Annotated in this window: 48 protein-coding genes and 2 pseudogenes (1 of these 50 only partly in view); 26 read left to right on the top strand and 24 right to left on the bottom strand. The window is 65.9% G+C overall.

The window, feature by feature from the left end; genetic code table 11:
- A protein-coding gene (locus tag BACI349Y_RS14335) for a thiamine pyrophosphate-binding protein (RefSeq protein WP_159632683.1) crosses the window boundary here: on the bottom strand, positions 1-1220 show its 5' portion. 439 nt of this gene lie to the left of the window's left edge; only the first 1220 of its 1659 coding nucleotides appear in the window; its start codon is at positions 1218-1220; its stop codon lies off the left edge, out of view.
- 120 nt (positions 1221-1340) lie between these two features.
- Positions 1341-1844 carry an Lrp/AsnC family transcriptional regulator gene (locus tag BACI349Y_RS14330; protein WP_159632682.1) on the bottom strand — a complete coding sequence of 168 codons (504 nt, stop codon included), beginning with the start codon at positions 1842-1844 and terminating at the stop codon, positions 1341-1343.
- Between the two features lie 93 nt (positions 1845-1937).
- Here BACI349Y_RS14330 and hisC point away from each other — a divergent pair, with 93 nt between their 5' ends.
- The 6 genes from hisC (at position 1938) to BACI349Y_RS14300 (ending at position 11096) form a co-directional block, all read left to right on the top strand.
- A complete protein-coding gene (gene hisC, locus BACI349Y_RS14325; protein ID WP_159632681.1) occupies positions 1938-3029 on the top strand; it encodes a histidinol-phosphate transaminase in 1092 nt (363 codons plus the stop codon).
- Between the two features lie 53 nt (positions 3030-3082).
- Positions 3083-4495 carry an amino acid permease gene (locus tag BACI349Y_RS14320; RefSeq protein ID WP_159632680.1) on the top strand — a complete coding sequence of 471 codons (1413 nt, stop codon included), beginning with the start codon at positions 3083-3085 and terminating at the stop codon, positions 4493-4495.
- Positions 4496-4621: 126 nt separating this feature from the next.
- Positions 4622-5497, top strand: coding sequence for a hypothetical protein (locus tag BACI349Y_RS14315; RefSeq protein ID WP_159632679.1), 876 nt, complete (start codon positions 4622-4624; stop codon positions 5495-5497).
- A gap of 193 nt (positions 5498-5690) precedes the next feature.
- Positions 5691-8810: a DUF3427 domain-containing protein gene (locus BACI349Y_RS14310; protein ID WP_268891568.1), complete on the top strand. Its 3120-nt coding sequence runs from the start codon at positions 5691-5693 to the stop codon at positions 8808-8810.
- Between the two features lie 215 nt (positions 8811-9025).
- A complete protein-coding gene (locus tag BACI349Y_RS14305) occupies positions 9026-9346 on the top strand; it encodes a nucleotide pyrophosphohydrolase (RefSeq protein ID WP_159632677.1) in 321 nt (106 codons plus the stop codon).
- 154 nt (positions 9347-9500) lie between these two features.
- The gene (locus BACI349Y_RS14300; RefSeq protein ID WP_328699860.1) at positions 9501-11096 is read left to right on the top strand and encodes a DNA/RNA helicase domain-containing protein; all 1596 of its coding nucleotides are present in this window, start codon (positions 9501-9503) and stop codon (positions 11094-11096) included.
- Positions 11097-11235: 139 nt separating this feature from the next.
- Here BACI349Y_RS14300 and BACI349Y_RS20320 read toward each other — a convergent pair whose 3' ends face one another.
- From BACI349Y_RS20320 to BACI349Y_RS14290, 3 genes and pseudogenes are all read right to left on the bottom strand, one after another.
- Positions 11236-11781, bottom strand: a complete 546-nt coding sequence (locus BACI349Y_RS20320) for a DUF559 domain-containing protein (protein ID WP_236560842.1) — start codon at positions 11779-11781, stop codon at positions 11236-11238.
- A 15-nt stretch (positions 11782-11796) separates the two neighbouring features.
- A pseudogene (locus tag BACI349Y_RS20550) lies at positions 11797-12696 on the bottom strand (zinc-ribbon domain-containing protein); the annotation flags it as partial.
- Between the two features lie 131 nt (positions 12697-12827).
- Positions 12828-13403: an HNH endonuclease gene (locus tag BACI349Y_RS14290; protein WP_159632674.1), complete on the bottom strand. Its 576-nt coding sequence runs from the start codon at positions 13401-13403 to the stop codon at positions 12828-12830.
- Between the two features lie 194 nt (positions 13404-13597).
- Here BACI349Y_RS14290 and BACI349Y_RS14285 point away from each other — a divergent pair, with 194 nt between their 5' ends.
- The 3 genes from BACI349Y_RS14285 (at position 13598) to BACI349Y_RS14275 (ending at position 15221) form a co-directional block, all read left to right on the top strand.
- On the top strand, positions 13598-14335 hold the full coding sequence (locus BACI349Y_RS14285) for a mycothiol-dependent nitroreductase Rv2466c family protein (RefSeq protein ID WP_159632673.1): 738 nt from the start codon (positions 13598-13600) through the stop codon (positions 14333-14335).
- Between the two features lie 20 nt (positions 14336-14355).
- A complete protein-coding gene (locus BACI349Y_RS14280) occupies positions 14356-14838 on the top strand; it encodes an SRPBCC family protein (protein WP_236560841.1) in 483 nt (160 codons plus the stop codon).
- Between the two features lie 92 nt (positions 14839-14930).
- Complete coding sequence (locus tag BACI349Y_RS14275) at positions 14931-15221, top strand: hypothetical protein (RefSeq protein WP_159632671.1); 291 nt, start codon at positions 14931-14933, stop codon at positions 15219-15221.
- Between the two features lie 34 nt (positions 15222-15255).
- On the opposite strand, the gene BACI349Y_RS14270 is transcribed toward BACI349Y_RS14275, so the two are convergent.
- The 5 genes from BACI349Y_RS14270 to BACI349Y_RS14250 form a co-directional block, all read right to left on the bottom strand.
- Positions 15256-16020, bottom strand: coding sequence for an SDR family NAD(P)-dependent oxidoreductase (locus BACI349Y_RS14270; RefSeq protein ID WP_159632670.1), 765 nt, complete (start codon positions 16018-16020; stop codon positions 15256-15258).
- A complete protein-coding gene (locus BACI349Y_RS14265; RefSeq protein WP_159632669.1) occupies positions 16017-17717 on the bottom strand; it encodes an FAD-dependent oxidoreductase in 1701 nt (566 codons plus the stop codon). The genes BACI349Y_RS14270 and BACI349Y_RS14265 overlap by 4 nt, the downstream gene beginning before the upstream one ends.
- Entirely contained in the window at positions 17714-18796 is a 1083-nt protein-coding gene (locus tag BACI349Y_RS14260; RefSeq protein ID WP_159632668.1) for an alcohol dehydrogenase catalytic domain-containing protein, read from the bottom strand. Before BACI349Y_RS14260 ends, BACI349Y_RS14265 begins: the two co-directional genes overlap by 4 nt.
- A gap of 6 nt (positions 18797-18802) precedes the next feature.
- A complete protein-coding gene (locus BACI349Y_RS14255; protein WP_159632667.1) occupies positions 18803-19093 on the bottom strand; it encodes a YciI family protein in 291 nt (96 codons plus the stop codon).
- 181 nt (positions 19094-19274) lie between these two features.
- Positions 19275-20171 (bottom strand): LysR family transcriptional regulator, encoded by an 897-nt coding sequence (locus BACI349Y_RS14250; protein WP_159632666.1) that lies wholly within the window; start codon positions 20169-20171, stop codon positions 19275-19277.
- 144 nt (positions 20172-20315) lie between these two features.
- Here BACI349Y_RS14250 and BACI349Y_RS14245 point away from each other — a divergent pair, with 144 nt between their 5' ends.
- From BACI349Y_RS14245 to BACI349Y_RS14205, 9 genes are all read left to right on the top strand, one after another.
- Complete coding sequence (locus tag BACI349Y_RS14245) at positions 20316-21218, top strand: LysR substrate-binding domain-containing protein (RefSeq protein ID WP_159632665.1); 903 nt, start codon at positions 20316-20318, stop codon at positions 21216-21218.
- 158 nt (positions 21219-21376) lie between these two features.
- Positions 21377-22738, top strand: a complete 1362-nt coding sequence (locus BACI349Y_RS14240) for an MFS transporter (protein WP_159632664.1) — start codon at positions 21377-21379, stop codon at positions 22736-22738.
- Positions 22738-23679, top strand: coding sequence for a shikimate dehydrogenase (locus BACI349Y_RS14235; protein ID WP_159635708.1), 942 nt, complete (start codon positions 22738-22740; stop codon positions 23677-23679). The genes BACI349Y_RS14240 and BACI349Y_RS14235 overlap by 1 nt, the downstream gene beginning before the upstream one ends.
- Entirely contained in the window at positions 23676-24800 is a 1125-nt protein-coding gene (locus BACI349Y_RS14230; RefSeq protein WP_159632663.1) for a Gfo/Idh/MocA family protein, read from the top strand. Before BACI349Y_RS14235 ends, BACI349Y_RS14230 begins: the two co-directional genes overlap by 4 nt.
- A gap of 9 nt (positions 24801-24809) precedes the next feature.
- On the top strand, positions 24810-26891 hold the full coding sequence (locus BACI349Y_RS14225) for an FAD-dependent oxidoreductase (protein WP_159632662.1): 2082 nt from the start codon (positions 24810-24812) through the stop codon (positions 26889-26891).
- Complete coding sequence (locus BACI349Y_RS14220; protein ID WP_159632661.1) at positions 26888-27757, top strand: sugar phosphate isomerase/epimerase family protein; 870 nt, start codon at positions 26888-26890, stop codon at positions 27755-27757. The genes BACI349Y_RS14225 and BACI349Y_RS14220 overlap by 4 nt, the downstream gene beginning before the upstream one ends.
- Positions 27754-28593, top strand: a complete 840-nt coding sequence (locus BACI349Y_RS14215; RefSeq protein WP_159632660.1) for an aldo/keto reductase — start codon at positions 27754-27756, stop codon at positions 28591-28593. Before BACI349Y_RS14220 ends, BACI349Y_RS14215 begins: the two co-directional genes overlap by 4 nt.
- Before the next feature lie 12 nt (positions 28594-28605).
- Positions 28606-30384: an FAD-dependent oxidoreductase gene (locus tag BACI349Y_RS14210; protein ID WP_159632659.1), complete on the top strand. Its 1779-nt coding sequence runs from the start codon at positions 28606-28608 to the stop codon at positions 30382-30384.
- Positions 30385-30388: 4 nt separating this feature from the next.
- On the top strand, positions 30389-30868 hold the full coding sequence (locus BACI349Y_RS14205) for a nucleoside deaminase (protein ID WP_159632658.1): 480 nt from the start codon (positions 30389-30391) through the stop codon (positions 30866-30868).
- A 27-nt stretch (positions 30869-30895) separates the two neighbouring features.
- Here the strand turns inward: BACI349Y_RS14205 and BACI349Y_RS14200 are convergent, their stop codons facing one another.
- From BACI349Y_RS14200 to BACI349Y_RS14165, 8 genes and pseudogenes are all read right to left on the bottom strand, one after another.
- On the bottom strand, positions 30896-31198 hold the full coding sequence (locus BACI349Y_RS14200) for a YciI-like protein (protein WP_159632657.1): 303 nt from the start codon (positions 31196-31198) through the stop codon (positions 30896-30898).
- A gap of 145 nt (positions 31199-31343) precedes the next feature.
- A pseudogene (locus tag BACI349Y_RS14195) lies at positions 31344-31478 on the bottom strand (ArgE/DapE family deacylase); the annotation flags it as partial.
- Between the two features lie 3 nt (positions 31479-31481).
- Positions 31482-31892 (bottom strand): hypothetical protein, encoded by a 411-nt coding sequence (locus BACI349Y_RS14190; RefSeq protein WP_159632656.1) that lies wholly within the window; start codon positions 31890-31892, stop codon positions 31482-31484.
- Between the two features lie 377 nt (positions 31893-32269).
- Entirely contained in the window at positions 32270-32776 is a 507-nt protein-coding gene (locus tag BACI349Y_RS14185; protein WP_159632655.1) for a hypothetical protein, read from the bottom strand.
- Positions 32777-32950: 174 nt separating this feature from the next.
- Positions 32951-33724, bottom strand: coding sequence for a DeoR/GlpR family DNA-binding transcription regulator (locus BACI349Y_RS14180; RefSeq protein ID WP_159632654.1), 774 nt, complete (start codon positions 33722-33724; stop codon positions 32951-32953).
- Between the two features lie 118 nt (positions 33725-33842).
- Positions 33843-34847, bottom strand: a complete 1005-nt coding sequence (gene pdxA / locus BACI349Y_RS14175; RefSeq protein WP_159632653.1) for a 4-hydroxythreonine-4-phosphate dehydrogenase PdxA — start codon at positions 34845-34847, stop codon at positions 33843-33845.
- Entirely contained in the window at positions 34847-36052 is a 1206-nt protein-coding gene (locus BACI349Y_RS14170) for a four-carbon acid sugar kinase family protein (RefSeq protein ID WP_159632652.1), read from the bottom strand. Before BACI349Y_RS14170 ends, pdxA begins: the two co-directional genes overlap by 1 nt.
- A complete protein-coding gene (locus tag BACI349Y_RS14165) occupies positions 36049-37038 on the bottom strand; it encodes a 2-keto-3-deoxygluconate permease (RefSeq protein ID WP_159632651.1) in 990 nt (329 codons plus the stop codon). Before BACI349Y_RS14165 ends, BACI349Y_RS14170 begins: the two co-directional genes overlap by 4 nt.
- Positions 37039-37224: 186 nt before the next feature.
- Here BACI349Y_RS14165 and BACI349Y_RS14160 point away from each other — a divergent pair, with 186 nt between their 5' ends.
- Together BACI349Y_RS14160 and BACI349Y_RS14155 are read left to right on the top strand one after the other, a co-directional pair.
- Positions 37225-37890, top strand: a complete 666-nt coding sequence (locus BACI349Y_RS14160; protein ID WP_159632650.1) for a DUF3841 domain-containing protein — start codon at positions 37225-37227, stop codon at positions 37888-37890.
- Between the two features lie 351 nt (positions 37891-38241).
- Positions 38242-39084 (top strand): esterase/lipase family protein, encoded by an 843-nt coding sequence (locus BACI349Y_RS14155; protein ID WP_159632649.1) that lies wholly within the window; start codon positions 38242-38244, stop codon positions 39082-39084.
- 86 nt (positions 39085-39170) lie between these two features.
- On the opposite strand, the gene BACI349Y_RS14150 is transcribed toward BACI349Y_RS14155, so the two are convergent.
- A complete protein-coding gene (locus BACI349Y_RS14150; RefSeq protein WP_159632648.1) occupies positions 39171-40391 on the bottom strand; it encodes an MFS transporter in 1221 nt (406 codons plus the stop codon).
- A 219-nt stretch (positions 40392-40610) separates the two neighbouring features.
- On the opposite strand from BACI349Y_RS14150, the gene BACI349Y_RS14145 reads away from it, so the two are divergent.
- From BACI349Y_RS14145 to BACI349Y_RS14135, 3 genes are all read left to right on the top strand, one after another.
- Positions 40611-41876 carry a S8 family serine peptidase gene (locus tag BACI349Y_RS14145; protein WP_159632647.1) on the top strand — a complete coding sequence of 422 codons (1266 nt, stop codon included), beginning with the start codon at positions 40611-40613 and terminating at the stop codon, positions 41874-41876.
- Positions 41877-41950: 74 nt separating this feature from the next.
- Positions 41951-42952 (top strand): hypothetical protein, encoded by a 1002-nt coding sequence (locus BACI349Y_RS14140; RefSeq protein WP_159632646.1) that lies wholly within the window; start codon positions 41951-41953, stop codon positions 42950-42952.
- A gap of 97 nt (positions 42953-43049) precedes the next feature.
- Entirely contained in the window at positions 43050-44309 is a 1260-nt protein-coding gene (locus BACI349Y_RS14135) for a S8 family serine peptidase (protein WP_159632645.1), read from the top strand.
- 27 nt (positions 44310-44336) lie between these two features.
- Here BACI349Y_RS14135 and BACI349Y_RS14130 read toward each other — a convergent pair whose 3' ends face one another.
- Together BACI349Y_RS14130 and BACI349Y_RS14125 are read right to left on the bottom strand one after the other, a co-directional pair.
- On the bottom strand, positions 44337-46565 hold the full coding sequence (locus tag BACI349Y_RS14130; protein ID WP_201302449.1) for a PKD domain-containing protein: 2229 nt from the start codon (positions 46563-46565) through the stop codon (positions 44337-44339).
- A gap of 385 nt (positions 46566-46950) precedes the next feature.
- Entirely contained in the window at positions 46951-48540 is a 1590-nt protein-coding gene (locus tag BACI349Y_RS14125; RefSeq protein WP_159632644.1) for an alkaline phosphatase D family protein, read from the bottom strand.
- A 190-nt stretch (positions 48541-48730) separates the two neighbouring features.
- Between BACI349Y_RS14125 and BACI349Y_RS14120 the strand changes: the two genes are divergently transcribed.
- The gene (locus BACI349Y_RS14120; RefSeq protein WP_159632643.1) at positions 48731-49513 is read left to right on the top strand and encodes an SDR family oxidoreductase; all 783 of its coding nucleotides are present in this window, start codon (positions 48731-48733) and stop codon (positions 49511-49513) included.
- A gap of 16 nt (positions 49514-49529) precedes the next feature.
- Here BACI349Y_RS14120 and BACI349Y_RS14115 read toward each other — a convergent pair whose 3' ends face one another.
- A complete protein-coding gene (locus BACI349Y_RS14115) occupies positions 49530-51515 on the bottom strand; it encodes a S8 family serine peptidase (protein ID WP_159632642.1) in 1986 nt (661 codons plus the stop codon).
- 329 nt (positions 51516-51844) lie between these two features.
- Entirely contained in the window at positions 51845-53164 is a 1320-nt protein-coding gene (locus tag BACI349Y_RS14110) for a GAF domain-containing protein (protein ID WP_159632641.1), read from the bottom strand.
- Between the two features lie 142 nt (positions 53165-53306).
- On the opposite strand from BACI349Y_RS14110, the gene BACI349Y_RS14105 reads away from it, so the two are divergent.
- Both BACI349Y_RS14105 and BACI349Y_RS14100 read left to right on the top strand, forming a co-directional pair.
- Positions 53307-55097 (top strand): NAD(P)/FAD-dependent oxidoreductase, encoded by a 1791-nt coding sequence (locus BACI349Y_RS14105; RefSeq protein WP_159632640.1) that lies wholly within the window; start codon positions 53307-53309, stop codon positions 55095-55097.
- A 24-nt stretch (positions 55098-55121) separates the two neighbouring features.
- A complete protein-coding gene (locus BACI349Y_RS14100) occupies positions 55122-56174 on the top strand; it encodes a 2,3-butanediol dehydrogenase (protein WP_159632639.1) in 1053 nt (350 codons plus the stop codon).
- A gap of 84 nt (positions 56175-56258) precedes the next feature.
- Here the strand turns inward: BACI349Y_RS14100 and BACI349Y_RS14095 are convergent, their stop codons facing one another.
- A complete protein-coding gene (locus BACI349Y_RS14095; RefSeq protein ID WP_236560840.1) occupies positions 56259-56666 on the bottom strand; it encodes a hypothetical protein in 408 nt (135 codons plus the stop codon).
- Positions 56667-57060: the final 394 nt, after the last annotated feature.

Here is a 57060-nt window from a genome sequence, read left to right as displayed (position 1 = left end):
CCGATCGACTGGAAGGCAGTCCCCACCATCACCAGGTCCTGCGGCCGCGGGATGTTCCAGTACATCGGCGCCCAGCCGATGAAGTGGCCGCCGTCCTGGACCACTGTGCGGCGCGCCGGCAGTACGGCATCCAGCGCCGTGGCCAGGGCGCGCGGGTCCAGCCTGCCGTCCACGGTTTCGTCTGATCCGGGTTCATGCCCGGGGCCTTCCGCCAAGCGCTTGCGGGCTTCCGCGCGCCACGCCTCGGCTGCAGTCTCACCTTCAAGCAACAACAGGAGCCGTCCCGCAGCGGACTTTGCGTCCGCGCTGACGAACAGGTCCACCCGCGGGTTGGTGGGCTGCAGGGCGGTGTCGATCTGGATGGCGGTGCTGTTTGGGCCGAGCAGGTGCCCGAACCGCATGGTGAACGGGCTCAGGCTGGCCCCGGCCACCAGGACCACGTCCGCCTCGCCCATGAGGCCGGCCGCGGTGTCGGTGCCGAAACCGCCGGCCACGCCCAGGTACCCCTCGCCGTTGAGGAGTTTGAGCGCGAGGGCGGTTCCGGCGGTCAGTGCGCCGAGCCGGTCGGCGAGTTCGCGGAGTTCGGGCCCGGCGCCGGCGAGGTGCGCGCCCCGGCCGGCCAGGATCAGCGGCCGCCGTGCCCCGGCGAGGAGGCGGGCCACCCACGCAAGGTCGGTGGCGCCGTCGTCCGTCACCTCCAAAGCCGATGGCTCAGGAAGGTCCTCGTCCTCCGCTTCGAGGGCGGGGAGGTCGTAGGGGATGGCAAGCACGACGGCGGTGCGCCGGGTGAGTGCGTAGTCCACCGCCTGCCGGGTGACGGCGCCGGCGGCGTCGCGGGTGACGGTGAAGGTGGCCGCGCCGAGGCCGGCGGCGATGGCGGCCTGGTCAACGTCCCACGGCCGGGCGCCGCTGGTGGGGGCGTCACCGGTGACCAGCACGACGGGGATCTGCGCCTGGACGGCCTCGGCCAAGGCGGTGAGGGCGTTGGTGTAGCCGGGGCCGTAGGTGGTGGTGGCCGCCGCGAGCCGTCCCGAGGTGCGGTAGTAGGCGTCGGCCGCGGCGATGGCGGCGCCCTCGTGCCGGACCGGGGTGAAGCGCAGGCCCTGCTGCTCGGCGGCGTCCAGGAAGTAGACGTTTCCGTTGCCCATGACGCCGAAGACGTCGCTGACATAGCTGCTGAGAACCTGTGCCACGCGGCCCGAGACGGTAAGTGAAGTCATGCAGGAATCCTGCGGCCCGACATGTACATCGGCAACACACTGAAACGCAGCTGGGACTTTTGGCAGCGGCGGAGTAGAAGAACTGCCAAAACGCCCACTTGTGGCGTGCATCACCTCTAGTCAGCTGGTAGAGGCGGACTCCTGTCCGCTCAGCCGGCTGATGAGTCCGTCGTAGCGGGGCGGCATGAGTTCCAGGATGGAGATGGCCGTGCTGGTCCGCTCGATCCCGTCGATTTCCAGGATCTCGTTGGTGATGCGGTAGAGGTCGGCGGTGCCGCGGGCCACCACCTTGGCCATGAGGTCCGCGTCGCCGGTGGTGGCGTGCACCTCGATGACCTCCGGGATCGCGGCGAGCCCGTCCTCCACCGAGCCCGTCCGGGTCTGGCTGATGGACAGGGAGAGGAAGGCCATCAGCTCGTAGCCGAGCGCGGCCGGGTCCAGCCTGCGGCTGAAGGATCGGAGCGCGCCGCTGCGCTCCAGCCGCGCCAACCGCGCGTGGACGGTGTTGCGGGCGACGCCGAGTGTCCGGGAGAGTGCCAGGGCGCTGGCTTCGGGGTCCTTGTCCAGGGCAAGGATGATTCTGCCGTCGAGCGAATCGAGGGTACGGGATGTTGTGATGGTCATATTTTCACCAGAGGTACTAGAAGTTGAGCAGAAGTCCCAAGTACAGAAGCGTATCTTGCATTGTGGTCCGGGTCACTTCCATGATCGGTCCTCATGAGCCCTGAACAACTCCTGGCCCCACGCACGTTGCCCACCCTGCGGACAGCGGTGACCGGCCTGCCGGCCTACGTCCCCGGCCGACGCAGCGCCGGCGCGGACATCGCCGCCCTAGCCAGCAACGAAAGCCACTACGAGCCCCTGCCCGCCGCCACCGCTGCGGTGGCCGAAGCGGCCGGCCGGATGAACCGCTACCCGGACATGGCCGCCGTCGAACTCCGCAAACGGATCGCCCGGCACCTGGGCGTCACCGCAGAGGAGGTGGCGGTGGGGCCCGGCAGCGTGGGCGTCCTGCAGCAGATCATCACCGGACTGTGCGACTCCGGGGATGAGGTGGTGTTCGCGTGGCGCTCCTTCGAGGCCTACCCCATCCTGGTGGAGCTGGCGGGCGCCCGGCCGGTCCGCGTCCCGCTGGACGAGGCCGAAGGGCACGACCTGGACGCCATGGCCGCCGCCGTCACCGAGTGCACCAAAGTGATTCTGCTCTGCACCCCCAACAACCCCACCGGCGTGCCGATCAGCCACGACCGGCTCGAGGCGTTCCTGCAAACCGTCCGCTCCGACGTCCTGGTGGTGATCGACGAGGCCTACGTGGAGTACGCCGACGCCGGCAGCGGCCCCGATTCCCTGACGCTCTACCGCCGGTACCCGAACGTCTGCATCCTGCGCACCTTCTCCAAGGCCTACGGGCTCGCTGGCCTGCGCGTCGGGTACGCGATTACGACGGCGGCAATCGCCGAAGGTTTGCGCCGCACCGCCCTGCCGTTCGCCGTGAGCGCGCTGGCGCAGAAGGCCGCGATCGCGTCACTGGACGCGGGGGAGGAGATGGCAGCGCGGGTCTCTCAGGTGAAGCAGGAGCGTGCCCGGATGGCCGCCGCGTTGGAAGCCCAGGGCTGGACGCTTCAGCCGAGCCAGGGCAACTTCCTGTGGCTCCGCGCCGACGCCGGGCACCTGGCGACGCTGGTGGACGCGTTCAACGCCGCCGGCATCATGGTCCGCGGGTACCCGGGCGATGGCGTGCGGATCACCGTTGCCGACCCCGCCTCCAACAACCGCGTGCTCCGGCTCCTCGCTGCCCACGCGGGCTGACACCCTTCTGACCTTTCCCCAAACCCGTTCCACCTACAACCAGAGGACTCCCCATGGAACAACAGACAACGACGTCTGACCGCGCCCTCGGCGCAGCACTGAAGCCCCGGCAGCTCACCATGATGGGGCTGGGTAGCGCCATCGGCGCGGGCCTGTTCATCGGCTCCGGCGCGGGCATCCAAGCCGCCGGCCCGGCGGTGCTGATCTCCTACCTCGTGGCCGGCACGCTCATCATCCTGGTGATGTGGGCCCTCGGCGAGATGGCTGCCGCCAACCCGGACAGCGGTGCGTTCTCCGTCTACACGGCGAAGGCCTACGGGCCGGTGGCCGGCGCCACGGTGGGCTGGCTCTGGTGGATCCAGCTGGTGGTGGTCATCGCCGCCGAGGCGCTCGGTGCGGCGGGCCTGCTGGCCACCATCTCCCCCGCCCTGCCGGTGTGGCTGATGGCCCTGGTGTTCATCGTGGTGCTCACCGCCGTGAACCTGACCAGCGTGAAGAACTTCGGCGAGTTCGAGTTCTGGTTTGCCCTGCTCAAGGTGGCGGCGATCGTCGGGTTCCTGCTGGTGGGTGCCGCTCTGCTGTTCGGTTGGCTGCCGGGCGTGCAGTCGCCGGGCCTATCCAACTTCATGGGGGAGGGCTTCGCGCCGGGCGGCTTTGGCGGGATTGCGACAGCTTTGTTCGTGGTGGCGTTCGCGTTCGGCGGCACCGAGATCGTATCCGTGGCGGCAGCCGAGACCGCTGAGCCGGCCCGCAGTGTGAAGAAGGCCGTCCGGACGGTGCTGTGGCGCATCCTGGTGTTCTACATCGGTGCCATCTTCGTGATCGCGGCAGTGGTTCGCGTGGGTTCGGCGGGGCTGAAGAGCCCGTTCGCCGCCGTGCTGGACGCTGCCGGCATGCCTGGCGCTGCCACTGCCATCACTCTGGTGGCTGTCGCGGCGCTGCTCTCCGCCCTCAACGCCAACCTTTACGGCGCCTCCCGGATGGCCTTCTCCCTCGCGGAACGCGGTGAAGCACCTCGCGTGCTCGCTTCCGTGTCCAAGGCCCGGGTTCCGGTGGTTGCAGTCCTGGCCAGCGTGGCCTTCGGCGTTGTCACCGTGGTGCTGGAGTTGATGTTCCCCGAGATGGTCCTTGGCGTCCTGCTGAACATCGTGGGCTCCACCTGCCTGCTGGTGTGGACATCGGCGCTCCTGGCCCAGCTTGCGCTGCGTCTCCGCGCCGACCGCCTGGGCACGGAACTGCCCCTGCGGATGCCTGGTTTCCCGTGGCTCTCGGGCCTGGGTCTGGTCATCCTTGCGGCGATCTTCACGGTGGGGTTCATCGGCGAGGACTCACGTCCGCAGCTGCTGAGCACTTTCGGGCTCGTGGCGGCTCTGGCGGTGGGGTGCTGGCTGAACCACCGGAAACGGGAAACTGCGGCCGTTTCCGAAACTGTTGATGGAGCCAAGTCCCCGGTACTCGTCGACTGAACCATATGGGCCAGCCGAAGGGCGCGTCCGGCTGAGGTCGGGCGTGCTCTTGCCATCCGTAGTCATTCCTGGGCCTGGGCCTATACGTCTTAACCGCGACAGCAATTCCCACAGTATTCTCTGTGTATGGCCCTTTATCCCACAGAGCGTGCAGTAGCAGCAGCCCAAAGTTTTATTGCCGGAACCATGACACCGGAAGAGGCTCTTCTTCTCCATCTTCAAATTGGCATTCATATGATGGGTGAGCAACATGGCCCGTCCGGGTACTTTCGATTCGCTACAAATGCCGCATGGCCGGGCGGCCTGGCCGAAACGTTGGTCTCTCTGCTATTCGCAAACGCAGACAATAAGGACTGGGCACCTAATCACGAGTCCTATGTTGACGCGGCCCTTCGAAAGACCGCTGGAGGCGAAACCGAGGAACTTCGCTCCCTCAGTCTCTGGCGTGCACCTCGCCAGGGTAAGGGAAAGGGCAACGGAAGTATTACGGATGTGGATTTGTTCGTGCTCCGGGAAGGACTTAGTCAAGGCTATTGGCGGCAATTTCAGACACTAGTACCCGATACTATCTCTCGACTGCTGGATAGCCAGGAGCAAGCTTTCGGATGTCAGGTGAAGCTCCGGCTTGACTGGCTTGAAGAAGCCGATGATGGACATGACTCACTTCATTGGGGGTATTTTGTGCCCGGTCAACGGTTCGACCTTGCTGAATTCGTCGGTGCACCCACATGGTTGCCTCAGCCGGTGGATCTCTTTGTAGTTGCGAAATTTAGTGCTCAGCAGGGGGGAATCAGCGCCCGCGGCCGAATCTTCGATAAATGGGCTGTCCGCGATCAAATCCTGCGAAGCGTGCGTGAACGAATGGATCGAGGCGTAAAGTCTTTGGAGTTTGGGTCTCAACGATTTTCCTTTGGTGAGTGCATGGCCTTCCCCGCTGGCACAGGAATCGAAATCTCGGACCCACTCACCCGCCTAATTCGACGTCCGGTTCCCACCGAATAAACCCACTGCACGTATATGGAACCTCAAGCCCGTGGTGGCTGATGTATTGGCGGTGCAGTGACCATATTTCAGACGCAGGCTTATCACGAAGAATCAACCGCCCGTCTCTTTACGCAGGTTAGCTGCAACTCCAGGAGATAACCACTAGCCTGGCGCAGTGACTATTTTTTTTGGGGGATTGGCAGCGGAGCAGCTGCCAGAGGGCCTGTACGAAGTGCTCAACACGGATGTGCTCGGTGACTATCTGAGGCAAGAGCAAGGACTCCAGTCAGTCTTCGCAGACATAAACGACGAAGACTCCCCGGACATACTCGCCCGTCACGTGGCCGACGCGGTCCGGCGAGCCCTCGCGTCAGCCAAACCCACCGATCGAGTCTCCCTCGCAAACAGGCTTCTCCAGGAACTGGACACCCGAAACCGCATCGCACCGGGTCCAACTCAGCTCCAGTCTCTCCATCGCCCGGATAAGCTCAAACGTCGCAACCTGCGCCGTCCTAAGACCAAACTGAGCGATTCCGCTTTGCTGACTAACAGCAAAGACGATCCCAACCTCGCCGCCGAGCTTCGGGCCGAGATGGAGTCCGCTGACACGGTTGATCTTCTATGCGCATTCGTCCGCTGGACCGGCCTCAGGCTCCTGGAGCCTGCCCTTGAGCAACTCAAGGAGCGCGGCGCCAAGCTCCGGGTTATCACCACAACTTACATGGGCGCCACCGAACGCCGCGCCATTGACGAGCTCGTTGACCGGTACGGGGCCGAAGTCAAGATCAGCTACGAAACCCAAGCCACAAGGCTGCACGCCAAAGCCTGGCTGTTCCGCCGCAACACGGGTTTCGACACCGCCTACGTCGGCAGCTCTAACCTGAGCCAGGCTGCCCTCCTCGACGGGCTTGAATGGAACGTCCGGCTTAGTTCCGTCGCAACACCCGCCCTCCTGCAGAAGTTTGAGGTCACCTTCGACAGCTACTGGGAGCAGCGGGCTTTCCAGAGCTATGACCCGGAGCGCGACGGCGAAAAGCTGGACGCCGCGTTGGAACGGAGCGGCGGCCGTCGCACAGCGGCGCCGGATGCAACTACTGGTCTTGAGGTTCAGCCGTTCCTTCACCAGGAGGAGATGCTGGAGGACCTGGAAGCCGAGCGGCTCAAGGGCTTCAATCACAACCTCCTGGTCGCTGCCACGGGCACCGGCAAAACGGTTATAGCCGCTCTGGACTACAAACGGCTAAGCGAAACTGCCGGCCGCGACCTCAAACTACTCTTCGTCGCCCATCGTCAGGAGATTCTCAAACAGGCGATGCGCACTTACCGCGACGTCATGCAGGACGGCGCCTTCGGTGAACTCTACGTGGGGGAGCACAAGCCGCAGGAGTGGAAGCACATTTTCGCGTCTGTCCAGTCGCTGTCCTCCCTCGGCATCGAGCAACTGGAACCTGACTTTTTCGACGTCGTCGTCATCGATGAATTCCATCACGCCATGGCACCCACCTACCGCCGCCTGCTGGACTACCTGAAACCGCAGCAGCTCCTCGGGCTCACCGCGACACCTGAACGCGGCGACGGCGTCGACGTCGCCAAGCAGTTCTTCGAAGGCCGCACCGCAAGCGAGCTGAGGCTGTGGGACGCCCTCGACGCCGACCTGCTGGTGCCATTCCACTACTTCGGCGTCTCCGACGACGTCGACCTCAGCCGCCTGGAGTGGAAGCGCGGCAACTACGACGCCAACCAGCTAAGTGCCCTTTACACCGGAAACGACGCCCGCGCCGCCAAGGTGATCCGCGAACTAAGGGACAAGGTCACCAGCACCGACCAGATGCGGGCCATCGGCTTCTGCGTCTCCGTCCAGCACGCCCGTTACATGGCCGAGGTATTCAACCGGGCCGGCATCGCCTCCGTCGCCGTCGACGGCACCACCGACAATGCTGACCGGGAGGAAGCCCTCCGGCGCCTGGGGCAGCGGGAGATCAACTGCATCTTCGCCGTCGACCTCTTCAACGAAGGCCTGGACCTGCCCCAGGTGGACACCATCCTGCTGCTCCGGCCCACGCAGAGTGCCACGGTCTTCCTCCAGCAGCTGGGACGCGGGCTGCGCCGCGCCGAGGGCAAAGCGGTGCTGACGGTCCTGGACTTCATCGGCCAGCAGCGCCGTGAGTTCCGCTTTGATCTGCGCTACCGGGCGCTGACTGGCTACGGGCGCAAGGAGTTGGAGAAGGCTGTCGAGGACGAGTTCCCTTATCTGCCGTCCGGTTCCCAGATCGTGCTAGACCGGGTGGCACAGAAGGTGGTGCTGGACAACATCAGAGCACAGCTCCGGTTCAACCGGGCACAGCTGGTCCGCGATATTGCTTCGTACGCCGAGACCGAGCTGGAGGTCTATCTGGAGCGGTCGGGGAACGACGTGAAGACGATTTACCGTTCCACCAGGGACTCGTGGACCGGTTACCTCCGGCAGGGAGGGCTGATCGAAGGGTTCTCACCACTGGAGACCGTGCTACGCGGGAAAATTGAGGAGCTTTCGGACGCGGAGGAAAAGAAGCTGCTGGGCCGCATGGCCGCGCTGATTCACGTGGATGACCCGGAACGCGCTGCAGCATATTCGACGCTGGTTGCTGCCGACGCGCCCCGTTATGCGGAGCTTGGCATGCGCGAGCAGGCTTTTGCACGCATGCTGTTTTACACGCTCTGGGATGACGGCGGCGGATTCACAACATACGACGACGGCCTGGACCACTTGCGCGGCTACCAGTTTGTGTGCCGCGAGATTCGACAGGTCGTAAAGCTCGGAGTGGCGGCGTCTAAACACGCGGCGAAGAGTCTCGGGGCAGGGCTGCAGCATATTCCGCTGCTTTCGCATGCCACCTACCGGCGTGAGGAGGTACTGGCGGCACTGCAGTACGGTTCGCTGGAACAGGGAAAGAACGTCCAGCATCGGGAAGGCGTCGCATGGTGTCCGGCGACGTCTACCGATGCATTCTTTGTCACCCTGAACAAGGACGACAAGAAACACTCGGCGACCACGATGTACAAGGACTACGCCATCAGCCCCGAACTGTTCCACTGGGAATCCCAGAACGCGACGTCACGAGCGAGCCCGACGGGACGGCGCTACCTTGACCGGGCTTCATACGGCTCGAAAATTCTGATCTTCACGAGGGACACGGCCGATGACGAGACCGGGCTGACGGTTCCGTATACGTGCCTGGGTCAGGTGGACTACGTTCAGCACTCGGGGGAGAAGCCGATCGCGATCACTTGGAAGCTGCACCGGCCGATGCCAGCGGATGTGTTTGCGACTGCGGCGGCGGTAGCGCAATAGGGTTGTATCGAAGGCGGTCCATGAGTTCTCAAATGCGATATTCCGGGAGAAGGAGAAGGCTATTGACTCAGTGGGCGCTCGTTTCGAGAATTTCCGAACTGTCACCCAATGCGGCTTCCCATTGAGGAGGGGCATGATGTCACTAGGGAAAACTATTCGGCGGCCACTCGTAGTTGTTCGGGCTGGTTCTTCCTAGTGCATGTTACGGTGACTTGGTGTCGCATAGAGCCGTAATCCAGTCACTTCGTGAGTTCGTATTAGAACGAGAGTGGGGACAATTTCATAGCGTCGTCAATTTGGCCAAATCTATATCGATCGAGTCGGGCGAACTCCTGGAATGTTTCCAGTGGAGCGACGAAGCGGAACAACTGAGGGTTCAGTCTGAACTTGCTGACGTCTTGACCTATGCCTACCTCTTGGCCGACCGCCTAGGACTTGACCCGGACGCGATCGTTGCCGAGAAGCTCGAGGAGTCCCGGTCGAAGTACCCGGTGGAAAAAGCTCGCGGGCGGAGTTTGAAGTATGACGAGCTTTAGGATTGAGCGACGGAACTTCTCGCCTCGAGAGATTGAGCTACTGAGCCAGAGCGGCGCCCACTTCACTAACTGGCCCGTCGTATATACCCTAAATGATTCAAGAGACGTCTACGTCGGAGAGTCGAGAAGCGTCGCCTCTAGAATGCGGCAACATTTGAAGTCACCCGAAAAAGCCGGCTTACAAAGGGTGCATCTTGTCATCGACAACACATTTCATAAGTCTGCGTGCCTGGATCTCGAGTCGTTCCTAATTAGGCTTTTTGCCGGCGAGGGTCGCTATCAGGTACTAAATGGAAATGGCGGCATAAGTGACTCGGACTACTACGACCGCGCGAAGTACACTGGTTCCTTTAAGCAAATATTTGAAGAACTGCGTGCGGAAGGAATGTTTGAACGCACAATTCCTCAAATTGAAAATAGTGACCTCTTTAAGTTTTCGCCTTTTAAGGCCCTTAACCACGATCAGGCGGGGGCAGTAGGTGAGATCCTAGATGGCCTTCTTGGGGATCTTGAGGGTGGAGAACTAAGTACCAGTGTCATTCAAGGAGATCCCGGTACTGGAAAAACTATCATCGCAGTCTATCTCATGAAGCTCCTGCGCGACATTCAGCTTTCTGAAGAAGGTGAAAACTTTGATAGTGATTCAATCTTTGCAGATTACTTTGTTGAAGGAAATCGCGATCTCATTGCCAATATCAAAATTGGCCTAGTAATCCCGCAACAGTCGCTACGTTCAACTATTCGAAAGGTTTTCAACAAGACGCCTTCTCTTCATTCGAGCATGGTTCTGAGCCCGTTTGATCTCGCACCCTCCGAGGAACCTTACGATCTGCTAATAGTGGACGAAGCGCATAGGCTCAGCCAGCGTGCAAACCAGCCGTCCGGTCCTCAGAACAAGAAATATCGCGAGATCACGGAATCCCTGTTTGGCAAAGATGACCTTTCGATCACCCAGCTGGACTGGATCCGTGCGTGCAGCAGGCACCAGATCCTGCTAGTGGATTCTGAACAGAGTGTTAGGCCGGCGGACCTGCCCGAGCACTTGGTTCGGTCCCTCATAGAAGACTCGCAAGCCGAGAAGAGGTTTTATCGGCTGCGTTCTCAGATGCGTGTCCAAGGTGGCGCGGACTACATCAAGTACGTTCGTGGAATTTTTTCATCAGACCCCCCACCCCGTACGAAGATCGATGATTACGATTTTAGACTTTTTGATGATGTCAAAGACATGCATGAGGCCATACGCAGCAGAGAATCAGAGGTGCAGCTTTCCCGACTTGTGGCAGGCTTCGCTTGGCCTTGGAAAACAAAATCTAATCCAAGTGCTTTTGATATTGACATTGAGGGTTATCGTCTTCGCTGGAATCAAGCCCAAACTGACTGGATAAATTCAGCGACATCACTAGATGAGGTCGGCTCTATTCATACAGTTCAGGGATACGATCTGAACTACGCGGGTGTCATCATCGGACCTGATCTTCGCTTTGATATGGGCACTCAATCGATCATTGTTGATCGAGCGAGCTACTACGACAAGAAAGGCAAAGAAAACAACCCTAAGCTTGGGCTGGTGTACACCGACAGTGACTTGCTTAGGTACATCATCAATATTTATGCCGTCCTCATGACGAGGGGCATGCGGGGGACCTACGTGTATGTGCATGACAAAGCCCTACGCAAATACCTTCGCGGGTTCTTTCCGCAAGAGCCGGAAGGTTCGTTCAAGACCTCAGGAGTGGCAGGAGTTCATTGAGGCTTACCCGTGCCAACGAGCGCGCCAACCCCAGTCCAGGACGAGCTGGCCCAAACTGTCTCGACGCGGCATGAAGGCGTCTCGATATGAAGCGAGCCCAGACGCGAGCGTCGCTGTTTTGTGAGTAGAGTTTCTCGAATTAGAACAGTGCCGGCGAGGAAGTGCCGCCAGTTTCTTTGCGCTTCCTGGCGGCCTTAGCGCTCAAGGGCACGAACTTCTCGGATCCAGGAAGAGATTCGTAGAGTTGATTGGCCTTCTCGGCAACGTCTGCGGCCGACGTCTCGAGATAGGCAGCAGTGATTTCTGGGCAGATCCAGTCGAGCCCGACCATATGACGGAGGACCGCACTTGTTATGGCCCGTGCATCCGGAACCCGCTGGAGCGATACGGCGATATCATGCTTCTGGTCCAACAGGGGAAGGGGCGCTTCCCGAATGCGAATCACTCGGAACCCTGCATCCCAAAGCTTTCTTGTTTTTGAAGCGTCACGTTGCTCATGCGATTTACCCCGATGGGAATACGAACCATCGAACTCAACAATGACCTTGTAGGACTCAATGAATATGTCGACAGTATGCGGCCGGTTGTGGCCTATGTCGAGACGCTTCTGCTGGTGGGGATTTACATCCCCGGGAAAAGCTGCGTCGAACTCACATGCGAGCGCAACGTCGATTTTGGACCGCATTGCTGGTGCACACCATTTACAGCCGTCCTGATCCCGAGCACGAGCAACAACAGAGCTTGACCAGACATGCTCGGAGTTTTGCGGGCATACCCACCAAGCGCGTCGACTGCTTCCGACGGACACGTCTTCAGGTGTAAGCTCTCCGTTCTTGGTTGGATGCCATTGCTGGGCCAGCTGGGGTCGGTTGATACTCAAACGGTTTTCGTCGGTGGGACGCCTGCCACTGCAGAACGGGCACCCTGCTCCGTCTGCCGGACGGGAACTGACTACAGCCTCCCACCTGTGTGATGAGTCAGCTCGACAAATCCAAGATGCTCTGTAGTCGCTCCCGTAGGCGACTTCGCCTGGTCCCTTTTCGTTTTCCGGGTCCCACTCCGTCGCTAGAAGAGGCCTCACCCCGGCGACGCTGTTGGAAGAGTCGACTTGCTTCCCAGCACAGAACGGACACCCACTGCCTCGAAAGCGCGCGGCCGGAGAAGCTTTGTATTCGTGGCTGCTATCCCTTCGGCATATCCACCACACCTTGCGATTGGATTGGGCTGTTATCTCCGTGGGGGACAAGCGGAATTCGACTGAATTTCGCTCGTCGTGCCATGTTGCGACGAGGTCAGGACGGGCCGACGCCAAGTTGTTCTTCTCGCTGGGCTTCATTCCCTGGCAGGTGGCGCAGCCGTGACCCTTCGCCCGTACATACGGCGTCGTCAACCAGATGTGGCCTCTTTCGCAAATCCACCACACGGCCCGGTTGCTGCCGGGCCGGACGTGTGTCGGAGGAAACGCATTCCTATCCTCGCACCACTGAGCCGCGATGGCGGGGAAAAGGTTCGCTAGTGATTTCTCACCCTCATCGCGAACTGGGTTTTGCCGCTTCGCTTTTGGTTTTTGATTAGATGAGTCGCTGTAAAGTTCGGTCATTAGCATTCTCCTCAGGGCGAGTGCTGTGTAAAGACGACAGATAGAAGCAGATTCTTGGCTCGTCAACACGTGTATCTGCAAACCCGGACGACGGGCACCACTGCTCCCGGCCTCGTCTTGACTGATTTGAGTTAGGGGAGCGGCTGACGTTCGCCAACACTGATGGAGGACGACTGCGGCAGGTACTCCCGCCGTCGCCGTTCCATCCGGCGCTGCTGGCCGGGAGACGGGATGTTGGCGCGCTTGGCGCGGTTGCACCTGGCGCACGCGGCAACGAAGTTCTGCAGACTGGTGGAGCCGCCCTTGGACCACGGGTAAAAGTGGTCGCCATGCTCAGCCGTGCTGCCGCAGCGGCGGCCGAAGCCGGCTTCCAACTCGCACAGGCCGTTAGCTCGGGCCATCCCTTCGCGGCGTTGCTGGCGAGTGAAGCGGCGGACTGGGTCGCGGCGTCGCACATCCCGCCTGGTGATGATGGCTGCGGCGATGCCGAGCACGACTGCAACTACAAGGGGGAGCGCAGCTGCAGAGACGACGCGGTCGAACATGCCGAGCAACACTGCAGCGGCGACGGAAGGCCCCGCTCCGGAAACCGGTGGTGCCTTTGCCGTGAGGGCCGTCATCACCGAGGCGGCAAGCCATATCAGCACCGCCGAGTATGCCAACCGAAGCCCCTGCCGGGTCCAATAGATGCGGCCGAGTTCCGGCATTGCTTCCCCCAATTTTGTTCGCGGGCGTCCGCGATCGCTGATGTCCAGGGAATGCTATCGGCCAGGCTCAGTCCGGTGGCCCAGGATTGGCTCAGTTTTTGCTGAGCTTCCCGCCCAGGCCCCGCCGTCGTCCATGCCCCTGCTGCCGTCCCGTCGAATAGACGTAAGTCATTACCAGGTGCAAGGGTGGTCGGATGAATGCCGACATCAACTTCTACTTTGACCCCGTCTGCCCCTTCGCCTGGATGACGAGCAAGTGGGTGCGGCAGGTGCAGGCGCAGCGCGACTACACCGTGGACTGGCGGTTCATCTCGCTGCGGCTGATCAACTCCAATGTGGACTACGACGCGCATTTCCCGCCGGAGTACGAGGCCGGCCACACCGCCGGGCTCCGGCTTCTGCGGGTGGCGGCTCGGGCCCGCGCGGAGCATGGCCGCGAGTCGATAGCCAAGCTCTATGAGGCGTTCGGCATACACATCTTCGACACCGCACCGGACCCGGCCAAACAGCGCACCGAGGGCGAAATCCGTGAGCAGCGCGGGACACGTGCGTTCGTGGAGCCGATCCTCGCCGACGCAGGCTTGCCCCTGGCACTGGCGGACGCTCTCGACGACGAGTCTTGGGACCGCGAGATCCGTCAGGAGACGGATGAGGCGCTGGCGCTGACGGGCAAGGACGTAGGGACGCCCATCATCCACTTTGAACCTCCAGCCGGGGTGGCCTTCTTCGGCCCTGTGATCAGCCGGCTCCCGGACGACGACTCGGCCGCCGAACTGTGGGACCACGTGGTGGGGCTGGCACGCTTCCCTGGTTTTGCCGAGCTCAAGCGGAGCCTGCGTGAGCAGCCACAGCTTGCTGCCTTCGGCGTCGATGCCGATACCGTCGGCCAGCAGGAGGACTGGCACGGCGGCAGCCGGCGGCAGAAGAAATGACGTCAGTAGAGGATGGATCGATGAAGACAAACACCCGCCAACACCAGGAATCCGTCACGGTCCAGGTCTCAGCCGAGACGCTCTACGACCTGGTCTCCGATGTCACCCGCACCGGCGAGTGGAGCCCGGTCTGTACATCGTGCTGGTGGGACGACGAGGCCAGCGCCGGCCAGACCGGCGCCTGGTTCACCGGCCGCAACGAGATCCCGGGGCGGACCTGGGAGACCCGGTCGCAGGTGGTGGCTGCCGAGCGCGGCCGCGAGTTCGCCTGGGTGGTGGGTGGCCGCTTTGTCCGTTGGGGCTTCATCCTGACCCCGGCAGCCGACGGAACCATCCTGAGCGAGTCCTGGGAATTCCTGCCCGAGGGCATCGCGATGTTCCGGGATAAATACGGCGATGATGCAGACGCCCAGATCGCCGATCGCACCCAGCAGGCCCTCGACGGCATCCCGAAGACGCTCGCCGCGATCAAGCGGATCGCGGAGTCCTCAAAGAGGGCCTGACTTTCGGCCCTAGTTTCTGACTGTCCGCAAGGCCATGACTAAGGGGAGGAGTGGAACCCGCCGCCCCATTGACGCCCTGAGGGAGAAAGACCATGTTCGCCAGAATCAGCACCTACAAGACCGGCCCCGACACCCGCAGGGACAACCCCAGCGACGACGTCGTGAACAGCGTGCTCGAGCTCCCGGGATGCAAAGGCGTCTACTATCTGAACGGGAAGGAGACGGACAACGCCCTGTCCATCACCCTTTGGGACACGGAGGAAGCGATGGTGGCAAGCCGCCAGGCAGCCAGCAGGATCCGGGAGGAGAGCAGCCAGGCGGACAGGACCCGGATCGTCTCGGTGGAGGAATTCGAAGTGATGGCCAGCAGCCTTAAGGATTGAGCCGCCGTCGTTCGCCTTTGTTCGCCTCTGACCGCTATGCCGTGTTCCGCCCGCCGCTGAGGTCCAGCACCTGCCCGGTGGTGTAGCTCGCCTCCGGGGACAGCAGCCAGGCGGCAAGCGACGCGAACTCCGCCGGTTCGCCCACCCTACCCATCGGCACCCTGGCGAGTAGCTCGGCGTTGCGCTCCGGCGAAAGGTCCTCCAGGAGGCGTGTCCGGAACATCGACGGCGCCACCGAATTCACCGTGACTCCGTCCGGCGCGGCTTCCTTGGCGGCCGTCTTCACCAGCGCCACCACGGCCGCCTTAGACGCGGAATACGCAGCCATGTTGGCGTTGCCCTCACGCGCGGCGATGGAAGCCAGCACGGCGATGCGGCCGTAGCCGGCGCCCCGCATGACGGGCAGCAGCGCGGCAAGGCCGTGGAAGCACCCGTCCAGGTTGATGGCGAACGTCCGCGACCAGCCCGCAAACGGCATGTCCTGCACCGCGGTTTCAGGTCCCTGCACCCCGTGGGCGAAGAGGGCCCCGTCAATGCGGCCGTGCTGCTTCAGCACCCCGGCCAGTACCGCATCCCAGTCCTGGCGTTGCGTGACATCCAGGCGCAGGGACGTTCCGGGCGCTTCTCCGTTGCCGGTGCCAAGGGCATCGGTGTTGACCACCGTCGCCCCCTCGGCGCGGAGGCGGTCGCTTGCTGCGGACCCCAGGCCTCCGGCCGCCCCGGTCACCAGGACCACCTGGCCCTGGAAGCGGCCGGGCCAAACGGGCGAGGGCTTGGCCGTTTCATTTACGGGGGTCATCGGATCTCCCCGTTCATGGCGGGACCGGGCGCGGCAGCCGCCGTGAGCGGTGCAAGGGTTTGCGCCAGGTGCTCGCCGACGGCGAAAGCCCGGGTGATCGCCGAGCCGAGGGTGGCCCCGCCGCCGGGGTAGTTGTTGCGGAAGACGCTGGCGGAGACGTTGCCGGCGGCGTAGAGCCGGGGGATCGGCTGGCGGCGGCGGTCCAGGACCTGGCCATTCAGGTCGGTGTCCAAGCCACCGGAGGTGCCCAGAGTCCCGGCCGACACCGGCACCGCAAAGAACGGTCCCGCCGTGAGCGGCGCCAGGCAGGGGTTGGGGGTCACTCCGGCGTCGCCCAGGAAGCGGTCCTGCGGGGTGGAGCCGCGGTGGAACTCGGTATCGACGCCGGCGGCTGCGTCGGTGTTGAACCTGGCGATAGTCTGTTCCAGCCCGGCCGGATCGATGCCGGTCTTTCCCGCCAGTTCCCGGAGCGTGTCCGTCCGCACCATCCAGTCCGCGGGCTTCCCGGGCGTGGAGCCGGCCACCGGGTACTTCTCCATGTAGGTGGAGTCGAAGACGAGCCAGGCCGGGTTGTTCTGCTGGCCCAGGGAGTGCGGGTCGATGGACGCGAACAACCGGGAGGCGTCATGGTAGTTCAGGGCCTCGTTGACGAAGCGCTTCCCCGCGGCGTTGACCGTGATGGACCCGGGCAGCGTCATTTCCACGTTGCCCATCCGTCCGGACTGGACGCCGTCGTACCGGTGCGCCGGGGTGCTGATGACCGGCACGCCCCACACTGCGGTCATGTCCGCCACGGCGGCGCCGGCCTTGAGGCCCAGTTCCAGCCCGTCGCCCTCGTTGGAGGGCGCGCTGATGGGGGTGATGGGGAAAGGCAGGAATGCCTTCCGCAGGCGCGGGTTCCATTCGAATCCGCCGGAGGCAAGCACGACGGCGGCCGCTTCCATCGTCCTGCTGCCTCCGCCCGCGCCGATGGTCACCTTCCAGCCGTTGCCGGGCCTGCCGTCGGGCCCGTTGTCCAGTGGGAGCAGGTCCAGGAGCGGCGCCGACGCGGCGATGCGCACGCCGCGGTCCAGTGCGCTCGCGAGGAGCCTGCCCACCAGGGCCCCGCCCATGGTCCGCACGCCGGCGGCGGCCCGGCGCGCCAGGAGCGCGGGGTCGGCCGCCCGGCCGTTCAGTTCATCGCGTTCGGTCATGGTCAGCAGCGGAAAGTACGAGGACGGGCGGATCAGCTCCGCCAGGCCGGGATAGCCCGCGGGGTCGAACGCATCATTGTCCAGGCCCCTGCCACCATCAGTGGCCCCGGCCCACTCCATGTGGTAATCCGGCCGGGCGATCGGCGTCATGGACACCTTGGTGTTGTTGACCAGATATTCGACGGCGCGCGGGGCCGTGCTGACGTACCATTCGATTTCCTGATCCGTCAGCACGTGCCGGCCCGCCTCGGTGAGATAGGCGACGGCGCCGGCATGGCTGTCAGCGAACCCCGCCTTCCGGGCAAGATGGTTGTTCGGTGCCCACATCACGCCGCCGCCGGCTGCCGTGGTGCCGCCCAGTTGCGGGGCCTTTTCGACCACCAGGACGGAGAGTCCGGCGTCGGCGGCGCGTACCGCTGCCACCAGCCCGGCGGCACCGCTGCCCGCCACCACTACGTCGTAGGAGCCGGCCAGATTCTCCACGGGAGTGGTCACGGAGTTCATGCCGTGACCGCTTCCCGGGCATTGGCGGCCGCTCCGGCAGCCTGCGCAGCGGGCATGTCGATGACGATTTTGCCCACCTTTTCGGTCCGGTTGCCCATCAGCGCATAGGCCTCCGGCAGCTCCCTGAAGCCAAAGCGGTGCGTCATGAGCGCCCGCGCCTGGCCGGGGTGCCGGGCCAGCAGTGCCAACCCGTCGGGAATCAGGTTCAGGCTGTTGCGGCTGCCCAGAATGTCGAGCTCTTTGAAGGGGATATCTTTCATGGAAAGCGTGACAGCGCGCGGCGAGATGCCCACCTGGACAATGCGGCCGGCGCTGGCCACGAGCCGGATGGCGTTTTCGAGCGAGGACGGAACGCCTGTGGCCTCGATGACCAGGATGGGGCCGTTGCCTTCCGTCAGGGCATCCAGCCGCGCGCTTTGCCCGGCGTCGGGAAAGGGTCCCGAGGGATCCACCAGGAGGGTGTCGGCGGCACCGAAGGCAGTGGCGAGCTCCAAACGGTCCGGTTCCGTGTCGGCGGCAATGACCTGCGCTCCCAGGTCGGTCAGGTACAGGGTGGCAAGGAGTCCGATGGGTCCGCTGCCCAGCACCAGCGCAGTTTCCCCGGCCGTTGCCCGGCCGCGGTTCACGGCCTGCATGGCGATCGACGCCGGTTCCCCCATCGCGGCGATCTCCAGCGGCAGCCCGTCGGGAACAGGGCACAGCTTTTCCACGGGGACGCTGAGCAGTTCCACCAGGGCACCGTCGGAATAGCAGCCGATGCAGCCGATGCTGCGGCAGACGTTGGGCCGACCCAGCCTGCACGGCTGGCATTGCCCGCAGTACGTCACGGGGCTGACGGCCACCCGGTCGCCGACGCTGATGTTGGCGCTGTTGTCCCCGATGGCCTCCACGACGCCGGAGAATTCATGGCCCTGCACGATGGGCAACTCGGTGGGGTAGTCGTCCTCCCAGATGTGCAGGTCCGTCCCGCACAGGGCGACGTGGTGGACCCGGACCAAGGCGTGGCCTGCCTCCAGGGAGGGCCCGGCCACTTCCTCGTAGCTGATGGTTTCCTTGGCGATGGTGCGTGCGGTCAGCATCCTTCCCTACTTCCCGTCCGCGCCGAAGAAGATGTTCCACTGCCGGATGCTGCGTTCTTCGACCAGGTTGTTCCGGAAGAACGGGTCCTGGTCCATCAGGGCCTCAACATCGGCCTTGGACTCACCTTCAATGACCAACAGCGCGCCAGGTACCTCCTCCGGGCCGAACGGGCCGCTCTTGAGGAGCCGGCCGCCGTCGAACTGCGACTGGAGGAACTCCACGTGGCTGGGACGGTGCGTGTCGCGGGCAGCGGCGGTCCCGTTCGCGTAGGAGTACGTGACGGCAAAAGTGGCCATGGAAAGTTCCTCTTCATTGAGTCGGAAGGTGTGCCGGCTTGTCGGGCCGGTCCGGGTGATTCCATGGTGCTGACCCGATTGAGACAAGTCCAATACTTATTCGGTCAATGACTATGTGCAGGAATTGCATAGTCGGTGACCCTGCGGGAGAAGAGTTTTTGGGCCTGGACCCCGCCCGGCCTTAGGCTGAGGGCGTGGGGAGGACTTCCTCCGCCACCTGCAGCGCCAGCTTAAGGGCAGGGGAGACGAGGGCTGGATTCCAGGCAATGCCGGATTCCAGCCGCGGCGCATTGCCCGAGAGCGGAATGAACACCGTGCCGCCGGGCATGATCGCGGCGACTGACCGGGGCATGAGGCTTACCCCCACGCCGCCGGCCACCAGGGACAATGCGGTGTAGGGATCCGACACTTCCTGCGCCACGCGCGTGCGGAACCCTGCAGCGGTGCACGCGGAAAAGATGGCCTCCCGGAGGGTCGATCCTTGGGCCTCGGGCATGGTGACGAAGCCGTCCGCGGCCAGTTCATGCAACGCGATTATGGACCGCCCGGCCAGCGGGTGGTCCACCGGGACCGTGCCTCCCAGCGGTTCCACCGCGATGCGCCTGGTGGCAAGGGACGGCGCGTCCACCGGCAGGCCGATGAAGGCCAGGTCCATCGAGCCGTTGTGCAGATGGCCCAGGGCGTCCTGCGTCAACAGTCCGCCGCTGAGGGTGAGGTCCAGTCCGGGATAACGCTGCCGCAGGGCGCGGGTCAGCGGCGGCAACGTGGTGTGGTTCAGTGCACCGGAGAACCCGATGGCCAGGCGGCCGTAAACGGTCCCCGTGTCAGCGGTTGCGGCCCGCCGGGCGAGGTCCAGCTCCTCGAGGATCTTCCGGGCGTGGGGCAGGAAGGACAGTCCTGCCGTGGTCAGCGAAACGGCCCGGGTATTGCGCTCGAACAGCTCCGCACCCAGGCTCTTTTCCAGCTTCTTGATGGTCTGGCTCAGCGGTGACTGTGCCATGCGCAGGCGGCTGGCCGCCCGGCCGAAGTGAAGCTCTTCGGCGACCGCCAGGAATGCCTCAATCTGCCGCAGTTCCATGTGCCTCCCGGTGGGCCGAGGTCCTGGCCCGATTGAGCGCTGATTCAACCTAGTTGCCCCGTTACTATAATCCCAGTGCACTTGATGCATTCCCATGGATCCGGGCGGCAAGCCACAGGCAGGCTGCCAGCAAGGGGCGCGTAAATGACCGAAATCCGGTGGCTTGAAGCCTTCGTCGCGGTTGCCGAGGAACTCCACTTCGGCCGCGCAGCACTCCGCCTGCATACTTCACAGTCCCCGCTGAGCCAGACAATCCGGAAGCTCGAGAACGACCTGGGCACGCGCCTATTCGAGCGGAACACCAGGAGCGTCGCACTCACGCCGGCCGGCCACGCCCTCCTTCCGCGGGCCTACCGCGTGCTCCAGGACATGCGCCTGGCGCGCGAGGCCGCCCTGGCTGAAGTGGAGGGTGTGCGCGGAAAGATCCTGATCGGATTCTCCGGGGCCGTGAACCACTTGACCCTGCCGCCGCTCACGCGCGCAGTGCGGCGGCGCCACCCCGACATTGAACTGGACCTCACCAGCAGGGTGCGCACCAGGGACGGCCTGGCAAGCGTTGCCAACGGAACCCTTGACCTGGCCTTCGTCGGCGTTGCCGAATCCCCGGATCCGTCAGTAGTGGCCCGGCTTGTTGCCCGGGAAGAAATCGGGGCGGTGCTTCCCTTGGACCATACGTTAGCCCGGGAGAAGTCGATACCGTTGCAGAGCCTGGCGGGCGACGACTTCATTTCGCCGCCCACGGACGGCTCGTCCTCCATGACGGAAGTGCTGCTGGCGTCCTGCATGGCGGCGGGGTTCCGGCCGCGCATCGTCCAGGAGTTGTCGGACCCGTACATGGTGCTGACGTTCGTGGCGGCGGGGGTCGGAGTCACATTGATGAGCAGCGGAATCTCGAGCATCATCCCTTCCGGTGCTACCTACGTGCCGCTGGACGCTCCGCATCACTACATGAACCACGCCATTGCCTGGTCCGCCGACAATGACTCGGCCGTGCTGAAAGCCGTGCTCGACGTGGTCGAGGAAGTCTTCCCGCCCGTCACAGCCTGACCGAACATAGATCGATCACAGCATAGTGCTAGATCAATTTAGTCGTGGACTAACTAAGTGATGGCACCCACACTGGATGCAGAAGCCGCCCCATGCGGCCACCCGGTTGCAGCGCACGCACAGCCTGCACAACCGTTCCAGTCCATGAAGGGAAGACCATGTCAGTGTCGACATCGGTGCCAGCACACCCAAAGAACAATGCCAAGATCGCAGCCGTCTCCGGATTCGTCGGCAGCGCGCTCGAATACTACGATTTCTTCATTTTCGGCTCGGCCGCAGCCCTGATCTTCGGGAAGCTCTTCTTCGCACCCGGCCCGTCCGCCATGCTGCTGTCCTTCGCCACGGTCGGTGTGGCGTACGTCGCCCGCCCGCTGGGCGCCGTCATCTGCGGACACCTGGGCGACAAGTTCGGCCGCAAGAAGGTCCTCCTGCTCACGCTCCTGCTGATGGGAACCTCCACCTTCCTCATCGGCTGCCTGCCCACCTACAACCAGATCGGCATGACGGCGCCGGTCCTCATCGTGGCGCTGCGGCTCCTCCAGGGGCTCTCCGCCGGCGGCGAATCGCCGGGCTCGAGCTCCCTGACCCTCGAGCACGCCCCCGACGGGAAACGGGCCTTCTACACCAGTTGGACCATGAGCGGGATCATGTTCGGCATCGTGCTCTCCACCCTTGTCTTCATCCCCGTGGCCTCTATGCCCGAGGAGCAGCTCCTGGCCTGGGGCTGGCGGATCCCGTTCCTGGCCAGCGCCGTGGTCACCGTCATCGCCTTCGTGCTCCGCAGGCTCCTCGAAGAACCCGAGGTGTTCAAGGAAGTCAAGGCCCACGATGAAGTGGTCAAGGTACCGCTGGTTACGCTCTTCCGGCACCACTGGGTAACTGTCCTTCGCGTCACCGCAATGTCGCTGTTCACCATCATCAACACCATCATCAACGTCTTCGCCCTCAGCTACGCCACCTCCGTCGTCGGGATGGAAAAGGGCCTGATGCTGACCGTGATCGCCGTGGCCAACCTAGCCGCCGTGGGCATGGGCCCGCTGGCAGGCATCCTCTCCGACCGCATCGGCCGCAAGCCCGTCTTCCTGTCCGGACTGGTGCTGCAGATGGCCATGATCTTTGTGTTCTTCGCGGCGCTGACGGCCGCGAACGTACCCCTGATCTTCCTCACCGGCATCGCCCTGATCGGCCTTGCCTACACCGCAACCAACGCCATCTACCCCGCCTACTTCCCGGAGCAGTTCCCGGTGAAGGTCCGCTACTCCGGAATGGCCGTGAGCCTGATGTTCGGCCTCCTCCTGGCAGGGTTCGCCCCGGTGATTTCCGAACTGCTGATCGGCGGCGACAAGGCCAACTGGGTTCCGGTCGCCATCTTCGCCGCAGCAGCCTGCGCCGTCTCCGCGATCGCGGCGCTGACGGCACCTGAGACGGCCAGGACTCCCACGCCGTTGCTGGGACTGAAAGCGGCCGGCTCCCGGCACCACGCGCCGTCGGCCCTGGCAGCAGACAAGGTGCAGGCGTGATGCTGCAAACCCTGGCGGGTCCGCAGCCGCTCCAGCCGCGCAAACCCGATGTCCACCACCGGTTCGTCGTGGGGCTGCTCGGCGCCGGCATCGCCGGCTCACTCACCCCCGGCCTCCATGAAGCGGAAGCGGACAGGCTTGGCGTGGCCTACAGCTACCGCATCATCGACCTGGACGCCCTGGGCGGGCAGGCCGGACGGTCCGCGGAGCTGGTCAGGAGCGCAGCGGAGCTCGGATACGACGGGCTCAACGTCACCCACCCGAGCAAGCAGCTGGTGCAGGATGGCCTGGACGAGCTCTCGCCCGATGCCCGCATCCTCGGCGCCGTGAACACCATCACCTTTCACGGCGGCAGGGCAGTGGGCCACAACACCGACCACACCGGCTTCATCGGCGGCTTTCGCGCCGGGCTCCCCTCGGCGCCCATCAACTCCGTCGTGCAGGTCGGCGCCGGGGGTGCCGGGGCGGCCGTGGCCTACGCCCTCCTCAACGCCGGTGCGGGCCACTTGGTGATCGCGGACATCGATGCTGACCGGGCCGAACGCCTCGCCGCCCGGCTGGCCCCCCACTTTCCCAACAGCGACGTGGCGGCGGCCCGCACCGATGCCATCGCCGGAACCATCCGCACCGCGGACGGCCTGGTCAACACCACGCCCATCGGCATGACCGGCCATCCCGGAATCCCGGTGGATCCCCACCTGCTGCACCCCGGGCTCTGGGTGGCGGACGTCATCTACCGTCCGCTCGAGACCGCGCTGGTCATGGCCGCCCGGGAGAAGGGCTGCGCGGTCCTGGACGGCGGACGGATGGTGGTGGGGCAGGCCGCCGCGGCATTCGAACTCTTCACCGGCATCCCCGCGGACCCGGACCACATGCTGGCCACCTTCCGCCAGGCAACACCCGCCTCCCACTCCGACCAGAAAGATGGCATTCGCCGATGACCAGCCCCTCACCCGCCACCTCCCGCCCGCTGCGCGTTGGAATCGCCGGATGCGGAGCGATCTCCCACAACCACCTGACCGCATTCCGTTCCCTCGACGGCCTCGAGGTCGTTGGCGTCTGCGACATCGACCCCCACCGTGCAGAGGCAACGGCACGGGAGTGGGGGATTCCCCACGCCGCGGGCACCGTGGATGCGCTGCTGGCACTGGATCTGGATATCGTCTCCGTCTGCACGCCCCACCCCACCCATGAAGAGGTGGTGCTGCAGGCGGCCGCAGCGGGAGTGCACGTACTCTGCGAGAAGCCGATCGCCGTCGAGCTGGCATCCGCGGAGCGCATGGTGCAGGCGTGCGACGTGGCGGGGGTGAAGCTGGGCGTCCTCTTCCAGCGGCGGTTCTGGCCGGCAGCCCAGCGCATCCGCGCCGCAATCGACGACGGGACCCTGGGCCGGCCCATCCTGGGCCAGTGCTCGGTGATGCTGCACCGCGACCCGGAGTACTACTCCCGGGACGCCTGGCGCGGGACCTGGGCGAACGACGGCGGCGGGGTCCTGATGACCCAGGCCATCCACTACATCGACCTGCTGCAGTGGTTCATGGGCGATGTTGCCGAGGTGTACGGCAGGATCAACACCTACAAACACGGCGGGCACATCGAGGTGGAGGACTCGGCGACAGCAGTCATCACCTTCACCTCCGGCGCCATGGCCACGCTTGAAGCGTCGACGGCGGTGTCCCCGAGTTTGGGCGTCCAGATCCGGATCACGGGGGAGACCGGAGCGTCCGCGTCGCTGACCGAATTCCCCGAAGGCAGCGACGGCCGCGTGGACCTGTGGGCGGTATCCGGGAAGGTCAGCACGGAGCCCGCCCACCCGGAAGGAATGGAGCCAAACGTCCCCCTGGCCACGATCAACGGCCAGCTCATTCCGCACCACACCACCCAGGTCCGCGACTTTGTCCGGGCCCTGCTTGAAGGCGGCGAGCCGGCCATCACCGGCCGCGATGCCACCAAGGCGCTGCGGATTCTGCTGGCGGTCTACGAATCATCCCGGACAGGCAGCCCGGTCCGCTTCACACCGCTGCCCGAAAGCGCACAATCCCCCGCACAGGTTGGGGGCTAAGGAAGAACAATGGAACAGAACACGCGCTACGCCGCCCGCCCCCTGACACTGGGCCGCAACGGCCGCACCCCCAAGACCCTCCGCAACCGGCTTGCCTCCGCTCCGATGGAACGCAACTACGGCACCACCGACGGGCGCATCACCGAGCAGTACATCGACTACCTCGTGACCCGGGCCAAAGCCGGGCTGGGCATGGTCACCACGGAAGCCACCTATGTCCGTGCCGACGGCAAGGGCCGCACCCACCAGCTGGGCCTGCACACTGACGCCATGATCCCGGGCCTGCGGAAACTCACGGACGCGCTGCACCGGGAAGGTGCGCTGGCCGCCGTCGAACTCAACCATGGCGGCCGCACCGCGCAGGCCGCCGTGTCCGGGTTCAAGAACGTGGCGCCGTCGCCCGTACCGTGCGAGGTGGCAGGCGGCGAAGTTCCCCGCGAGCTCTCCAGCGACGAGTGCGAAGGGCTCGTCGAAGCCTACGCCCAGGCTGCCCGCCGCGCGGTACAGGCCGGCTTCGACGTCATCAACCTCCACGGCGCCCACGGCTACCTGATCCACCAGTTCATGTCACCCATCTCCAACCTCCGCACGGACCGGTTCGGCGCGCCCGAGTACTTCATGAACAGGGTCATCGACGCGGTCCGGGCCGCAGTTCCGGACACCATCGTGGGCATGCGGGTCTCCGTACTGGAGGGCCCCGCCAACGGTATTTCCGCCGAAGGGCAGGTGGCCATCATCGCCAAGGCCCACCTGGACAAGCTGGACTTCCTGGACATCTCGGGCGGCAGTTACGAAGCGGGTGAATGGATCGTCCAGTCGGGGGAGTGGAAGCCCGGCATCCTCGCCGGCTACGCCCGGGCCTACCGCCAGTTCGGCATCCCCCTGGGGATGGCCGGCCGGCTCAACTCGCCGGGCATCATCGAAGAAGTCCTCGCCGCGGGGACCTGCGATTTCGTCAGCCTCGCCCGTGCCATCCACGCCGACCCGGCCTTTGTGGGCGGTGTCCTCCGCGGCGACCGCTACCGCCCCTGCATCGCCTGCAACGTCTGCATCGACAACCTGGGAATCGGCCAGGTGACCTGCACCGTCAACCCCGCGGTGGGCCGCTCCCGCGTCCCGGTCCCGACGCCGGCCGTCCGCGAGGGCGCCCGCGTGACGGTTGTGGGCGCCGGCCCCGCCGGCCTCACCGCCGCCCGGGAACTCGCCGAAGCCGGGGCGAAGGTGACAGTGTTCGACGACGGCGGGCGGCCGGGCGGCCAGTTCGCCTTCGCGGAGCGGATGAAATCGACCCCCGACTTCCACCGCTTCACCGAATGGTCGGCCGCAGAAAACGCCCGGCTGGGCATCGACCTTAAGCTGGGATCGCACGTGGATACCACCCGCCTGGACGCCTTGGTCCGCGGGACTGCGGCAGACGCCGTCGTGCTTGCCACCGGTGGTCTCCGGCCGGGCGCCGGCTTCCCGGGCGCAGGCTCTGGGGACGTCCTGGATATCCGGGACTGGCTCGCTGCGCACCCGGATGGCCTGGCGGGGGCCCCGGACGCTGCCGTGCCTGACGCCGTCACCATCTGGGGAGCGGACTCCGTCGCCATGAGCGTCGCCGACACGCTCGCGGACCGGGGGACCGCTGTCCTGCTGGTGGGCCCGCAGGACGCGATCGCCCCGGAATCCGGCCGCAGGGCCAAGATCCTGGCCGTTCCGCGGCTCCAGGCCAACCCCCGGGTCCGGATCCGGCTGGACACCGTCATCGAGGAGTACGACGGAACGCGGGTCCGGGTGTCCGGCCCGGGCTGCCCGCCCGAGGGGGAATGGCTGGACGCGCCGGGACCGCTGCTGGTCTCGCGCTCCGTGGTTCCGCTTGACGGCTCCGTCGCAGCCGAGGCCCGCGATGCGGAACTGAGCCTTATGGCCGGAGTGCCCGTGACCCTGGCCGGAACAGTGGTGGACCAGACGCCGGCGATCGCCTCCAATGCGGTCAAGAGCGGCTACGACGCGGCGCAAAGGATCGCCGCCCGCCTGGCCCCCGGCTCATTGGACGGCACGGACTCAATGGACAGCACGGACTACAGCTTGAACGGAGCACGCCGATGACGCACACCCCGCCCCGGCCCGTCGGGCTGGCCCAACTTTCCCTGCTCAACACCGCCCCGGCGGACCTCGTTGGCATTGCCGCCCAGGCGGGATTCGACTTCATTGGCGTGCGGGTCCGTCCGGTAACGCCCACGGAGCGGCCCTATGACCTGCAGCCGGGCTCGCCGATGCTGAGGGAGACCCTGGCGCGCATGCAGGACACCGGCGTCACCGTCCGGGACATCGAATTCCTGCTGCTGGACGGCAGCGACCAGCGCGACGCCTGGCTGCGGATGATGGAAGCCGGCCAGGCACTGGGCGCCAGCTCCATCACTGTTGCAGGAGGGGATCCCGACGCCGGGAGGCTGCTCACCACGCTGTCGTCCATGACCGAGGACGGCCGCGATTTTGGCATCACCCCCACCCTGGAAGCCATCTCGTACCAGCCGGTTGCGTCCATTGCCCAGGCAGCGGATCTGGCCGGCCGGGCAGGCTGCAACATCGTGGTGGACACGCTGCACTTCAACCGCTTCGTGGGTGCAGGCGCCGCCGGCCAGTGGGATGCGCTGCGCGCCCACGCAGCCCTTGTGCCGTTGCTTCAACTGTGTGACGGCCCGGTGGCACGGCCGGCCAGCCGGGACGCGCTCATCACCGAATCCCGGTCGGAACGGGAGGTTCCCGGCGAGGGGGAATTCGGGCTGGCGGAGGTGGTGGCCGCCCTGCCGGACGGCCTTCCGGTCAGTGCGGAGGCGCCGTCGGACCTGCGCGTCGCTGAACTGGGTGAGCTCGGGTGGGCGCGGCGGCTCAAGGCCGGCGTGGACACGGTGCTGGCGAAGGCCGACGCGCTGCGCGAATCAGGGACGCCCACGAAGGCGGGTGTGCAATGAGCACCACCACCGCAGGCGGAACCACCACCGATCTGGTGCCGGGCGTGCAGATCCCGCTCATCGGCCTGGGGACCTGGCCGCTGATGGGTGAGGATGCGTCCGCCGCCGTTTCGCAGGCCATCGCCAACGGCTACCGGCACATCGACACCGCCGAGAACTACGGCAACGAGGAAGCCGTGGGTGAAGGAATTCGCCGCAGCGGAATTGACCGGAGCCAGCTCTTCCTCACCACAAAGTTCAACACCCGCTGGCACAGCCGGACCGGCGTCCGGGAAGCCTTCGCGGAAGCAACCCGGCGGCTCGGCACGGACTACCTCGACCTGTTCCTGGTCCACTGGCCCAACCCCGCCCAGGGACGGTTCGTGGAAGCCTGCGAGGGACTCCAACAGCTGATGGATGACGGGTGCATCCGCGCATGGGGTGTCTCCAATTTCAAGCCGCCCCACCTGCAGCGCGTGCAGGCCGCGGGGCTGCGGGTACCCCTGAACCAGGTACAGGTGGACCCCGAACACGGCCAACCGGCACAGCTTGGCTGGCACGCCGGGCACGGGATCCTGACCGCTGCCTACAGCCCGCTGGGCCGCAACGGCAGCTTCCTCAGCCACCATGCCATCAGCGGCCCGGCCAGGGAGCTTGGGAAAACACCGGCCCAGATCGTCCTGCGGTGGCATGTCCAGCACGGCCGGATCGCCATCCCCAAGTCGGCACACCGGGAACGCCAGCGCCAAAACCTGGACGTCTTCAATTTCACCCTGACGCCACCGCAGCTCGCCGCCATTGACGCCCTCGAAACCGGTGCGCCGCCGCGCCTCGACTCCGACACCTACTTCCACTAAGAAAGCTTTGGCATGATGTCCCCTTCACAAACTCCTTCCCGGCTCCCGGACCTGGACTGCGACGTCCTGGTGATTGGTTCCGGCGCGGGCGGCCTGTCCGCCGCCGTGACCGCCGCCTACCACGGACTGAAAGTCGTCGTCGTCGAGAAAGCCGCCGTCTGCGGCGGTGCCACCTCCTGGTCCGGCGGCTGGGCCTGGACGCCCGGAAACCCGCTGGCCAAAGCCGCCGGCGTCAACGAAGACCGTGAACTTTTCCGGACCTATCTCCGCCACCGCCTCGGCCGGCACTACGAGGAAGACCGGGTTGACGCGTTCCTTGAGGCCGTTCCCCACATGGTGGGTTTCTTCCACAACAAGACCAGCCTGCAGTTCGTGCCCGGAGCCAAGATCAAGGACATTTACGGGGACACCCCGGGCGCCGGAACCGGGCACCGCTCCGTGGGTCCAAAACCGATCAATGCACGCCGGATCAAGCCCGCGCTCCGGGCCAGGATGCGCCACCAGCTCTACGAAACCTCATTCCTGGGCATGGGCATCATGGCGGGACCGGACCTGTCCAAGTTCCTCTCCGCCTCGCAGGGGGACATCCGGGGGATCTTCCACTCCGGCTGGCGGGTGGGATTCCACCTTCTGGATCTCCTTGCCTACCGGCGCAACATGCAGCTGGTCAACGGCACCGCGCTTACCGGCCGGCTGCTCAAATCGGCGGACGACCTGGGCGTGGACATCCGCGTCTCCACCCCGGCCCGGCACCTGCTCACCGATGAGACCGGGAAGGTGACGGGCGCCGTCGTAAGCTCCCCCCACGGCGAACTCCGGATCAATGCCTCCCGCGGCGTCGTCCTGGCCGCGGGGGGCTTTCCCAACGACGTCGCCCGCCGCCAAGCCCTTTTCCCCAAAACCCCGACCGGCCGGGAGCACTGGACCCTGGCGCCCAAGGAAACCACGGGGGACGGCATCACCATGGCCCAGGAGGTGGGTGCCCGCTTCGAGACCGGGGTGGCGTCCCCGGCCGCGTGGTGCCCGGTGTCGCTGGTCCCGTACCGGAAGGGACGCACAGGCACCTTCCCGCACATCATGGACCGGGCCAAGCCGGGCAGCATCGGGGTGCGGCGGGACGGCAAGCGGTTCGTCAACGAGGCCAACGGCTACTACGACTACGTGGAAGGCCTGCTGGCTGCCACCCCCGAGGGCGAACCCGCAGAAGCATGGCAGATCGCCGACGCCGCATTCGTGCGCAAGTACCCGCTGGGTATGGCCAAACCGCTGCCGGTGCCGCTGTTCCCGTACTTGCGCAGCGGATACCTGAAAAGGGGCAAGACCATCGAGGAACTTGCCGTGGCCTGTGGCATCGACCCGCTGGCCTTGGCCAGGACCGTTGCGGACTTCAACGACAACGCACGCCGGGGGGTCGACCCGGACTTCAACCGCGGCGCCACCGAGTTCAACAAGTACGGCGGTGACCCCGGGAACACCCCGAACCCCTCGCTGCGCCCCCTGGTGAAGGGGCCGTTCTACGCGGTGAAAATCGTCCCGGGATCCTTCGGAACCTTTGCGGGGCTGGCGGCCGACGCCCGGGCGCGCGTCCTGGATACCGACGGGCACCCCATCGAGGGCCTCTATGTCGCCGGCAACGACCAGGCCTCGGTCATGGGCGGGCACTACCCGGCCGGCGGGATCAACCTTGGCCCTGCCCTGACGTTTGGTTACATCGCCGGCCGCGACCTTGCCCGCGCCACCCACTATGAGGACGACGGCGCCCCCGCGCAGAATCAGCCCGTGCAACAATGACGCCATGACTCACGAGCAGCCTAGATTCTTTGCGCCGGAACTGGACGGCGCCGACCTCTCCGCCTTCGAAGCCGCCTATCAGGCCGCCCAAAAGAGTCTGGCCGAAGGCGGCATCCCCATCGGGGCTTCGATCGCGCGGGGCGGCGTGGTGATTGCGAGCGGACACAACGAACGGGTCCAGAACGCGGATCCGATCGCGCACGGTGAAATGTCCGCACTCCGCAGCGCCGGCCGGCAAAAGAGCTACCGGGACACCACGCTGTACACCACCCTGGCCCCGTGTGCCATGTGCGCCGGAACCATCATCCAGTTCAAGATCCCCCGCGTGGTGGTGGGGGAGGCAAGGACGTTCGACGGCGAACTGGAGCTTTTGCGGTCACGCGGGGTCGAGGTGGTGGTCCTGGATGATCAGCGTTGCGTGGACATGATGGTTGCGTTCCAGACTGAGAAGCAGGAACTGTGGGCGGAGGACATCGCCGAGTAGCGTCGGTGCCGCGCTGGATTGCGGTGGCTACGGGTGAACCGGTGTGGCGGCCTCGTTGCCCAACACCGTGGTCCACGGGCTGGCACTCCAGGACGTCACCACGCCGTTGATGACGTAGGGGTCTGCGGCTGCGAAGGCTTTTGCGGCCTCGAGCGGGTTCTCGCCGGTGAAGATCAGCAGCCCTTTGAAGGGGCCTTCGCCGATTGCGCCGCCGAGCAGGAGGTCGCCGCGTTCGACTGCTTCCCAGCCCGCCCGGAGGTGGTCTGCGCGGTACTGCCCGCGGCTTTCGAGGTAGTCGTCCGCGTAGGTGTATTCAAGTACGGCGTGCATGCGTGTCTCCGTTTCGGTTAGGGTTTCGTTCGCTGTAAAAGCAGCGTACCCACTGTGTGATGGCCGGAAACCGTGGCATCTTGGCCAAGACGGCGGAGCTTGTGGAGGCGGATGCTGTCGCCGTCGTGGTTCAAGGCTCCCGAGGCTAGCCCGGCTGCTCGTCAATGCCGCACCAGCCGGCAATGAAGAGGGCGATGCTCTTGGTAATCCGGCGGATGGATTCGACCGAGACCCGCTCGTCGAACCCGTGGATTGCCTCGGAAACCAGGCCGTACACAAGCGCTCACTGGTCCCTGCACCGGGCCTTGGAGTCAAGTATCCGCGGGGTGAGCGACTCCAATTTCAGATTTACGTCGTCCAAACCCAGATTTGCCGCATCCATCAAAGCTGCGTCGCGCAGGCTGGTAGCCCGCACCACGTTGCGGGCATACCCCAAAGCTTCTCCTATGTAACTGAGAGCTTCTTCCGACTGGGACACGTAAAGCAAACAAGAGGCCGGCGTAACCTCAACACGCTCCATCTTGGTGACGATTTTTTCAACTGGCACTTCAACTACACGCTCGACCTCAACCGTCCTGGCGGAGGTGGAGATTGCACCTATGCCGAAGCAGGAGACCATCACGAGAACTGCGGCACCAACTTTCATGCCAGTGAAATCCCTGGTTGTCGTTGTGGGCGTGTTAAAACGGCTCATCGTGTCTCCTTAGCCTGCGGGTGCCCCCGGTAGCTTGCACTAGACGGCTCGGCCGGACGATATTCGGCCCCGAAGCGTACCTTGCTGCCAAGGTCCCGATGCGAGTAACCGGGTAAGTCGAAGCCCGCTGTCTTATCGCTTATCTGTTCAATTCAAAGTACCTATGGCATGCAACGGCGAGAATGGGAATAGGGCATTTGTGTGGGCACTTGCGGTTTTCCCTAGTGCAAAAGAACCACAGCGTGCTGCCTACCCATGCCAAAAAGTTCGCTGAATCCGCCGGTCGCGGCAGCCGGCAATGGAGTCTGCTGGAAGATCACATTAAAAGGGGCAAGCCGCTTCCTTTGACCGAAAGCGGCTTGCCCTAAAGACGAACTCTAAGGTGCCAGTAAGGCACAGACGTCGACCACTTGGCCTGGGCCAGAGAAGAGCCGTCCTTCCCCTCCAGCTGGAGTGAGGGCGTAATTGACGTTTCCAGTCGTGTAGAAAAGCCCTTCCACGTGCTGCCCCTTTACGGCGGGAACAATGAGGAGGTTCTTCCCGACCGAGACGACCTCTTTGCTGCCGTCGGACAGGGTCTGTGTGTGGGTGGTACCGGTGATCAGGTACTTCAAGGTCTTTCCGTTAGCGGTCAACGTAATGGTCATACCCGGCGAGATCGCTATGACCCCGCCGTTCCCTTGGGATATCTCCTTTGATTTACCGGTCAGTTGGGCTGTCACGTCAAAGCCGGGACAGTCGTTTCCGAAGACATCCTCTAGCAGGAAGGGGTCTGTGGGATTTGGTGTGGGCGGTGCGGCAGCAGCAGGGCCGGCTATTCCGGCGAGTGCGGCTGTTGCTGCGACGGTAACGGGCATGGCGATGCGAGTGAGCCAGTTCTTCATTGAAGTACTCCGTTGTAGCTTTTGAATAGTTCCCCAAACGGGACAAGTCCCTGACTGCAAGGACTTGGAGTTTATGTAGGGGTATCAAAGGCATCACGAGTAATTGATACTCACATTTGATAGTTAGGGGCTACCCGCGTATTTTCGCCAAACTCGTAGTGCACTCTCCGAAAACTAGGGCGTAACCGCTGCCACCTCAACCTGAACCCCAGCGTCCTGGAACTTCTGCACCTGCCCGGGGTCGGCGCCGTCGTCCGTCACCAAAGTCCACGGCAACGCCAGACGCGCCCAAGCGTGGAACGGCCGCAGGCCCAACTTGGAGGAGTCCGCCAGAACATAAACGGAATGTCCGCGCCGCGCCATGAGCTCCTTGAGCCGGGTCTGGGCGTGGTCGGCCTCGCAGATGCCGTCCTCGGCGGTGACGGCGTCGGCGCCCAGGAACACGCGGTCAAAGCTCATCCGCTCCAGCGCCGCCTCGGCCAGCGGGCCTACAAAACTCTGGGACACACCCCGGAGCCGGCCGCCCAGGCAGTCCACCTCGATGCCCTCCGAATCGGCCAGCTCCTGCAAAGTGTTGATGCCCGGCGTCGTCACGGACAACGGGCCGAACCCGCGCAGCTCGTGCGCCAGGGCACCCGCGGTGGAGCCGGCGTCGAGCAGGATGTTCTCACCCGGCTGGATTACGGACGCAGCCCAGCGGGCGATGGCGTGCTTCTGCTCGAACGCCTCCCCGGTGCGCTGCCGCAGCGACGCCTCCGGGTGTGCGCCCATGGCCATCGCCCCGCCGTACGTCCGCGCCAGCCGGCCCTGCGAGTTCAGCAGCGCCAGGTCCCGCCGGATGGTAGAGGCCGTCACCTCGAACTTGGCCGAGAGTTCCTCCACGGAGGCCAGGCCGGTGGTCACGGCAAGGTGGTAGATCTCCTCGCGCCGCGCGTTTGCGCTGAGCATTCCCGGTCTCCTTCCCGTGGGCATGGCGGTGGCAGTGCTACCCATGCTAGTGCTCGGCAGGGACGGCAACGGCCGGCCAACGCTTGCACGCTGACCGGCCGTCCTGTTCGTGCAGGAGCTAGAGGGCTTCGTCCCGTGCCGGTGCCAGGTCAACAGCTTGCCGCAGGGCCTCGAGCAGCGACTCGTGGTCCGCGATGTTCTTGCCGGCGATGTCAAAGGCCGTGCCGTGGTCAACGGACGTCCGCACCACGGGGAGCCCCACGGTGATGTTGACGCCGTTCTCCAGACCCAGGACCTTCACGGGGCCGTGGCCCTGGTCGTGGTACTGGGCCACCACCAGGTCGAAGTCGCCGCGGCCAGCCAGGAAGAACAGGGTGTCCGCCGGGAGGGGACCGAAGGCGTTAATGCCTTCCGCCTGCGCTTTCTCGATGCCCGGCTGGATCTTCTCCGCCTCCTCGCCGTAGCCGAACAGCCCGTTCTCACCGGCATGCGGGTTGATGGCGCACACAGCGATCCGCGGGTTCTCGATGCCGGAGGTGCGCAGCAGTTCATACCCGCGCTTGATGGTCCGGTAGACCAGGTCCCCGTTGATCTTGGCGATGGCATCGATGAGCCCGATGTGGGTGGTCACGTGGATGACGCGCATCTTCGGCGCCGTCAGCATCATGGAGACTTCCTCGGTGCCGGTCAGTTCGGCGAGGAGTTCAGTATGGCCGGGGAACTTGTGCCCGGCTGCGTGCAGGGCCGCCTTGTTAAGGGGGCCTGTGCAGATGGCGTCCACCTTACGGTCCATCGCGAGCTGCACCGCCTTCTCGATGAACAGGTACGAACCGTGGCCAGCGGCGGCGGACAGCTCGCCCCAGGCGAGGTCCTCCGGGATGCAGTCGATGTCGAGGACGTCGATGGTGCCTTCCTGGAACAGCGCCTCCGACGGCTCGGCCACCTTCCGCAGGGCCAGCGGGCTGGCGACGATGTCCGCGGCGAGCTGCAGCCGGCGAAGATCGCCGATGACCAGCATCCGCGCCTTGGACCGGAGTTCGCTGTCCGCCAGGGCCTCGACGATGATTTCCGGGCCAATGCCGGCGGCGTCCCCCATGGTGATGGCTACGATCGGGCGTCCCATTACTTGGTACTCATTTCAGTCGTTGTGCTAGAGAAAAACTGTGTGGTCCTGGCCAGTGTGCCGGCATCGCCGAAGGCGCCGGCCTTGGTGACCAAGAGGGGGAGGGGCGCGGGCAGCAGGCTCATCACGACGCCGGGCTCAACCTCGCCCAGGACGGTGAAGCTGGCGACGCCGAGTGCCTTGAGGACCGCCGTCGCCGTTTCGCCGCCCGTCAGGACCAGCGCCTCGCAGTTCCCGATGCCGGCGGCAGTGGCGCGGGCCAGCGCTTCGGCCACGACCAGCGCCTGTGACTTGTCCACGGCCCCCATGGGATCCGGCGTCAGCACGACGTCGCTTCGCAGCATTGCGGCCGCTACCTTCCGGGCAACTGCCGGGTCCTCAAGTGCCCCGTGGTCCAGGGTTATGTGCTCGGCTCCTGCGGCGATAAGGGCCTCAGTCTGCTGCCGGGCGAGGCCGGAATAGCTGCCGATCACGGTCAGGGTCCGCTGTACGTGCCGGGCGGGGTCGCGGAGAACATCGCGTCCTTCTTCCCGTGCGGCAATGTGCCCGGCCAGCCCGCCGGAACCCACCAAGAGGGCGGGGAAGTCCAGCAGGGCTGCCGCGGCGGCGATCTGCTGAAGGTCATCGTCAGAGACCGCGTCAAGTACGACGGCGTCAGTCCCGCGGTCCCGAATGTCCTGCAGGTGCGCCGCCAGGTCCTCCGGGGTGCGTGCGGTGTCCCGGCCCACCAGTTCAGCGGAAAGACCTCCGGCGGCAACTGCTGCCGCGACGTCGCCGTCGAACCTTCCCTGCGCGTTCTGCGCACCGTTGATGTGGACGATGCCACCTACGGTGGTCCTTCCCGTGGCCGGAAAGGCAGGGGCCACCAGTGCCAGGCCCCTGCCGCGGCCGTTACGGACGCTGGCCAGCGCTGCGGCAATCTCCGGGCCGAGGTTGCCGCGGAGCAGCGAGTCAATCTTCTTGAAGACCTGCCGGTCCTGCCCAAGGGCCTGTGCCACCGCGGCAGCCACGGCGGAGGCAGCCTCCTCCGCCGCAAGGTAGCGGCTCTCGGTGTTGACCGACAGGATGTCCGCCTCCGGCCACGTGGAGGCCAGGTCAAGGATCACGCAACTGCTGTGGGTGGGTCCGTAGGCTGCGGCGGCATCTGCCGCTCCCGTCAGGTCGTCGGCGATGATTGCCCAGCGCTTGGCTGCGGTGGCGTTCATATTGCTGGGGACACCTCGCGGGTTTCCACGGTCTGCTTGGCCTTCAGGCGCTTAGCGTACCAAGCGACCATGAGGGGGCAGCCGATGGCGGTGACCACCACGGAGGCTGCCACCAGCACGGTGGCGGGGCCGGCTGCGGCAGAGTAGGCCGGGTTGGCGGCGGCCACCAGCATGGGAACGGTGGCGGCGTTGCCGGCAGTGGTTGCTGCCGCGAGGCCGGCGATGCCCGAGCCGCCGGTCAGCTTGTCAGCGAAGAAGAGCACGGCGCCGCCGGCGATGAGCACGAACAGGCCCAGGCCGACGCCCAGCAGTCCGGCGTTGAGCACCTGGCCCAGGTTCAGGCCGAAGCCGAGGGCCAGGGCGAAGAACGGAATCAGCACCGGTGCCGCGGCGGAGAGGAACTTGCGCATGGCCGGGTCCAGGGCGCCCAGGATCGCACCGAGGAGCAGCGGGATGACGGCGCCCACCAGGGCCTGCCACGGGAAAGCTGAGAGACCGGCGACGCCGAGGGTCACCATGGTCAGGAAGGGCCCGGATTCAAGGGTCATCACGGAGTAGGCCGCCACATCCTTGGGCTTGCCGTACTGGCCCATGAGCGCCATGTACATGCCGCCGTTGGTGTCGTTGAGGGCGGCCAGGATGGCCAGGACCGAGAGGCCTGAGAGCAGTCCGCCGTCGATGGGAAGTTCGCCCATGAACCTGCCGGCGATGACGCCGATGATGATGGCGAACAGGACCTTGCTGCCGAACAGCACGCCGCCCTTTTTCAGGATGTACGGGGTGGCCTTGATGTCGATGCTTGCGCCCATGCAGACGTAGAACACCGCGAGGATGGTGGTGCCGCCGGTGAAGAGCGCTCCTGTGAAGGAGCCGAAGAACTTGGCGGAATCCGGGGCGAAGGTGCCCAGAACGGCGCCTATGAGCAGGGGAATCAGCATCATGCCGCCAGGAACCTTTTCCATAGTGGCCTTGATTGGGACAGACATAAAGCAACCTCATTGTTGTTTGGGGAGGGGGAGGTCGGGCGGGCCGCCCAAAAGCATGATGTAGATCATAGGCACTACTGCGCGATTAGCGCAATGCTATTTGCGCGAAACGCGCAATCCGGATGCTTGGCACACAATCTGGCCTCGCGCCGTCGCAATGTCAGGGGCAGCTTTTACGCTCTGCCTGTGCCGAAATTTTCTGTTGCCCGTTCCCGCGCTGACCGTGCAGTGCCGGGCGGCCGGGTGGGCTATGACCTGACCGCCAGCCGTCTCCTGCTCCATACCTTCCAGACCGAGGATGCTTTCGAGGAGCTCCTTTCGACCGGGCAGCTCCTTCCGGACCCGGATCTGGCGGAACCGCTGTTCGCCGACGCCTACGCCTGGATGTTCCGGGAGATGGACCGCCGCCTTCCCACCAGCGGCGACGGCGCCCTTTGGTTCTGGGCGCGTACTACCCGTGAATACCTGGTCGACAGCTGCAGGCGCAACCGGGGAGACGTCCTGCTCACGTGCCGGATTCCGCGGGAACGGGTGCTGCTCTCGCACCACTGGGACTGGCATTGCGCCCTCAGCGGCATTCCGCACGTGCTGGAACTGCCCGGTGAAAGCGACGAGGACTATGACGCGCGGCGGGACCGGATCTGGGATGAACTGGACGACCGCAAGCGGGAGGCGGGCGTGCTTGGAAAGGGATTCCGGGACTGGCCCGAGGATGTGCGCAGGGATCTCGAACGGAGCTGGGAGCAGTTCCTCGACCCGTCAACCTACGGCAGGTGGGACACCGTGCAGGCAACGGCGCATGCTCTGTGCGCCGAGGACGTCGTCAGTGCCGTGCGATTGAACCCGCGGTAGGAGCCCGTCCGGTGCGGGAGTTCCCGAGGTTGGCCTGAGTGCCGGCCGCGGGAAACCGGCGCCACCGGCGTCGCCGGCCGAAACTGCACGTTCGTGCAAACGCCCGTGGTCGCTTGGCCCGCGGCTGGCATGCCCCCATTTAGCTACTCACCAGTAACAATACGCGTGCTGTGGGTCACAGTTGCCGCGGAGGCTGCTGCTGGTAAGCCCGGGTTTTGGCCGCACGTTCGTGCACTTCCGCTGCGCAGGAGCAGCACCACTGCCAGCATGGAAAACCTCGGCCGGACCTGATGGACACCCCCAAGACCATCAGCCCGGCTTCCCCATAGACAGACGAACAAAGAGGTTTCCATGTCATTGCTTAGCCGAGCCCTGTCCGTTGCCGCCGCTGCGGTCCTCGCCTCCTCATTGATGGCCGCTCCCGCCCAGGCCGTCGACATCTCCCCGCCCGGGGCCAACGACTGGTCCTGCAAACCTTCAGCCGAGCACCCTTACCCGGTGGTGTTGGTTCCCGGGACCTTCGAGAGCATGGAAAAGAACTGGTCCACACTCTCGCCGGACCTCAAGAGCCAGGGCTACTGCGTCTTCGCCCTCAACTACGGTGCCACCAACGGCGTTTACGCCACGGCCCCGGTCAAGGATTCCGCGAAGGAACTCGCCCCGTTCGTGGACGCCGTCCGCTCCGCCACCGGCGCCAAGCAGGTGGACCTGGTGGGCCACAGCCAGGGCGGCATGATGCCCCGCTACTACATGGGCTTCCTGGGCGGGGCCAAGTTCGTCCACCAGCTTGTCGGCATCGCACCGTCCAACCACGGCACCGAAGGCGTGATCCTTCCGCCGCCGGATCTGGTGCCCACGCCCGACTACACCGCCGCCGGATGCGCCGCGTGCGCAGACCAGCAGGCCGGTTCGCCCTTCATGAAGGAGCTGAACTCGATCGGCGATACCGTCGCGGGCCCCGCCTACACGGTCATTTCCACCACCCATGATGAAGTGGTCATCCCGTACAACAGCCAGTTCCTGAGCGGCAGCGCCCGTCAGGTCACCAACATCACCATCCAGGACAAGTGCCCGGCCGACGTCATCGAACACGACCAGACGCCCAACGATCCCGTGGTGCATCAGCTGGTGGCCAACGCCCTGGCCCAGGCATCCGGCCCGGCGGATCCCGCCTACCAGCCCGCCTGCATCTAGGGCGTAACGCAGTACGACGGCGGGAGGCCGGCCCTGAAAGCCGGCCTCCCGCCGTCGTGGTGTCTAAAGCCCCGGGCTGCGGGAGCTTAGCCGGCGTGCTCCGGCGCCGGGTTCCGCGCGGAAATGACCTGGGGTACGGTCACGAGCGCCACGACGGCCAGGGCGCCGGCGGCGGCGAACGCGTAGAAGCCCCACGGGTATGCGATGCCGGCGGCCACCAGTCCGCCGGTCACGGCAGGTCCGGCGATGGCACCTACGCGGCCCACGCCCGCGGCGAAGCCGAGGGCGGTGGCGCGCAGCCGCGCCGGGAACAGCTGGCTGACCCAGGCGTACACGAGCACCTGGGAGCTGAAGACGAACACTCCCGTGACGAAGACCAGGGCGTTGAGCAGGATGGCGTTGTCAACCTTGACGCTGAGGAGGGCAAGGCAGACCGCGGACAGGCCAAACCAGAGCAGCACGATCCGCTTTGTTCCGTGCTTGTCCGCCAGGATGCCGGCGATGATCAGGCCGGCCACGGCGCCCAGGTTCAGCACCAGGAGCAGCGAGATGCCTGCGCTGACGGGATAGCCGGCGGACGCCATGAGCTGCGGCAGCCAGGTGTTCAGGCCGTACACCAGCAGGAGCCCCATGAACGAGGCCGCAGCGATGGCCAGGGCCACCAGTGGGTACGGCTTCTTCGCGAGGTCGCGGACACTGCCCTGCTCCTGCTTCTTGGCCTCCCGTTCTGCCGGCAGGGTCTCGGGGAGCTTGAACCAGAGGAGTGGCACCAGGGCCAGGCCCGCGATGCCGCCCGCCACGAACATGGTGCGCCAGTCCGGGATGACCGTCAGCGCCAGGAAGGCCGTGGCCACTGCGCCGGCGTGGTATCCGGTCATGGTCCGGGTGGTCGACTTGCCCGCGGAGCCGGCGGGTGCGTAATCGTTCATGTAGGCCAGGGCAACCGGGAGGCAGGCGCCCAGCCCCAGGCCGGCCAGCAGCCGGAAAGTGCTGAACACTGCCACGTTGGGGGCCCAAATCACCGCGATGGTGAAGATGGAGAACCACAGGACACAGGCAACCAGCAGCTTGCGGTGCCCGAACCGGTCCGACAGCGGGGCAATGAACAGTGCGCCGAGTCCCACGCCCACGAGGGAGATGGTGGCGGCCAGCGTGGCGCCGACCGCGTCGAAGCCAAGCTCGCCGGTTTTGATGAGTGTGGGAATGACGGTGCCGAGCACCACCAGGTCGAAGCCGTCCAGGACCATGGCCAGCCAGCAAAGCCAGACCGGCCAGCGTGACGCGCGGGTGGAAGGAGACGTAGTCATGTAATCCTCTTTGATCAGGGAAGCGGGAGCGGCACGCCGCGATGCGAGCCCGGTCACCGGGGGGAGTGATCCACGGCATGCTTTCTCATGGGAGGCTACCGCGAAGTTCATTAAACGTACAAATGTTCGATCAGCGAACATGCAGGGCGAATACTCCTCTTGCCAGAGTTGCTTGTGGCAAGGCCTGTTCAGCTGTGGCTTGTGGGCGCAAGATAAGCCATGAAAAAGATGCTTACCGCAGGCCTGGCTGCGATGGTCCTGGTCCTCGGCGCAGTAACGGCGGCTGCCCCGGGGAACGGCGCCCCGCCGTCCTCGCCCGTACCGGGACAAATCCTGGTCAAATTCCAGGACAACAGCGCCGCTGCCGGGGTCCTGGGCCAGCATGGGCTCACCGACGGCCCGGCGATAGGCAGCACCGGCGCCCACCTCATCACAGTGCCGGCGGGCAGGGAACTGCAGCTCGTGGCGGCGCTGGGCCGCAGTTCCGCCGTTGAGTACGCCGAACCGGACGAACTGGTTACTGCCGCCACGGCCGACCCGTACTTCGACCGGCAGTACGCCCTGCAGAACACGGGCCAGTCCTTCACGAACACCGACGGAACGGTAACCGTCGCCGCGGGCACCACGGACGCCGATGTGGACGCCGTCGAGGCGTGGAATGTCACCATGGGAACCGGCGTCCGGGTGGCCCTCATCGATTCCGGGGTTGCCATCAACCACGAGGACATCTCATCCAAGGTGGTGGACCGGGCAAACTTCAGCGACACCCAGATCCTCGCCCCGGAGGATTTCGACCAGTACGGCCACGGCACCCACGTGGCCGGCATCGTGGCGGCCACGGCGGACAACTCCCTGGGCGTGGCAGGCGTGTGCCCGGGCTGTTCCATCCTGGACGCCAAGGTCCTCAACAGCAGCGGGTCCGGCTCTTCCTCGGGCATTGCCAAGGGCATCGACTGGGCTGTCGGCAAGGGTGCCAAGGTCATCAACATGAGCCTGGGCCAGCGGGTGTCGTCACGGACCCTCGAAGCTGCCGTGAACAACGCCTGGAACCAGGGAGTGGTGATCGTAGCCGCGGCCGGCAACGCCGGTACCCAGGCCCAGGTCTACCCGGGCGCCTATCCGAACGTCATAGCGGTAGCAGCAACCGACAACAATGACGCCAAGGCGTCCTTCTCCACGTACGGCAAATGGGTGGACGTCGCTGCCCCGGGGGTCCGGGTCTACTCGACCCTCCCGACCTACACGTCCGTCCTTGGTACGCAGAACAAGCTTTCGCCCGGCTACGACATCCTCAGCGGCACGTCAATGGCCTCACCCATCGTCGCCGCCACTGCCGCGCTTGTGTGGAGCACCCCATCGGGCACGTCAAACGCATCCGTCCGCGCCAAGGTGGAATCCTCAGCTGATCCCATCACCGGCACGGGTTCCTACTGGGCGCACGGCCGGGTGAACGCCTGCAAAGCAGTGGGCGCCGCGGGTTGTTGAGCGTGGCAGGCGGGGGTGCGGGTCCGCCGTCGTCCTCCCGCCGTCCGGTCCTGATTCCCGAAGGAGGCAACGGGATGCAGCCAGCGCTCCCTCGATCCAGGCGCTTTCGGCGTGCAGCAGCAACAGGCGCCGCCCTGCTGGCGCTCTTTGCCACGGGCTGCACCGGCACCCCGTCTCCACCGGGCAGCGCGTCACCGGCGCCGGACATCCATATCGCCGCTGTGGGCGACATGAACCCCCCTGCGAACACTGACCCGGACAGCCCATCCGGACGGAACGGCGCCGCCATCACCAAACTGGTCAGGACCAACGATATTGACGCGTTCCTGGGGCTCGGGGACTTCCAGTACAGCACCGGACGCTGCGAGGACTACGTGAACTTCTGGAAACCGCTGTGGGGCGGCACCCTGCCCAAGATGTACTGGGTGTCCGGCCCGAACCACGACTGGGAACCCGGCCGCAACGAAGACCTGGACAACTTCATGAACGGCCAATGCCCGGGGTCCCCGGACAAGGCGGCCATCAACGAGGAACGCGGGTTCATCGCGAACGGCCAGCCGTACTCCAGAGATTTCGGGAAATGGCACTTCGCGTTCCTGCCCTCCGCGCTGTGGCGCTACGACACCGCGGAGGCCAAGGCCGCGACCGGCTGGCTGGACAAGGATCTTGCTGCTGCGGAGGCGGCGGGCCAGCACCTGGCAGTCGTCTACCACGAGCCGTACTTCACGTCGGAGACGAGCGAGCACCGGCGGACTGCCGCCCAGAAGCCGTGGATCGATGTGATGTGGAAGCACCGCGTCCGGCTGACCCTGTCCGGTTCACAGCACAACTACGAGCGGTCCTGCCCTGTCAACAAGGCAGACAAGTGCGTCGATGAGGGCATGACCGCGTTCCAGGTTTCGACGGGAGGCATAGACCTGCGTCCTTTCACCAGCAGTCCGCCGTACATCGCAAAGCGGTTCAGCGACACCCACGGGTTCCTGCGGCTGACGCTCCATGCCGACGGTTCATTCGACTGGAACTTCGTGGCAACCACGGGGTCAGGCGAGGATTCGGGGACCCGCTCCGCGCCGTGACCACGCCTGGTGATCCTGCCCGCGGCGCGCGGCGGAGCCCATCTTTGGGGCTTTTACCCCTAGCCTGGCTGCCCGGCCCGGGGCAAAGATAGCCGGCATGAGAAAACTCTTCGCCGCCGGTCTCACGGCAGCAGCCATGGTGCTTGGCCCTGTCCCGCTGGCCCTTCCCGCCACCGCCGCGCACGGTGCGCCTGCCGTGCCGGGGCACATCATCGTCAAGTTCCGCGACGCCGGTGCTGCCGCCAACGTCCTCCAACGGCACGGCCTCGCTGGTGGGTCCAGCATCGGCGCCACGGGCGCCCAGCTGGTCAGCGTTGCCGCGGGAGGCGAAACGCAGCTCATCGACGCACTAAGCCGGGATCCCGCCGTCGAATACGCCGAACCGGACCAGCCGGTGGGTGCCGCCACCTCTGACCAATATTTCCCCCGCCAGTACGCCCTGCAGAATGACGGCCAGTCGTTCACCAACACCGCCGGCGACATCACGGTTCCTGCCGGCACCAAGGACGCTGATGTGGACGCCGTCGAGGCGTGGAACACCACCACCGGCAACGGCATCAAAGTCGCCGTCCTGGATTCCGGCGTCGCCAGCGACAACCCGGACATCGCCCCCAAGGTGGTGGCCCGCGCCAACTTCAGCAGCTCAGCCACCAAGGCCGGCGACCCCGTAGCGGAGGACTACTACGGCCACGGCACCCATGTGGCCGGCAACGTCGCCGCCACCGGTAACAACACCATCGGGGTGGCCGGCGTCTGCCCGGGCTGCACCATCCTGGCCGGCAAGGTCCTCAACGACAGTGGCGTGGGGTCCAGCTCCAGCCTGGCAAGCGGCATCGACTGGGCGGTCAGCAACGGTGCCAGGGTGATCAACATGAGCCTGGGAGTGCGGGCGTCGCGCACCCTGGAAGCCGCCGTCAACAACGCCTGGAACAAGGGGGTGGTCCTGGTGGCTGCGGCGGGCAACGGCGGCAACCAGACCAAGATCTATCCGGGCGCCTACCCCAACGTCATCGCCGTCGGCGCCACCGACAACAACGACGCCAAGGCTTCCTTCTCCACTTACGGCGCCAGCTGGGTGGACATCGCCGCGCCCGGCGTGAACGTCTACTCCACGTTCCCCAACCACCCGTTCGTCCTGGCAACACAGAACAACCGTTCGCAGGGCTATGACGTGGGCAATGGCAGTTCGATGTCCTCAGCCATCGTGGCCGCTGCCGCCGCCCTCGCCTGGAGCGCACACCCTGGCGCGACGAACGCGTCCATCCGGGCAGACGTGGAATCCACTGCCGACGATGTTCCCGGTACCGGCACCTACTGGGCATACGGCAGGGTCAACGCGGCCGCCGCCGTGAAGTAGCCCGGTGAAGCAGCCCGCGGCCGGAGACTAGCCCGCGGGCTTCAGGGCGGCCTGCCAGGCGGCAACCGCACGCGCCCCGCCCAGGGTCCAGGTGGCCGTCCCGGCTGAACCTGCCGTGCCCTGGACCTTGTCCGCGAGCTCGGCGATCTGGCCACCGGCGGCCTGCCAGCGCTGGGTCCAGCCGCTGGGTGCCGACGACACTATCGGGGATGCGCAGTCGCAGCCCACGCCGCCGATCAGCATGGCACCGTTGGTGGCGGTTGTGACGCTTGGGGCGGTGATGCTGGTGGCGGTGTACGTGGCGTCCACGGCCGTCGCGACCGGGCTGTCAAGCGGCGCGGTGTTGTTCACGCCCCGGTAGCCGGTGATGCCGCCGCCCCACTTCACGGCGGTGCCGAGGGTCCACGAGTAGCTGGCAGGATCCGAGGCGCCCACCACGTGGTAGTAGACGAAGACCTTGGCACCGGAGGTGGACGAGCTGTTGATGCCGAGGCCGTTGACCAGCGGAGTCCAGCCCGCCGGGACGGATGCCATGGCCGGGTTCAGGTCCGCCGTGATGGCAGCGACCAGGACATCGCCGGCCGCAGTACCGGCGGGAGCGCTGATGGAGACGGCGGAGGCAGCTGTTCCGGCGTAGGTGGTCACTGAGCCGACGGCGGTGATGCCGGCGGACGCTGTGGCTGCACTGACGGTGACGGTGGTGCTCGCTGAGCTGGAACCGGCGCTGTTGATGGCGGTGAGCTTCGCGGTGTAGGTACCGGCTGCCGCGTAGCTGTGGGCGGGATTCTGCGCTGTGGACGTGCCGCCGTCGCCGAACTCCCAGGCCCAGGACGTGGGCGTGCCGGTGGACGTGTCGGTGAAGGCGACGTTCAGCGGCGCGGTCCCGGAGGTGGGGGAGGCCGAGAAGGACGTCACCGGCGCTGTAACGGCCGGCCCCAGCGGACGGTCCGAGTACCAGTAGCGTTTGGCCACGTTGTCGCTGGCCATGACCACGATGCCCGTGGAGCTGTCCACCCCCTGCTTGGTGGTGGTCACATTGTTCATGCTGGACGACGAGGCGCTCTGGATGATGGGAGTCCCGCGGCCGGTGCCGAAGACCGGGTTGTCCATGGACGCCGTCTTCTCGTAGATGCTGCCGGCAACCCCGGAGTACGCGCAGCCGCTGACCGAGGTGGGCGGGGCGGTCTGGAACGCATGGACCAGGTTGTTCTGGGTGTCCAGGACAATCTGCGGCCTGCTGACGCAGTCACCGGTGGTGGAGATAGTCGATTGTGTGAAGGATCCCGTGCCCGGTTTGAAGACGAGCAGCAAAAGCTGCGGAAGGGTGGGATCACTGGAGATGTCGTTCAGGCTGGTTTTCACCGCGGCGAAGACCCGGCCGCTGGTATCCGACTGCAGGGACTTGATGTTCAGGTGGTCGTCGGCCTGTCCCTGGCCCCGGATGGCCGGCTGGAAGTTCCAGGACGACGATGCGGTGGGGGAGGTCCCGTCCGTGCGCGAGGCCCACCACACCGAGCCGGTGAGCTGGTCGCTCCACATCACGCCGATCTTGTTCTTGTTGTAGGACACCACGGCGGAGATGTCGTCCGGTGCCGGGTGCGGGTTGGAGACCGGGAGGACGAACGGCGCAGCCCAGCTGGAACCGCCGGGCGCCGAGTTGTTGACGTAGACCGTGTTGGTGAATCCGCTGGTGCTGTTGCCGGCCACCTGCGTCCACGTGGCCCAGATGGCGCCGGTGCTGTCCTCATCGATGGTCATCGATTCGCTGCTGTTGTTGGTGATGACCGTGGGGAACCCGGCGTCCAGCGTGTACTTCCCGCCGGCGTAGCTGTACCGGTAAAGGTAGGCGGGCTGTCCGGCGGCAGAGGGCACAGGGTTGGCGTCGGTGGAGACCGTGACCACGTGCGAGGCGATATAGAGGCGGCTGCCGTCCCACATGGTGTCCGCCAGGGTGCTGCCGCGGGTGTCATTGACCACGCCCGTGTTCACCCAGGTGGCGCTGGGGCGGTCCAGCCGGTAGATGCTCCAGCCGCTGCCGCTGGTCCACATGTCGGCCCACCAGGAGCCGTCATTCCACCAGAGCTTGCTCTGCGGCTTGTCAGAGGTAGGCGGATTGGCGACGCCTGAATAGGTGATGCTGGGGGTGCCGTAGACGGAGTCGGCGGATGCCGGGGGAGACGCGACGAGGGCCATTCCGGCTACCAGTGCCAGGACCACCGCGTGCCGTAACCACCTGGGGGAAACTGCGATCTTCATGGCCGGCTCCTGGGCGCTGATGCTTTAGGCAGATTCTCTTTTCCGCTGAGGTCGTGTTCGCCGGCCCAGCCCGGCGCGGACCCCCTGGGGGAACACGAAGGTACCCCTAGGGGACCAAGAGTAGGCTCCATTAGGTACCCCTACAAGGACAAGTGGTACCTGTTTTTGTTGCCTAGGGCTACGGGTATTCACGTGCTGGACTCTGCCCGCTGCTTGACCCCGCGGAGCACGCCAACCTCCAGGTGACTGTTGGGCTACACCGCCGGCAGCCTCATCGACGCGTTTGCGTCACTCTTGGCTTCGAGAGGAGCAGGAAACCCCGCAAATGAAGGGTGCTGCACCAGCAAGAGGCCCATAAGTCACGCAAACGCGTCCCCGCGGAAGGTCAGGCGCGCGGCTGCAGCCCCGGGACGCCGTCGCGGATCTCGAAGGAGGCCTTCGTGGAAACCGGGGCGCCCGGCGTCGTCACGTGGTCCAGCACCCGGAAGTCCGCGGTCATGGCGTCCCTGGTGATGCGCGTGCTCACGTAGCCGCGGTTGTCGTTATAGAACTTCAGGTGCGGGTTCCAGGCCATGGTGGCGTCCGTGGTGGAGCCGGTGCCGTCGCCGGTGGACGTGATGGAGGTGCAGACGAGCTCCGAGCCCACCACCGGGGAATCGGGATCCTTGTAGTCCACCTTGACGTCGTTGGCCCAGTTGCGGTGCACGTCGCCGGTGAGCACGACGGCGTTCCGGACGTTTGCGTCCACCCAGCCCTGGGTGATGCGGCGGCGGGAGGCCGCGTACCCGTCCCAGCCGTCCATGGACACGTCGTCGATCTCCGGTGCCTTGTTGCGGTCCCGCTCGGCGAAGAAGACCTGCTGGCCCAGGATGTCCCACCGCTGGGTGGAATTCCTGAATCCGTCCAGCAGCCACTTCTCCTGCTCGGCGCCGGTGATGGTCCGGTCCTCCGCCAGCCGCTCAGCCACGTTCTTCTTCCAGCCGTCACCGGCGAGCTGATCGTCGCGGTACTGCCGGGTATCCATCATGTGGAAGTTGGCCAGCTGGCCCCACTGGATCCTGCGGTAGATCTTCATGTCCGGCCCGGACGGGAGCGACGACGGGCGGAGCGGCATGTTCTCGTAGTAGGCCTGGAACGCGGCGGCGCGGCGCTGCCGGAAGTGCTCGGTGCTGTCGTTGAGCTGGCCGGCGTCGTTGTTCTCCGGCACGTCGTCCGCCCAGTTGTTGTCCACCTCGTGGTCATCCCACACCACTGCCCAGGGTGCGATGGCGTGCGCGGCCTGCAGATCGGCGTCGGCCTTGTACTGGGCGTGCCGCTGCCGGTAGGTCTCCAGCGTGACGGTCTCGGGGCCCTCGTGGTCCCGCGGGTTGCCACCGCCGATCACGTAGCTGCCCTTCTTGTACTCGTAGAGGTAGTCGCCAAGGTGCAGCACCAGGTCCGGGTGGTCCTCCGAGAGGCGGCGGTATGCGGTGAAGTAGCCGTGCTCGTACTGGGCGCAGCTGGCGAACGCCATGGCCAGGGAGGCGGGGGTCTCGTGCAGCGCGGGGCTGGTCAGGGTTCGGCCCACAGGGCTCACGTGCCGGCCGGCGCGGAACCGGTAGAAGTACTCGCGGCCTGCCTTCAGGCCCCGCAGTTCCACGTGCACCGAGTGCGCGGCCTCAGGACGGGCCTGCTCCACGCCGCGGGCCACCACGTTCCGCATGCCCTGGTCCTCGGCCACCTCCCACTGCACAGCCACCGGCCGCGACGGCATGCCGCCCAGCCCGTCCTCCGCCACGGGGTTCAGCGCCAGGCGCGTCCAGAGCACGAAGCCATCCGGCCACGGCTCGCCGGAGGCGATGCCGAGCATGAAGGGATCGGTACGGAGGCCGGCGTCGTCAGCGGTGGAAACAGCGACGGCGGCATTCGGCAGGGCGGCAACCAGGCCGGCTCCGAGGCCGGCGGAGATGAGGGTTCTGCGGGAGATGTTGTCCATGGCTCCCACGCTATTTCCAGCCGTTGTACAGGTTTTGAGGAGGATATGAATGCGCGGTTAACGGCGTGACAAGCCTTGTTAATCATTTCTTTGGATGCCGCCGTGGACGGGCCTTTGGACTCTGGATTCCGCAGGGCCTGCCGGGCAGAGTTGGGGCCGACCCATCCGGTTAGGGAAAGAAGGCACCACCATGCCCCGCACGTCCGTTATCACCGGTGCCGCGTCCGGCATCGGCAAGGCAACCAAGGACCTGCTCGAGCAGCGGGGCGAACGCGTGATCGGAGTGGATCTCCATGATGCGGAGGTGGTGGCTGACCTCTCCACCGCGGAGGGCCGCGCCGGCCTGGTGGACGCGGTGCGAAAAGTCAGCGGCGGCAGGATCGATGCCATCTACGCAGTGGCCGGGCTCGCCATCCCGGCTCCCGCCACGGTGGCCGTGAACTTCTTCGGCACCGTCGCCTCGGTGGACGGGCTCCGGCTGCTGCTGGCTGGGTCGGAGGCACCCCGCGCCGTGGTGGTGTCCTCCATGGCGGCACTCATGGCCAGCGACGATGAGCTGGTAGCGCTGCTCACCGCGGGGGACGAGCCCGGTTCCGTGGCCCGGGCCGGGGTCCTGGCCAAGGAACCAGCCACCACCGGCGGCCTCATTTACTCCTCCACGAAGCTGGCGCTGTCGCGGTGGGTCCGCCGGCAGGCTTCCACTGCAGCCTGGGCCGGCGCGGCGATCCCGCTGAACGCCGTGGCACCTGGTGTCATCGCAACGCCCATGACAGCCGAGCTGATCGATACCGAAGAGGAGCGGGAGGCGCTGCTGAAAATGGTCCCGATGCCGCTGAACGGTATCGCCGAACCCATCGTCGTTGCCCGCCTGCTGGCCTGGCTCAATAGCGCCGAAAACACGCACCTGTGCGGTCAAATTGTCTACGTTGACGGCGGCAGCGACGCTGTCCTGCGAGGTGACTCCGTCTGGTGACGGATGGGACCGGCCCCTAGCTGATGGCAGTCATGACGTTCCAGCCCGGGCCCACGTTGATGCGCCAGCCGAAGAGGCCGTTGCCCTGGCCCGGGTAGGTCCAGAGGGTCCCGTTGGTGTCGCGGGCGACGAGGTCGGGTTTGCCGTCCCCGGTGAGGTCGCCTGCTGCGCTGATGGCGGTCATGACGTTCCAGCCGGGGCCTACGTTGATGCGCCAGCCGAAGAGGCCGTTGCCCTGGCCGGGGTAGGTCCAGAGGGTGCCGTCGGTGTCTCGGGCAATCAGGTCCGGTTTGCCGTCTCCGGTGAGGTCGCCTGCTGCGCTGATGGCGGTCATGACGTTCCAGCCGTCGCCGACCTTGATCCGCCAGCCGAAGAGGCCGTTGCCGAGGCCGGGGTAGGTCCAGAGGGTCCCGTTGGTGTCTCGGGCAATCAGGTCAGGCTGCCCGTCTCCGGTGAGGTCGCCTGCTGCGCTGATGGACGTCATCACGTTCCAGCCGTCGCCCACCTTGATGCGCCATCCGAAGAGGCCGTTGCCGAGCCCCGGGTAGGTCCAGAGAGTCCCGTTGGTGTCGCGGGCAATGAGGTCGGGCTGCCCGTCTCCCGTGAGGTCGCCTGCTGCGCTGACCGCCGTCATGACGTTCCAGCCGTCGCCCACCTTGATGCGCCAGCCGAAGAGGCCGTTGCCCTGGCCCGGGTAAGTCCACAGGCTCCCGTTGCCGTCCTGTGCCAGCAGGTCTGCCTTGCCGTCACTGGTGAAGTCCCTCGCCACCGGAGCCGCGGCCGGGCCGGTAAAGAGCAGGCGGTTGGGGGTGCCTGTTGACACGTTGGTGACAGTGCCCTGGGTGGCGGCGGACGTAAGTTCCGCTGCCACCGCAGCCGGCGTCTGCTGCGGGTTCCGCGACAGGGAAAGCGCCGCAGCACCGGCAACGTGCGGAGACGCCATGGACGTGCCGCTCAAGGTCGCTACCGAGGTGGTGGAGGTGTCCCAGTCGGACTGGATGCCCACGCCCGGCGCGTACAGGTCAACGCAGCTCCCGTAGTTCGAGAAGCCTGCCTGCCGGTCCGAGGAATCGGTGGCGGCGACGGTCAGGGCCTCGGCCACCCGTGCCGGGGAGGTGGTGCACGCGTCCACCGCGGCGTTTCCGGCAGCCACCACGGCTGTGACGCCGTCATTGATGATTCCCCTGATGGCGTCATCCAGCGTGGTGCTGGTGGGGCCGCCAATGCTGAGGTTGGCCACCGCGGGCGTGCCGGCGGCATGCTGGGACGCGATCCAGTCGAGCCCCGCGATGACGTCCGAGTCATACCCGGACCCGTCGCAGCCGAGTACCCGCACCGGAACCACGCTGGCTGATTTGGCCACCCCGAAGGTCTTTCCGGCGATGATGCCGGCGACATGCGTGCCGTGGCCGTTGCAGTCGCTGCTGCCCTTGCCGTCGGCGATGGCCGTCCATCCTGCGGCCACCCGGCCGCCAAAGTCCGTATTTTCCGCCAGGACGCCGGTGTCGATGACGTAGGCGCTGACGCCCGCGCCACTGGCAGTGGGCGTGAAGGTGTTCGAGAGCGGGAGCGCCCGCTGGTCGATCCTGTCCAGGCCCCAGGGCGGTGACTGCTGGGTGTCGGAAACCGAAACGGGCGAATCCGGCTCAATCAGGGAGATCCGGGGCGAATGTGCCAGGGCAGCCGCCTGCGCTTTGGTGGCGGTGATGGCCGCTCCCCGGACCGCTGCGGAGAACGTCCTGCCGACGCGCACCCCCTGGGACCGAAGGGACTGCGCCTCCGCTGCCACGTCCGAGCCCTTGGTAAAACTGACCAGGTAGCGGCCCTCGTCACCGGCCAAGGGGCCGGCAGCCTGCGCGCCACCGCTGACTGCGGGGGAGGGCAGGGGAGCGACGGTCGCCGCAGGGGTGAATGCCGTGGCCGGGGAAGCCGCCAGCATGACGGCAGCCGCGGCTGCCAGCACCGCGCCGGCGGAGCCCCTGAATCGCTTGGAAAATGACATGGGTGGCCTCCTAGTGACCGATCCATCCTGCGGTGAATAAACCTCGAGCGGTTCCGCAGGCCGTTCCGGGCACTGCAAAGGAGGCAGGTGTTGCCCACCGGCAGCGGGTACAACCGCCGGCAGTAAATTCGGTAGCCCCAAACATCCCTTGTGCTCCCCAGCTTTCGGCGGAAACGGAAACCATTCCCTGGTCCACACTGCCCGTCCTGTCCAGGATCCCCGGCTGAGCCCGGGGTCTGTTCTCCAGCGCAGGCATAGCGCCGGACGGTGTGGCCCCGGCCATTTTACAACTCCCCGGTTACGGAAGCGGCGGCCCCACCTTGGCGCGCTCAACCAACGGGGCAGGACGCCCGGAAGGCCAGGTACCGCGGATCGCCGCGGCCCACCAACCGGCCCAGTGCCTCGACCGCCAGCGGGTCAACAGCTCCCATGTCCGTGGAAAGCCACTGAACCAGCAGCGAAACGTCCCCGCCGGCCCGCACGGCCGATCCCACGGCCAGGTCCAGCTGGTCCCGCAGCAGCTGCACGGCAAGGGCAACCGACCGGCGCAGCAGGGGTGCCCGGTACGCTTCCAGCGCTTCGGCCACATGCCCGTCGCGCAGCAACCGCAGGACCCTCCCGGAATCGGAATGTCCCGCAAGGCCAGGGGCCAGGCGGTAGGGGTTGGACTCCACGGCACCGCCCAGCATGGACCGCACCCGGAACATCTCGGTCCGGATGGCCTGCGGGGTTCCGGCATCCCCATGCAGCTCATAGGCCAGCTCCTCCGCGGACCAGCCCTGCGACCGCGAATCCAGCAGCGCCAGGATTTCCGCCCGGCGCAGGGTCAGCGGCGTGCGGCTCCCGTCAGCGAACACCGCCGCGGGCTTGTCGCCGAGCAGTTCCAGCGACTCCACCGCCACGGACCGGGCTGCAGCAGGCGCAGGCCGCCGCGACGCACGCCCGGAAGACGCACGCCCGGAAGACGCACCCACGGAAGAGGAGGCACCCGGGGAGGTGCCGCCGTCGGACGTTCCCAGCACGGCCTCCGCCACCCGGACGGCGCACCGCACCATCCGCAGCGTGTCCGCGCTGATGGTGTCCAGCGGTCCCGAGACATCCAGCACGCCCAGCACCCGTCCCGTGGCCGGGTCCGTAATGGGTGCCGCCGTGCAGGCCCACTCGTGGTGCGTGCGCACCAGGTGCTCGGCGGAGAACAGCTGCACGGGGCCGCCGGTGACCAGGGCCTCGCTGATGGCGTTGGTGCCGATGCCCGCCTCGGACCAGTCCGCGCCTTCGGAGAACTCCAGCGTGTCGGCCCGCCGGAGCACGGCCGGGCTGCCCACGCGCCACAGGATCTCGCCGCTGGCATCGGTGAGGACCAGCAGGTGGCGGCCGGACCGGGAATCATCGGCCAGGAGGTCGTGGAGCGCCGGCATCACCTGCTGCAGCCGGTGTTCCCGCCGCAGTTCCAGGACCTCGGACACCTCGTGCAGGTGCCGCGGGCTGTGCTGGTCCGGGCTGATGCCCAGGGCCATGGAGCGCCGCCACGACTCCGCCAGCGGCGTGGGGATCTCGGGCCGCGGGACACCGGCGATGACCAGCTCGTGCGCGCGCCGCAGCGTCCGTGCGTACCGCGCCGGGTCCGAAAACCTCTGGCCGTAGTCCACCGTTTCCTCCTCGCAGCCGGCTCCCTTGCCGGATCCGTGTAACGCCGCTGTTACCCCCGCCGCGTTCAACTGGTGATGCAGCTCACGCCCGCCCCAGCATATCGGGCAGGCGGAGCCCATGAAACAGCACAAAGGAGTGGAGATGACCCAAACACCCACGGCTGCCGCCCAGGCCTGGCTTGCCGGTCTGGATGAGGCGCTGCAGCGGCGCGACGTGGACGCCGCGCTGGAGCTCTTCGAGGACGACTGCTACTGGCGGGACTTCGTGGCGTTCACCTGGAACATCAAGACGCTGGAAGGAAAGGCGGACATCCGCCGCATGCTGGAGGCCACACTGGACAGCGTGCAGCCGGCCAACTGGGCGACCGCCGAGGACGCCGCCGGGGACGGGGACGCCGTGGAAGCCTGGATCACGTTCGAGACCGGCGCGGCCCGCGGCTACGGCCACCTCCGGCTCCGGGACGGCAAATGCTGGACGCTGCTGACCACCATGCAGGAGCTCAAGGGCTTCGAGGAAAAGAAGGGGCCGCGGCGCGAGCAGGGCGTGGCCCACGAGATTGTCCGGGGGCGCCGGTCCTGGAAGGAGCTCAAGGAGGAGCAGGAGGCGCGGCTCGGCTACGAGGAGCAGCCCTACTGCGTGATCATCGGCGGCGGCCAGGGCGGGATTGGCCTCGCCGCCCGGCTCAAGCGGCTGGGCGTGCCCACCATCATCGTCGAGAAGAACCAGAACCCCGGCGACTCCTGGCGCAACCGCTACAAGTCCCTGCACCTGCACGACCCCGTCTGGTACGACCACCTGCCCTACCTGAAGTTCCCGGACGACTGGCCCGTCTTCGCCGCCAAGGACAAGATCGGTGACTGGCTGGAGCACTACACCCGCATCATGGAGCTGAACTACTGGTCCGGCACCGAGTGCGTGGGAGCGGCGTACGACGACGGCACGCAGGAATGGGCGGTCAACGTCCTTCGCAACGGCGAACCGGTGACGCTCCGGCCGAAGCAGCTCATCTTCGCCCTGGGCGTCTCCGGCTACCCGAACATCCCGGTCTTCGACGGCGCCGAGTCCTTCCTGGGCGAGCAGCGCCACTCCTCCCAGCACCCGGGCGGCGGGGACTGGACGGGCAAGAAGGCCGTGGTGATCGGCTCCAACAACTCGGCGCACGATATCTGCGCGGACCTCTGGGAGCACGGGGCCGACGTCACCATGGTGCAGCGGTCCTCCACCCACATTGCCCGCAGCGAGTCCCTGATGGACCTGGCGCTGGGGGACCTGTACTCGGAGCGGGCGCTCGCGGCCGGCGTGACCACGGAAAAGGCCGATTTGCTGTTCGCCTCCCTGCCCATGCGCGTCCTGCCCGGGGCCCAGGTGCCGGTGTACCAGGAGATGGCATCCCGGGATGCCGGGTTCTACTCCCAGCTGGAGGCCGCCGGGTTCGACCTGGACTTTGGTGTGGACGGCTCCGGCCTGTTCGTGAAGTACCTGCGGCGCGGCTCCGGCTACTACATCGACGTCGGCGCCTCCCAGCTGATCATCGACGGCCGGGTGAAGCTGAAGAACGGGCAGGTCACCAAGATCACCGGCAATGCGGTGGTGATGGACGACGGCACCGAGCTGGAAGCGGACCTGATCGTCTATGCCACCGGGTACGGGTCCATGAACGGGTGGCTGGCGGACCTGGTCTCGCCCGAGATCGCGGACCGGGTGGGCAAATGCTGGGGATATGGCTCAGACACGCCAAAAGACCCTGGTCCGTGGGAGGGGGAGCTGCGCAATATGTGGAAGCCCACCAACGTGCCCAACCTCTGGATCCATGGCGGCAACCTGCACCAGAGCCGGCACTACTCCGCCTACCTGGCGCTGCAGCTGAAGGCCCGGATGGAAGGACTCGACACACCGGTCTACGAACTGCAGCCCAGCCACCACACCCGCTAGCCGCGTTTACAGCATGGAGGAATCATGAAGGCAGCACGTTTCCACGCCCGCAAGGACATCAGGATCGAGGACATCCCGGAGCCGGAACTCCGCGCGGGGGCGGTGAAGATCGACGTCGCGTGGTGCGGCATCTGCGGCACCGACCTGCACGAGTTCCTGGAGGGGCCAATCTTCTGTCCCGCGCCCGGGCATCCACACCCGCTGTCCCACGAGGAATCCCCGGTGACCCTGGGGCACGAATTCTCCGGGACTGTGGCCGAAGTCGGCGAAGGCGTGGAGGGGCTCGAGGTGGGTGACAACGTCGTCGTCGAACCCTACTTCGTGGACGGGACCTGCGACATGTGCCAGGCGGGCAGCTACCACCTGTGCCGGCAGATGGGGTTCATCGGGCTGTCCGGCGGCGGGGGAGGGCTGAGCGAGAAGATCGTGGTGGACCAGCGCTGGGTGCACCCCATCGGCAACATCCCGCTGGATGAGGCGGCGCTGATCGAGCCGCTGTCCGTGGCGCACCACGCGGTGGCGCGCAGCGGCGTGAAGGCCGGCGACACCGCGCTGGTGGGCGGGTCCGGGCCGATCGGCCTGCTCACCGCGGCGGTCCTCAAAGGCATGGGCGTGACCACGATCATCAGTGAGCTCACCCAGGCCCGCAAGGAGAAGGCCACCTCCAGCGGCGTGGCGGACCACGTCCTTGACCCGAGCAAGGAGGACGTCCCGGCGCGGGTGCGCGAGCTCACCGGGGGCACCGGGGCGGACGCCTTCGAATGCGCGGGGGTGAATGCCGTGCTGGACACCATGCTCGACGCCGTCCGGCCCGGGGCCGTGGTGGTCAACGTGTCCATCTGGGGCGCGCCGGCCACCGTGGACATGCAGAAGATCGTGCTCAAGGAGATCGACCTGCGCGGCACCATGGCCTACGTCCGCGACCACCCGGCGGTGATCAGGATGGTGCAGGAGGGGAAGGTGGACCTCAAGCCGTTCATCACGGGCAGGATCGCGCTGGAGGACCTGGTGGAGCAGGGCTTCGATACCCTCATCAACCACAAGGACACGGCCGTAAAGGTGCTGGTGAATCCGTAAAGCCGGCGAGGCTGCGGGGTGGGGGGCGTCGTCCCGCCCGCAGCCTTCCTGCTGCCGCAGCCGGCCGGCCCCCGTGCTTCCGCGTCAGGGGTCGGGAAGCTCCGCCGGATCGCATGTCCTTGAATCCACGGGCGCCCCGATGTACAGGTAGGCCGGGCTTTTCGACTCGATACTGACGATTGCTCCGGCTGCATTCGCGCTGCGCGCCACCGTCCAGCCGCCCGGTGTTGGGTCTGTCCCTCCAAACGCAGGAAAGCCGTATTTTGCCAGGACGGGGTCGCCGGCGGAGAAAATATCCGCGAACCGGTGTGAGGGCTCCACTACGTCGGCGCTGCTGACCATCGTCCTGGTTGCGAAGAAGCACCTGCCGTCGGCCAGCTTGTTCACGCTGGCCGGCAGATGCACGGTCCAGCTGATGCCGGGGAGCTGTTGTTCCAGGGCGGCGATCAGCTCCGCACGCAGTCCGTCGTATCTGGCGAAACTTTGCGCCACAGGGGCTGGTGATTCCGTGACCGGCGGTTCACTGCTCTTTTCGGGCACAGGATGTTTGGGACCGGCACACGCCGCCGAAACCAGCGACCCCAGAACCACCACAAGTGCCAGCCGGTACTGCCGTGGTGTTGCCCTGCACGCCATCTTTCCCCCAAGTCACCTCCAGGCCCAAGCAGGCCCTACTGCATGCTTCCACACGTGGGCGGGAGCCTGCGATGGGGAGACCTGCCCAAGACGCCAAAGGCCGGGCTCGGACTTTAGTCCCTGTTGTGGAGTAACCCCCAGGCGTACCTTGAGGGTGGGTTCCACAGCCGCGGAACCCGCATTCAAGGGGGCATCATGACCAGGCCCAGGCTTTCGGCACTCAGCGTTCTCGGGCTCAGCGGCCTGATGG

This window comes from Arthrobacter sp. 8AJ (assembly GCF_902506025.1).
GTDB lineage: Bacteria > Actinomycetota > Actinomycetes > Actinomycetales > Micrococcaceae > Arthrobacter.
This window is presented reverse-complemented; position numbering and strand designations above follow the sequence as displayed.

Excerpts from the sequence above, each read along its gene's own strand:
- BACI349Y_RS14330 (WP_159632682.1), bottom strand. The coding sequence starts at position 1,844 with ATGACCATCACAACATCCCGTACCCTCGATTCGCTCGACGGCAGAATC.
- hisC (WP_159632681.1), top strand. The coding sequence starts at position 1,938 with ATGAGCCCTGAACAACTCCTGGCCCCACGCACGTTGCCCACCCTGCGG.
- BACI349Y_RS14320 (WP_159632680.1), top strand. The coding sequence starts at position 3,083 with ATGGAACAACAGACAACGACGTCTGACCGCGCCCTCGGCGCAGCACTG.
- BACI349Y_RS14315 (WP_159632679.1), top strand. The coding sequence starts at position 4,622 with ATGGCCCTTTATCCCACAGAGCGTGCAGTAGCAGCAGCCCAAAGTTTT.
- BACI349Y_RS20320 (WP_236560842.1), bottom strand. The coding sequence starts at position 11,781 with ATGCGGTCCAAAATCGACGTTGCGCTCGCATGTGAGTTCGACGCAGCT.
- BACI349Y_RS14290 (WP_159632674.1), bottom strand. The coding sequence starts at position 13,403 with ATGCCGGAACTCGGCCGCATCTATTGGACCCGGCAGGGGCTTCGGTTG.
- BACI349Y_RS14285 (WP_159632673.1), top strand. The coding sequence starts at position 13,598 with ATGAATGCCGACATCAACTTCTACTTTGACCCCGTCTGCCCCTTCGCC.
- BACI349Y_RS14280 (WP_236560841.1), top strand. The coding sequence starts at position 14,356 with ATGAAGACAAACACCCGCCAACACCAGGAATCCGTCACGGTCCAGGTC.
- BACI349Y_RS14275 (WP_159632671.1), top strand. The coding sequence starts at position 14,931 with ATGTTCGCCAGAATCAGCACCTACAAGACCGGCCCCGACACCCGCAGG.
- BACI349Y_RS14270 (WP_159632670.1), bottom strand. The coding sequence starts at position 16,020 with ATGACCCCCGTAAATGAAACGGCCAAGCCCTCGCCCGTTTGGCCCGGC.
- BACI349Y_RS14265 (WP_159632669.1), bottom strand. The coding sequence starts at position 17,717 with ATGAACTCCGTGACCACTCCCGTGGAGAATCTGGCCGGCTCCTACGAC.
- BACI349Y_RS14260 (WP_159632668.1), bottom strand. The coding sequence starts at position 18,796 with ATGCTGACCGCACGCACCATCGCCAAGGAAACCATCAGCTACGAGGAA.
- BACI349Y_RS14255 (WP_159632667.1), bottom strand. The coding sequence starts at position 19,093 with ATGGCCACTTTTGCCGTCACGTACTCCTACGCGAACGGGACCGCCGCT.
- BACI349Y_RS14250 (WP_159632666.1), bottom strand. The coding sequence starts at position 20,171 with ATGGAACTGCGGCAGATTGAGGCATTCCTGGCGGTCGCCGAAGAGCTT.
- BACI349Y_RS14245 (WP_159632665.1), top strand. The coding sequence starts at position 20,316 with ATGACCGAAATCCGGTGGCTTGAAGCCTTCGTCGCGGTTGCCGAGGAA.
- BACI349Y_RS14240 (WP_159632664.1), top strand. The coding sequence starts at position 21,377 with ATGTCAGTGTCGACATCGGTGCCAGCACACCCAAAGAACAATGCCAAG.
- BACI349Y_RS14235 (WP_159635708.1), top strand. The coding sequence starts at position 22,738 with ATGCTGCAAACCCTGGCGGGTCCGCAGCCGCTCCAGCCGCGCAAACCC.
- BACI349Y_RS14230 (WP_159632663.1), top strand. The coding sequence starts at position 23,676 with ATGACCAGCCCCTCACCCGCCACCTCCCGCCCGCTGCGCGTTGGAATC.
- BACI349Y_RS14225 (WP_159632662.1), top strand. The coding sequence starts at position 24,810 with ATGGAACAGAACACGCGCTACGCCGCCCGCCCCCTGACACTGGGCCGC.
- BACI349Y_RS14220 (WP_159632661.1), top strand. The coding sequence starts at position 26,888 with ATGACGCACACCCCGCCCCGGCCCGTCGGGCTGGCCCAACTTTCCCTG.
- BACI349Y_RS14215 (WP_159632660.1), top strand. The coding sequence starts at position 27,754 with ATGAGCACCACCACCGCAGGCGGAACCACCACCGATCTGGTGCCGGGC.
- BACI349Y_RS14210 (WP_159632659.1), top strand. The coding sequence starts at position 28,606 with ATGATGTCCCCTTCACAAACTCCTTCCCGGCTCCCGGACCTGGACTGC.
- BACI349Y_RS14205 (WP_159632658.1), top strand. The coding sequence starts at position 30,389 with ATGACTCACGAGCAGCCTAGATTCTTTGCGCCGGAACTGGACGGCGCC.
- BACI349Y_RS14200 (WP_159632657.1), bottom strand. The coding sequence starts at position 31,198 with ATGCACGCCGTACTTGAATACACCTACGCGGACGACTACCTCGAAAGC.
- BACI349Y_RS14190 (WP_159632656.1), bottom strand. The coding sequence starts at position 31,892 with ATGAGCCGTTTTAACACGCCCACAACGACAACCAGGGATTTCACTGGC.
- BACI349Y_RS14185 (WP_159632655.1), bottom strand. The coding sequence starts at position 32,776 with ATGAAGAACTGGCTCACTCGCATCGCCATGCCCGTTACCGTCGCAGCA.
- BACI349Y_RS14180 (WP_159632654.1), bottom strand. The coding sequence starts at position 33,724 with ATGCTCAGCGCAAACGCGCGGCGCGAGGAGATCTACCACCTTGCCGTG.
- pdxA (WP_159632653.1), bottom strand. The coding sequence starts at position 34,847 with ATGGGACGCCCGATCGTAGCCATCACCATGGGGGACGCCGCCGGCATT.
- BACI349Y_RS14170 (WP_159632652.1), bottom strand. The coding sequence starts at position 36,052 with ATGAACGCCACCGCAGCCAAGCGCTGGGCAATCATCGCCGACGACCTG.
- BACI349Y_RS14165 (WP_159632651.1), bottom strand. The coding sequence starts at position 37,038 with ATGTCTGTCCCAATCAAGGCCACTATGGAAAAGGTTCCTGGCGGCATG.
- BACI349Y_RS14155 (WP_159632649.1), top strand. The coding sequence starts at position 38,242 with ATGTCATTGCTTAGCCGAGCCCTGTCCGTTGCCGCCGCTGCGGTCCTC.
- BACI349Y_RS14150 (WP_159632648.1), bottom strand. The coding sequence starts at position 40,391 with ATGACTACGTCTCCTTCCACCCGCGCGTCACGCTGGCCGGTCTGGCTT.
- BACI349Y_RS14145 (WP_159632647.1), top strand. The coding sequence starts at position 40,611 with ATGAAAAAGATGCTTACCGCAGGCCTGGCTGCGATGGTCCTGGTCCTC.
- BACI349Y_RS14140 (WP_159632646.1), top strand. The coding sequence starts at position 41,951 with ATGCAGCCAGCGCTCCCTCGATCCAGGCGCTTTCGGCGTGCAGCAGCA.
- BACI349Y_RS14135 (WP_159632645.1), top strand. The coding sequence starts at position 43,050 with ATGAGAAAACTCTTCGCCGCCGGTCTCACGGCAGCAGCCATGGTGCTT.
- BACI349Y_RS14130 (WP_201302449.1), bottom strand. The coding sequence starts at position 46,565 with ATGAAGATCGCAGTTTCCCCCAGGTGGTTACGGCACGCGGTGGTCCTG.
- BACI349Y_RS14125 (WP_159632644.1), bottom strand. The coding sequence starts at position 48,540 with ATGGACAACATCTCCCGCAGAACCCTCATCTCCGCCGGCCTCGGAGCC.
- BACI349Y_RS14120 (WP_159632643.1), top strand. The coding sequence starts at position 48,731 with ATGCCCCGCACGTCCGTTATCACCGGTGCCGCGTCCGGCATCGGCAAG.
- BACI349Y_RS14115 (WP_159632642.1), bottom strand. The coding sequence starts at position 51,515 with ATGTCATTTTCCAAGCGATTCAGGGGCTCCGCCGGCGCGGTGCTGGCA.
- BACI349Y_RS14105 (WP_159632640.1), top strand. The coding sequence starts at position 53,307 with ATGACCCAAACACCCACGGCTGCCGCCCAGGCCTGGCTTGCCGGTCTG.
- BACI349Y_RS14100 (WP_159632639.1), top strand. The coding sequence starts at position 55,122 with ATGAAGGCAGCACGTTTCCACGCCCGCAAGGACATCAGGATCGAGGAC.